Genomic DNA, 57,671 nt, shown 5'->3' on the forward strand with positions numbered 1-57,671 from the left:
TGGTAAACGACATGGCGTATGGCAAAAGAAATTTGAAGGTACAGATGTTTTAAGGTACGAAGGGCAGTTTGCTCATGGTAAGGAAATAGGGTTGTTTAAATTTTATAAGCATTATAAAAATAAAGCCATTTTATCTGCTACTAAATTGTTTAATGAAAATAACCAAAAGGCTGAAGTAAAATTTTTGGCATCGAATGGCAGGGTTATTAGTGAAGGGATTATGGATGGTAAAACCTATGTTGGTACTTGGAAGTATTATCAAAAAAACTCTGATCAATTACTTATAATTGAAAATTATAATGACAATGGTGCTTTAATTGGTGAGCGTTTGGTGTATTATCCCAATGGGCAAATTGCCGAAAAGCAAAATTATGTTAATGGAATATTAGACGGTGAATCCTGTTGGTTGTCTGAAAATAATGTAGTGCTTAAAACTTATGTATATGAAAACGGAGAACTACATGGTGATGCAAAGTTTTACAATCCCAAAGGTGAATTACTATCGGAAGGTCGTTATAAACGAGGCAAAAAAGATGGTATTTGGAAGTTTTATGAGAATGGAAAAATTGTAAATGAAAAGGACTTCACCTATAAGCCTAAATATATAAAAAAAACGCCTTAATTTCTTAAGGCGCCTCTTTTATCGTAGACCATAATAGTAATACTTACTAAGTATAACCTACAATTAACAAACCAAACTATATTATTCCATAGCAGGAAGAATTACTTTATCAATAACGTGTACAACGCCATTAAGGCCTTGAATATCCACTAATGTTGTGATAATATTACTTGTTCTGCTATTGGCATCGGTTAGGGTAAAAGTAGAGGTGTTGGCAGTTATTGTACCACCAAGTGTATTTACTTCTCCACTAACTAATGCGCTAGATTGTACATTGGCATTTACAATGTGGTTTAATAAAGCGGCATCAACCGTAGAGGTTGCAATCTCTGTAAGTGCACTAACATTTAATTCTACTAATAAATCAGCAAAAGCATCATTAGTAGGAGCAAATACAGTATAAGGTCCTGCATTTGCATTAGATACTGTTTCGATGTATGGAACGGTTGGATTCCCAGAATCGGCATATACTAATGCATCTACCAAAATAGATAATGCAGGATTTGTAGTTGCAAATGTTGCTATTGTAGGTAATGCTATAACTTTATCAATTACATGAACAATACCATTTGTGGTAGTTACATCGGGTATCGAAACTTTGGCGCCACCATTAAATGTTACGCCAGCGGTTCCATCAAAATATATACTAAGTTTTGTTCCGTTAGGGCCATCAGCTAAGGTGTTTGTATAACCTGTATTTCCAGAAAGATCTGATGAAGTGATATTAGAACCAGCAATAACATGGTTTAATAAAATCTGCGTTAAAACATTGTTAGGCACTTCCGATAATGTACTATAACCATGATCTGATAAGAAAGCCATAAAAGCTGCATTTGTTGGGGCTAATACCGTTTTGTCTCCAGTGGCTGTTAGTGCATTCACTAATCCTGCTTGTACTACGGCATCAACTAGAATGCTTAAATCGTCAACAGATTGCGCCGTTTCAACAATATTAAGCTCCATAGGAGGTTCAGTCATATTATCATCATCATTGCTGCAAGAGCTAAAGGCTAACAGAAGGACTAGGGCTACAGTTATTTTTTTTAAAGAATTTAAAGTTTTCATAGTTTCAAGTTTTTTAATTTTGTTTAACAAATATATTAAATAATTAAACATAATTTATGTTTTGTTTAATAAAATTTATTTTAAATTAAACAAAAATGCATTTTTAGGATTGGTTTTCATAGGTGCTAAACACATTGAAATCTTACAATTATATGTATCTTTGTAAACTAATTTTTAAGAATGAAACGCGTTATTATTGGACTTTCTGGAGGTGTAGATTCTAGTGTTGCTGCATACTTGCTACAACAACAAGGCTATGAGGTTATTGGTTTGTTTATGAAAAACTGGCATGACGATTCGGTTACCATTTCTAATGAATGTCCTTGGTTGGATGATAGTAATGACGCCATGTTGGTTGCCGAAAAATTGGGTATACCATTTCAAACGGTTGATTTAAGTGAGCAGTATAAGGAGCGTATTGTTGATTATATGTTTCATGAATATGAAAAAGGCAGAACACCAAACCCAGATGTTCTTTGTAATAGAGAGATAAAGTTTGATGTTTTTATGAAAATAGCAATAGATCTGGGTGCAGATTATGTAGCTACTGGCCATTATTGTAGAAAAGGAACTATTAAAAAAGGGGATGAAGATGTTTTTCAGCTATTAGCTGGTGTTGATGGTAATAAAGATCAATCGTATTTTCTGTGTCAATTATCACAAGAACAATTATCAAAAGCATTATTCCCTATTGGTGAGTTAACCAAACCAGAGGTTAGAAAAATAGCAACCGAATTAAATTTAGTAACTGCCGAAAAGAAAGATTCTCAAGGTCTTTGTTTTATAGGAAAAGTTAAGTTACCAGATTTTTTACAGCAACAACTTAAACCTAAAGAAGGGGTTATTGTAGAAGTGCCTAAGGAGCAAGCTGTTTATAATGAGGTAAAAACTCAGTTTGATTCTGAAATAGAAAAATTAGAATATCTATCTCGAAAAATTGATTACAACATTAATCAAGGTAAAGTCGTAGGGAAACATCAAGGCGCTCATTATTTTACAAAAGGTCAGCGTAAAGGTTTAGGCGTTGGTGGTACTGTAGAGCCTTTGTTTGTTATTGATACCGATGTTAAAGAAAATATAATTTACACTGGTCAAGGAAAAGCACATCCGGGTTTATATAAAAAAGCATTATTTGTAAGTAATGAAGAATTACATTGGATTCGTGAAGATTTAGCTTTAAAACTTGACGAAACCATGCAGGTAAAAGCAAGAATTAGATACCGACAAACTTTAGAGAATGCTACCCTTCATAAAGTAGATAGCGGATTGTATGTGGAATTCGAAGAATTTCAATCGGCAATAACCGAAGGACAATTTGTGGCTTGGTATATTGATGATGAATTAATTGGTTCCGGAGTAATTTCATAACTTAGCAAAGCTAAAGCCTAAGTGTTATGAAAAATGTATCCATTCTATTTGTAGTTTTTGTTTTGTCTATTTTTAATGCCTCTGCTCAATTAGAAGATGCCTGGGTTTACTTTAGCGATAAAGACAATGTTTCTGCTTCATTAGCTAATCCTAATACCATACTTACCCAAAAGGCTATTGATAGAAAAAATGCACATAATATTACTATCGACGAAAGAGATGTTCCTGTTAACGAAGCCTATATTTCTCAAGTTAAAGATGTAGATGGTATTACAGTATTGGCTAAATCTAAATGGTTTAACGCTGTACATGTTAGAGGAAGTGAAGCTCAAATTCAAGGATTAACAAGTTTGGGGTTTATAAATACTATCGATTTTGCAGATAAAAGTTTAAATGCAAAACAAATGGTAAATAATAAACAGGATAAACAGTTTAAATTAGAAAGCGCTTTAACTTCTTTTGATTATGGCGATTCTGGTAATCAAATAGAAATGTTTAAAGGAGATGTATTACACCTTGAAGATTATACTGGTACCGGAATGACAGTTGCAGTTTTAGATGCTGGTTTCCCAAATGTTAATACGATGACCTCGTTTAAACGATTACGAGATGCGGGTAACCTTTTAGGAAGTTACGATTTTGTAAACAGAGATGTGAATGTATATACCGGTACAGCTAGTAATCATGGAACTTTGGTATTGAGTGATATGGCTGGTTTTATTGAAAGTGATTTTGTTGGTACTGCTCCTGATGCATCCTATTACTTATTTATAACAGAAGATGCTTCAGATGAAAACCCCGTAGAAGAAAGTTATTGGGTTGAAGCTGCCGAACGTGCTGATAGCTTAGGTGTCGATGTTATTAATACCTCACTAGGCTATAAAGACTATGGACCCAATTATACAAGATATAGCCATTCAGATGCCGATTTAGATGGCTTTACAACCTACATAACTCGTGGTGCTAATATTGCTTTTGAAAAAGGTATGCTATTGGTTACTTCTGCTGGAAACTCTGGAAGTGATGGGGTAGGTGCACCTGCAGATTCTCCAAATGTATTTTCTATAGGGGCTGTTAACCCTTCAGGAGAATATGCTTATTTTAGTTCTGTTGGTAGTGCCTTTCAGCCTACTCAAAAACCAGATGTAGTGGCTCAAGGTTTTCCAAGTGTTGTAATTTTAGAAAACAATAATATAGTTAATGCTAATGGGACATCTTTTAGCTCACCTATTATTGCAGGCGGTATGGTGTGTTTGTGGCAAGCATTACCAGAAAAATCGAATGCTGAAATTATGCAATTAGTAAGAGAGTCGGCATCACAATATAACGCACCAGATAATTTTTTAGGATATGGAATTCCTAATCTTGAAATGGCTTTAAATACGGCATTATCTGTTGAGCATGAAGTTGCTAATAATGCGTTTAAAATGTATCCCAATCCAGTTTCTAATAAATTGTATATTGAATTACCTTCAGATGACGAGATAGTGTCTGTTGCGCTATATGACGTTTTAGGAAAAGAAATTAGTGCTTATCAAATGGCTTCTTACCAACATGAAATAAATACAATGGCTTTATCAAATGGTGTATATTTTATTAGGGTAGAAAGTAGCACCATTTCAAAAACTTTCAAAATAATAAAGCAATAATGTCTAATAGAATTACATCGTTATTCCATACTAAGTATCCTATTATTCAAGCAGGAATGGTGTGGAATAGTGGTTGGCGGTTAGCATCGGAATCAAGTAATTCGGGCATATTAGGGCTTATTGGTGCTGGATCTATGTATCCTGAGGTTTTGCGAGAGCATATTCAAAAATGTAAAAAAGCAACCAATAAACCTTTTGGTGTCAATGTACCTATGCTATATCCTAACCTTCAGGAAATAATGGATATTATTGTTGAAGAAGGGGTTAAAATTGTATTTACCTCTGCTGGAAATCCAAAAACATGGACTTCTTGGCTAAAGGAACGTCGAATAACTGTTGTTCATGTGGTGAGTAGTGTCAAATTTGCATTAAAAGCTCAAGAAGCAGGTGTCGATGCTATTGTAGCTGAAGGTTTTGAAGCTGGAGGACACAATGGTCGTGACGAAACGACAACCTTAGCATTAATTCCTATGGTAAAGGAGCAAATACAAATTCCTATTATTGCCGCTGGAGGAATTGCTACAGGAAGCGCTATGTTGGCAACTATGGTATTAGGTGCAGATGGTGTCCAAATTGGCAGCCGGTTTGTAGCTAGCCATGAAAGTTCAGCACATCCAGCTTTTAAAGATGTTGTAGTTAATGCGAAAGAAGGCGATACGCAATTAACATTAAAAGAGTTAGCGCCTGTTAGGCTGATTAAAAATAGTTTTTATAACCAAGTTCAAGACTTATATCAAAAGTCACCTACCAAAGAACAACTTAAAGAATTATTAGGTAGAGCACGAGCAAAACGTGGTATGTTTGAAGGCGATCTTGAGGAAGGCGAATTAGAAATTGGTCAAATTTCAGGATTAATTCATAATATAAAGCCAGTTGCTAAAATAGTTGAAGATATAATAATGGAATTTGAAATGGCTAAAAAAAACGTCTTAAATCTTTAAAAGAAATTTACTTTAAGTATGAAGTAAAGATTACTTTTGCAGGATGCAAATTAGTAACTACACAAAAGAATTTAAATACAATTGGCAACTAGCTGCTCCTGTAATGTTGGGCATGTTAGGGCATACTTTTGTTAGTTTTGTAGATAATATCATGGTAGGGCAACTAGGAACGGCGGAACTTGCTGCTGTGTCTTTAGGTAATAGTTTTATGTTTATTGCCATGTCTTTAGGTATAGGGTTTTCTACAGCTATTACACCACTAATTGCAGAAGCTGATTCTTCTAAAGATTTTATAAAAGGAAAATCGGCATTTAAGCATGGATTATTTTTATGTACAGTTTTAGGCATATTACTGTTTTTACTAGTTTATTTTGCAAAACCACTTATGTATTTAATGAAACAACCTGTAGAGGTGGTCGAGTTGGCTATTCCTTATCTAGATTTGGTTGCGTTTTCATTAATACCTTTAATAGTATTTCAAGGTTTTAAACAATTTAGTGATGGCTTGTCTATGACTAAGTACCCTATGTATGCTACATTAATTGGGAATATTATAAATATAGTTTTAAATTATTTATTAATTTTTGGCAAGTTTGGTTTTCCAGAATTAGGCATTGTAGGTGCAGCTTACGGTACTTTAGCTTCTAGGTTAATTATGGTTTGGTACCTATGGTATTTGCTTAAAGGAAAAGAAAAATCGAAAGCTTTTGTTACCAATATTAAATTTTTTGTGCTCGATAAGTTAATGCTTAAAAAGATTTTAAATTTAGGAGCGCCTAGTGCCATGCAAATGTTTTTTGAAGTTGCCATTTTTACAGCAGCTATTTGGTTAAGTGGTTTACTGGGTAAAAACCCTCAAGCGGCTAATCAAATTGCATTAAATCTTAGTTCCATGACCTTTATGGTAGCTATGGGTTTAAGTGTCGCTTCTATGATTCGGGTAGGCAATCAAAAAGGATTAAAAGCCTATTTTGAATTACGACGTATTGCGTTTTCATTATTTTTAATGGGTACCTTATTTGCCTTTTGTTTTGCCTTACTTTTCTTTGCTTTTCATGATTACCTTCCAAGAATATATGTTGATTTTAATGATCTAGAAAATTATACAGATAATATGGAGGTAGTAAGTATTGCATCAAATTTATTAATAGCTGCAGCTATATTTCAAATTAGTGATAGTATTCAAGTTGTTGTTTTAGGTGCCTTACGCGGATTGCAGGACGTTAAAATACCAACTGTAATAACGTTTATATCGTATTGGTTAGTTGGTTTTCCTATAAGTTGGTTTTTAGGAGCCGAAGATGCCTATGGCAGTTTTGGTATTTGGTTAGGATTATTGGCTGGTTTAACAACAGCTTCAATTTTATTATACATAAGGTTTAACTATTTGACAAAAAAGTTAATTTTGTCGAACAAATAATATTTAAAAAATGAGTCTTCCAAAATTTATATTAGGTGATAACACCGAATTCCCAAACGCTATCTATGTGATTCATACCGAGTTTCCCAGATTCATTATTAATCTTGAAAACGATGAGGTAGAATGGTTTGAAGATTTTGATGCAGAAGACCAGAAGGAACTAGAGGTTGAAACAGAAAACGCAATTAAAGAAGCTACAGATTTTTATGATAGTGAAGTGGCTAAGTACGATGAATAAAAACAGTAATACATTTATATAAATGATTGATCAGCTTTTACAATATGATACCGAGTTATTCGTATATTTAAATGGATTAGGTTCGGCTACCTGGGATGGTTTATGGTTAGCAATAACGCATAAGTTTACTTTTGCCCCGTTATATGCCCTTTTATTGTTTTTACTTTACAAACAATTTGGACTAAAATCTTTATTGATTTTTATAGTGATTATCGCTTTAATGGTAACATTTACAGACCAAATAACTAATGTTTTTAAGCGTACTTTTATGCGACCACGACCTTGCGGCGCTGAGGATATAGCTGATAAAATTCGATTTATAGCTGTGCGTTGTGGTAAATATGGTTTTTTCTCTGGACATTCTTCAAATACTATGGCAGCAGCTGTGTTTACAGGTTTAATGCTTAAACCGTATTACAAAAATTTAATTTTTATACTATTGCTATGGAGTGCTATTGTTGCTTATAGTAGGATTTATGTTGGAGTTCATTACCCTTTAGATATTTTTTGCGGAATGACCTTTGGCGCTTTGTCTGGATTTATGTTTTTCAAATTAGCAACTTATGCCATAAAGCGGTTTGTAAAGGATTAATCTTTAATCCTTAATAAATAATCGGCAGCAGCAAAAGGAGTGGTTTTGTTGTTTTCTAAAAGCTGTATTTGTTCCTTTAATGCCTTTTTGATTTTAGGTGTACTAAAGAAATTAGATTTTAATTGATTTTCTACGGTTTGAATGAGCCAATATTTATTCTGTTCTAATCTGTTTTTGTGGAAGTAATTTGTTTTAGTTGTTGCATCTACGTATTCTAAAATAATGTCCCAAATAGCTTCAATCCCTTGGTTTTTTAGTGCGCTACAAAGCATAACCTTAGGTTGCCATTGCGATGACTTTTCAGGGTAGAGGTGTAGGGCTCTTTTAAATTCAACTTGTGCTAATTTGGCTTGTTTTATGTTGTTGCCATCGGCTTTGTTAATGGCAATAGTATCGGCCATTTCAATAATGCCTCGCTTTATGCCTTGTAATTCATCACCGGCGCCAGCAAGTTTTAATAGTAAAAAGAAATCGACCATACTATGAACAGTGGTTTCACTTTGTCCAACACCAACAGTTTCTATTATGATAACATCGAAACCTGCAGCTTCACATAAAATAATGGATTCTCTAGTTTTTCTAGCCACACCACCAAGCGAATCACCAGATGCTGAAGGACGAATAAAAGCATTATTGTCTTTTACCAAGGCCTCCATTCGGGTTTTATCGCCTAAAATACTGCCTTTGGTAATACTGCTACTTGGGTCTATGGCTAACACAGCAACCCGTTTTCCTAGTGATGTTAAGTGTTTGCCGAAAGCTTCTATAAAAGTACTTTTGCCAACACCAGGAACGCCAGTTATTCCAACTCTAATCGATTTATTGGCATGAGGTAAACAGGCTTTTAGTATCGTATTAGCTTGTGTTTTGTGGGAGGTGTTTTTACTTTCTACAAGTGTAATAGCTCGGCTTAAAGCTGTTATGTTTTTATTTAAAATTGAGCTTACTAGAGTTGGGGTATCTAGTTTGGCTTTACGTTTTTCTTTAATTACAGCTATAGACGCTTTGTTAGTGGTTTCGGAAATGGAAACACCTTCTTTTTCTTTTAAAGCAGATTTGTTTTTTTTGGCCATAGCTAATCCCGGTTTTTCGGGAAATACACGAACGTTTGTCTAAATTTACGATTTTATTTTTATTGACTGTACATGGTGACAGAGACCATAAATTTATTTAAGTGGTACTGCAATCTTTACATCGTCCCAAGCCATGGTTAATAACAAATTATCTGTTGAGTTATCGAAAGCAATAGTAAATTGCTCAACATGGTTAGGTAATGGTTGAACAGGAACTTCAATATTTAAAGCATCGTAATTAGGATCCCACATGGGTTGCATTTCGGCATTTACACCCCAAGAATACTGTTTAGAGTTAAAAATAACATTCCAGGTAGAGTCCTTAGGAACCGTCCAAAGTGTATATTTTCCTGCTGCTAAGGGCATACCATTTACTTGTAATGGTTTATTAGTTTCAAAGGTAGTAGCTTCGTTGGCACCTGTACGCCAAACTTGATTATAAGGCACTAAGGCTCCAAAAATATCACGGTCCTTGCGGTATGGACGGTTATAAAATACTTCAAGTTTTAGGTCGTTTAATTTAAATTCTACAGTATCTTTTGGACTTAATCGTTTTGCAAAAATGTTTTCAACTAAGGTTGAATATAAAAATAAACCCAATGCTATTATTGATAATAGAATTAAGGTGCGCTTTAAAAAGGTGTTCATTTAGAGAAATTTATTAAGCTATAAAGATAATTTAATTGGAATAACTGATAAAGTAGAAACGTTAAATTATTTAGAATTGTTGTGAGGGAGAAAAGGCAGAAGACAGATGACAGGTTACTGAAGTTGAATGATGTATGGAAACTGAGCTTGCAACTGCGACTTTGAACTGCTAATTACAAACTTGCCCGCGTTAGGGATAGTAGTGGATAGCCCACAGCCCGACGCAGGAGGTGCGAGGACTTTTAACGGATAGCCCGGCCCTTGTGGTAACGCCCAAATTGTTTTTTTTGAAAAAAAATAATATTTTTTGCAACACTCTTATTTTTTAATCGTCTTTTAAATGAACTAACCGCTCTATATGATGCATAATGTAGAGATAAACCAAAAGTAATTCAAGCATGTTTCAAGTTGACATTATTGAGCAATGTAAACAGAACAACCGTAAGGCGCAATTGCAGTTATACAACCAATACTGCGATGGTATGTATATTGTTGCTAAACGGTTTTTAAAGGATGCTGCCGATGCCGAGGATGTAGTGCAGGAAGCTTTTATAAAGGCCTTTACTAAACTACATCAATATCAAGCTGAGGTTACTTTTGGGGCATGGTTAAAACGTATTGTGGTTAATAAAAGTATTGATTTTTTAAAGGCTAAAAAGTATACACTTGTTGAGTTGCACGAGGGGCATTTGAAAGTTATTGATACATCTAAGGACGACAAATGGTTAGTAGAAGATACGGTAACATTAAACGATGTTAAATTGGCAATTAACGCTTTGCCAGAGACGTATAAATATGTTGTAATGCTGTATTTAATTGAGGGGTATGACCATCAAGAAATTTCGGAGATTCTAGATATTTCTGAAGTAGCATCGAGAACACAACTATCTAGAGGAAAAGTAAAATTACAAAAATTGTTAACACTAAAGAAAGATGGCACAAGATCTTAAAGAGTTGTTTAAAAACGACCAAATAGCCCATGAGGAAATGCCAAAAAACCATCAAGATCGTTTTCTTGATAAATTGGAAGGTGCATTACCGCAGCAGCAATATGCTAAATTTAGTTGGCTTAAAATAGCTGCTAGTATTGTGGTGCTTTTAGGTATGAGTTTTGGAATTTTTAAATATTTTGAAGCGCCAATTATAGCTAACACCCCAGAGGTAGTTAATACTAAAACTATTGAAACCAAAACATTAGGTGATATTTCGCCAGGTTTAAAAAAAGTAGAGGATTATTATTTAGCTAGTATAAATTTAGAATTAGCAAAAATGACTTATACTCCAGCAACTAAGGAGTTGTTTGATGGGTATTTAAGTCAACTAAATGAACTTGATAAAGCCTACCAAAAACTATCTTTAGAGTTAACAGAATCTGGACCAAGTGAGTTAACAGTTAATGCTTTAATTGATAATTTAAAATTGCGTTTAAATTTATTATATCGATTAAGAGCACAGTTAAAAACATTTAATACTTCTGAAGGTTTGTCGGAAGAAGTATCTCAATCAATCTAAAAAAAATCAAAAAATGAACAGTTTTTATATAAAAATCAAATTTGTGGTACTTTGCTTTCTTATTTCGGGAAGTATAATGGCACAGCAAAAATTAACAAAAGTATCGCAAGCTATTAAAGTTGAAAAGGACGTTGTTGTAGATTTAAACACAAGTTATTGCAATATTGTTTTTGATACCTGGAACAAGAACACCGTTGAAATAGAAGCTTATATTGAAGGTGATAAATTAAGTAAAGATCAACTGGATGAGGCCATAATGCATTGGGACATCGATATTGATGCAACTACAAAAAAAATTACAATAAATACGGGTAGTGGGCATGGGCCAAATGCTATGTGGGTGCACCATGAAGCCTATGATTGTGATAATTGTGATGAGGATTATGGTGTTGGTGCTATATTGGAGGAATTAAAATTTGAACTTGCCGATATGCCTCAAATTCATATGGATTTACCAGAAATTCCGGAAATACCACAAATGTTTGAAATGCCAGAAATGCCAGAATTACCAGAATTACCTGAAGGTGTTAATGCTATTGCTTTTGACTATGAAATGTACAAGGAAAAAGGAGAGGAATATTTGAAGAAATGGTCACAAAAGTTTGAGTCGAAATACGGAAAAGATTATGCTAAAAAAATGGAGGCTTGGGGCAAGAAGTTTGGAATAGAATGGAATGATAAGTATGGTGATGATTTTGCGAAAAAAATGGAAGTATGGGGAGAAAAATTTGGTAAAGAATGGGGAGAAAAGTATGCAGAACGTATGGAAGCATGGGGTGAGCGTTTTGCCGAACGCATGGAGGCTGAAGCGAGTCGGGTAGAAGCCCAGGCAGAACATATAGCTGCCAATGCAGAACGAATGGCTGCGGAACAGGAAGGTGCTAAAATACATATGGAAATAGCTAAAGAACATGCCAAGGAGCGTAAAGAACATTTAAAGGAACGTGACGTTTTAATTAAAAAAAGAGAAATAGAAATAGAGAAGCTTTTGGATAATAAGCCCTTAAAGAAAGTTAAAAAAACGATTAAAATAAAATTACCTAAAGATGCAAAGTTAAAGGTAAATGTAAAGTATGGTGAGATAGAATTTGCTAATAATATTGATAATTTAAAAGCCGATTTAGCGTATACTAAGTTAAAAGCTTTAAGTATTAATGGGAGTTCTACTTCCATTAATGCTTCATATTCGCCAATACATATTACCCATTGGAATTTGGGCGAATTAAATTTAAATTATGTAAAACATGCAAATCTTGAACATGTTACGCATTTGGTTTTAAATTTAACATCATCCGAGGTGGATATCGATACCTTAACAGGAAGTGCAATAATAGATAGTAATATTGGCGATGTTGATATTTATAATATTGAAGACACGTTTAAAAACTTGAATATTATTTTACAAAATAGTAATGCTGTTATAGGGTTACCTAAAACAGATTATAATTTAAAATATAAAGGCACGCATTCTCGATTGTCACAGCCCAATAAATCTGTTAAAAATAATACGTCTAACTTTTCTTCTGGCGATCCTACTAGTGAAAAAACGATTTTAGTTCATGCTAAGTATAGTGATATAACTATACAGTAATTCTACTTTTTTATTTTGGTAATGTTAACTGTTTATTTGCCAGAATTCTAATTTTCTTCGGGTTATAAAACCAAGTTTTTTATACAGATTTATAGGTCCAAGATTAGTTTGATCTACATGTAAAAAAGGTGTTTTGCCCTTCTCAAATATTTTATTGGACGTATGGGTAACGAGCTGTTTCGCATAACCGTTTCCAACATAATCAGGATGTGTTATAACACCGCTAATTTCGGTAAAATGCTCCGTTTGCATGCGCTCGCCTGTTATGGCTACCAATTTTTGATCTTTAAAAATGCCAAAGTACCTTCCTAAGGTATTGGTTTTAGGTTTAAAAAAATCAGGGTAAGCAATGGCTACCAAACCCAAAATTTCTTCTTGATGGCTTGGTTTAAGTTCTACAATACTTTCTGTTATTGGATGGTCTATTTTTTTATAAAGGATCATTTGTAAACCAACATACTGAATGGGTGGTTTAAAAGATGAAGGCATTTTAGGTTTTTCACCTACCATAAAAAAGGATGGCGTTAATTTAGAATGTTCTAATATTGCTGAAGCAGTATCTGCTCCTTTAATGAAAGCCCCGAATGGAGTAAAATCAGGATGATACATTTTAGTATTACCGTAATCTATCGCTTGTTGGGTATGTTTTTGTGTTATGGAAAACCAAACAGGATTATCTAAAACATTTTCGTTGTGCATAGTATTAATTGATATAAGCGTCTAATTGTGTAGTAATGGTATCTATTTGGGTATCGAAATTAAACCAAAGCGTGTCTTCTTTTTTCTTAAACCAAGTGAGTTGGCGTTTAGCAAAACGACGTGTGTTCTTTTTTATTTCGGATGTCGCAAATTCTAAATCCCAGGTGCCATCTAAATAGTTGAAAAGCTCTTTATACCCAACCGTATTTAAGGCATTTAGGGCCTTATAATCTAGTAAAGTTTTTACTTCGTTTAGCAATCCTTCTTGCAACATAATATCCACGCGTTGGTTTATACGTTGGTAAACAAGTGGTCTATCTGCCATTAAACCAACGGTAATGGTTTTAAAATTCCGCTTTTCTTTTCCTTGATTTAAAAATGAAGAATAGGGTTTACCAGTGCCTATACAAATTTCTAAAGCTCTTGTTACCCGATGTGGGTTATCTATAGCAATGGTATTGTATGAAGTTGGATCTAAACGTTGCAAGTGATCTTGAAGGGATTTTAGTCCATTTGTTTTCAATTGGGAATTTAATGCTTCGCGAATGCTAGCATCTACTTCCGGAAAATGGTCTAAACCTTTTGTAACGGCATCAACATACAATCCTGATCCACCAACCATTATTACTACATTATGATCCTTAAATAGGCCATCTAAGCATTGCAGAGCATCTTTTTCGAATGCGCCCACATTATATGGATCTTTAATAGATTTATGATGTATAAAGTGGTGTTTAGCACTAGCTAGCTCATCGGGAGTTGGTGCAGCGGTACCAATTTGCATTTCTTTGAAAAATTGACGCGAATCAGCCGAAATAATTTCAGTGTTATAATATTGTGCTAATTTAATACTAAGCGCCGTTTTTCCTATGGCTGTTGGGCCAACTATGGAAATTAAATATTTAGTATGTGAGTTTATAGCTTGGTGATTTTTATTTGGTAAAGTTAATTTGAATTAATGATTAATACCAATTTAAGTATTAACAAAGTTTTGTTTTATGGGAATTATTAGAAAAGCTACTGAGTTATATTTATTTAGGATTGATGATTTAAAAGGAATATTTGAATTCTAAGAAATACTCATTAATTCTGAACAATGAAATGGATCAATTTTTTTTAACCATCACTTAAATGCAACTGAAGGGCAGTAAAAGGGTTTATTTTAAATTTGCCAGAATTTATAAAATATAAAATATTAAAAAATTTAAATTAAACGCTGGTATTAAGTATTTTTTTAGGCTGTAAAATGAAGACGCAGATAAATTAACTTCCTAAGCACAAATAGTCGAAAATGAAATTATGGTGTACACTCTATAATTACTTAACCTTCCTTTTCTAATGGCTTATCTTAACCGCGTTTGTCTCTAGATGAATACATTGAAATTTCAACAGCTTTTTATCAGATTGATAATATAGCCTATATCAATTACAACACGATTCACAATTGCCTTGAATCAAAATTTGAGAGATTTCCACTTGTCTATTAGGAATGTTAGGTAAATTAACTTTAATTTCTAAACAATCAACCTTACCACAATTTAAACACTGAAAATGTGGATGGGTATCAAAATGTTTTGAATGGGTACAAGAATTACATTTTGCATACCATTTAATTCCGTTTTTACCCAAAAAAGAATGTAATACTCCGTCATCTTCTAGCTTTTCTAATACACGATAAACAGTGGTTTTATTAAGCTTTAAATTAAGACGTTTTATTAATTCAATAGCAGAAATAGCTTCAACAGTATTCTTAAATTCGGCCAGTAAAATTTCAATAGATTGTGTTTTTCTAATAATTCCCATAAAACAAATTTATCACAACTTAGCTGAAATTACAAATTACATATTTGTCTTTCTGCTATAAATGCGGGCTTATAATAAGTAAGAATAATTATTTCTTACGTAATTTCCTAGGTTGACTTTTTTTTCAAAGCTATTCCTTCTGTTTGGTTTATTTTGTAGAAGTCTTTTTTAAAAGTATTTAATGAGGTTGTAAATATTAGACTATTTCTGCACCACATACATAGCAATATTTTGCTTCGCTACGTACATCGCTTGTTTTACATGTTTTACAGGTTTTAGTGGCTATAACAATTTCTTTCTCTTCTTTCTTTTCTAATTTTTTTTGAGAAGCAAACTCAGCACTAACAATTCCGGTAGGTACAGCTATAATACCGTAACCTATTATCATGATTAAAGAGGCAAGAAATTGTCCTATTGGTGTCACAGGTGCAATATCGCCATAACCTACTGTAGTAAGTGTAACGATGGCCCAATAAACACTTCGTGGAATACTTGTAAACCCACTGCCTTGGTCGCCTTCAATAAGATACATGACGGTACCAAGAATAACACAAATAACAACTACAAAAGAAACAAAAACAGCAATTTTGACCCTACTCGCACGTAAGGCTTTCAAAATATTATTGGATTCGCCCATAAAACGAGCTAGTTTTAAAATTCTAAAAATACGCAATAATCGTAAGGCTCTTAATGCGACTAAAGAGTGGGAACCCACTAAAAAAAATGATAAATATTTTGGAATGGTAGAAAGTAAATCGATAATGCCATAAAAGCTGAATATATATTTTTTAGGACTAGAGTTGGTAATAATTCTTAAAATATATTCTATGGTAAAAAGAATGGTAATTATCCATTCGGCAATGTTTAGGAAATTGTGGTATTTGGCATCAATAGTGTGAACACTTTCTAACATTACCAGAATAATACTAGCAAGTATAACGACTAGAAGTACAAGGTCGAACAATTTACCAGCCGGAGTATCCGAGTGATAAATTATTTTATACATTCTAGCTTTCCAATGTTTATCGACTAACTTTTTCATGATATCAAATGTAGCAAAAAGTTAAGTTACTTTTTCGTAGTAGTTTAATTGGTTTTTTTTAATAGAATGATTGTATTTTTTTGAATATCGACCACCTTGCTCATAAAATCTTTTAAATACGGGTAATAATCGACCTCGGAAATTGGTATAAAAATCAATTTTAAAAAAGAAATTTATAGTATAACCAACGCCATCTAAGTTTTATGTGGTTTGATAAAACACGCTTGATGGTTTACTTTAATTATTGCTTCTGTTCTAGGGTCGTATTTATTTTTATCAACATAACATTTTTCTTGTTGGTGTGTGACTACAAGGTTAATCGAAAATTTTTTTCAAAAGTTTTGCTTTCTAAGTCACCAAGGGTTACTATAAAAGATTCAGAATTGTAATTTTCTTGGGCTATCGAGGTTATACTAATAAGAAGCGTAATTAGTAATGTAAATTTGGACATATTTTAATCTAAGGAAAGAATTTTTAAACGTTTATTTTTTCTCAAGTAATTTTGAATAATATGCTGTGCATCTTTATTATTTTCCATTGGTGTAATAATAGATTCTAATACCTTAGGATTATTTATTTGATAATTTAAATTGAAAAAACCAATGCCTTTAAAAACGCCATTTTCTATTAAAATGGCACTACGTTCGTCAACCTCTCGACCTCTATCAACTATAACCATATTTTTGTTTGAATAGCTATTTTTTTCAATTAAAGCCTCCACACGTTTGTTATAGGATTCTGGTGTTTCTTTTTGAATACATGCGCCTTCACAAGCTTTTATATCGTAGCCAAAACAGGTTGTTTTTGTTTTATATAATCCAGAAAGTTTTTGGCATAACTTATATTCGTCCACAGCTTTAGTTATAAAGCTTTTTCCGCTTTCTCGATTACTAAATGTTGTAATTGCTTTTTTACGGCCATCGGCAACATCAATTTTTAGGTTTAGATAGCCAAAATCATCTTTAAAAACATATAGAGCATGAGTAAATGTAGAGCGACGCAAAGCTCTGTTGTGTAGTGGTTTATTCTTTTTTATTTCCTCACTTTCTTTAAGTAAAGCCACCAATTCGCTTCCCGTAGCTTCATAAGTTACTGAAGCTACTTTAGATTGTAATTTTTTCGATTTTGAGTTAGTACCTGTAAAGTGTTGATTAATACGTTTTTTTATATTGTTACTCTTGCCAATATAAATGATGCCGCCATCAGATTTATGAATGTAATAAACTCCTGTTATGGATGGTAAACTTTCAATAATATCTAAATGTCTTGGCTCTATTTTTCGTTTAGCACTAAGCTTTACAGACTTTTGAATAATAGTTTTGGTAGTGTCTTTAGCTAATAATAATTTAAAAAGTTTTACGGTTGCTAAAGCATCACCCGAAGCCCGATGTCTATCGGTTACAGGAATGCCTAATGAACGCACCAACTTTCCTAAGCTGTAGGAGTCTTGTTCTGGAATTAAATCTTTTGATAGCTCTACGGTGCATAAAGTTTTACGTTCGTATTCGAAACCTAAACGTCTAAATTCTGTACTTAAAATACGATAATCAAATTGGGCGTTGTGCGCCACAAGAATACAGTCTTGAGTAATTTCTACTATACGCTTAGCAACTTCATAGAATTTTGGTGCATTACGCAGCATATTACTATTAATACCTGTTAGTTTTACTACAAAAGGTTGAATATCGCGTTCTGGGTTTACAAGACTTATAAATTGATCCACTACTTCATGGCCATCAAATTTATAAATAGCAATTTCAGTTATACCTTCTTCATTAAATTTACCTCCGGTGGTTTCTATGTCTAGTATTGCGTAAATAGTATACCGTTATTTTTTAATTCGTATAATTTCGTGAACCAAATATACTACTTCCTACTCGAATCATTGTACTTCCAGCTGCAATTGCTAAAGGAAAATCGCCACTCATCCCCATACTAATAGTTTTTAAGCTACAATGTTCGGTTTGTAAGGCTTTTAAAGCATCGAAAGCAAATTTTAATCGATTGAATTCATTTGTTATTTGGTTTTCATCATCAGTAAAAGTAGCCATTCCCATGACACCAATAACATTAATATGTTTTAATTCTGAAAATTTTTCAGATTGAATAATTTCTGAGGCCTCTTCAAAAGACATTCCAAATTTAGAGTCTTCTGATGCTATTTTGAGTTGCAACAGACAATCTATAACCCGATTATTTTTTTTGGCTTGTTTGTTTATTTCTTTTAGTAATTTAAAGTTATCTACACCATGAATTAAACCTACAAATTCGGCCATATATTTAACCTTATTTCTTTGCACGTGACCAATCATATGCCATTCAATATCTTTTGGCATTTCTTGATACTTTTCTACCATTTCTTGGATTTTATTCTCTCCAAAAATACGTTGCCCTGCGTTATATGCTTCAAGTAAATCGTTTACAGGTTTTGTTTTTGAAACAGCCACTAAGGTTACATGCTCTGGAAGTTTAGATTTTATGTTATTTAGGTTTTCTTTAATACTCATGTTTCTATAATTTCTGTTTTATTAATTTAGAAAAAGTCTCTAAATCATTAATATTATGAAAAATATTTTTTGGGATGTAGATAAACTGGCCTTTAGAAAGATAAATTAACCAATAGTTGTTATTTGAAATTACTTTTTGGATACTATTCGGTATTATTTTGGACTCATTACCCTCTCTTTTAAAAAACATATAATCATTATTAAATGATAATTTAGTTTTATAAAATATTGGTTTATGGTCTTTTAAACCAGCCCAAAAATAGAGATAAACAGATATTATGAAAGGGTATGAAAAAGAAAAAAGAATAAAAAAAGTACTAAAACTATCTTTACCAAACTTTGGTAAATTTAAAATTGCAATTATTAGCATGATAAGATAAAGCCACCATGATTTTTTAAAGCGAGTTAGCAAAACAATTTTATAATATTTCTCTTTAGATAATGAAAATTCCCTGGTTTCAATCATTACTTTAAAAACTGTTTCGAAACCTTTTCTGCTTTTCTGCTTTTAGAATAATCATAAAAACCTTCACCAGATTTCACCCCTAATTTACCTGCTTGCACCATATTAACTAATAAAGGGCATGGGGCGTATTTAGGGTTTTTAAAGCCATCATACATAACATTTAAAATAGATAAACATACATCTAAACCAATAAAATCGGCAAGTTGTAATGGTCCCATAGGGTGTGCCATGCCTAACTTCATTACGGTATCAATTTCATAAACACCAGCAACGCCATTGTAAAGCGTTTCAATAGATTCGTTAATCATTGGCATTAAAATGCGATTGGCTACAAATCCAGGATAATCATTAACTTCTACAGGGTCTTTTTCTAATGTTTTAGAAAGTTTCATGATGGTTTTAGTTACAGCTTCGCTTGTGTTGTATCCTCGAATTATTTCAACCAATTTCATGATTGGAACAGGATTCATAAAGTGCATACCAATGACTTTTTCTGGTCTTGATGTTGCTGCTGCAATTTGGGTTATGGATATGGAAGAGGTATTGGTAGCTAGAATTGTAGATTTTGAGCAAACGTCATTTAAAGTTTTAAATATTTTAAGTTTCAAATCTAAATTTTCGGTCGCAGCTTCAACAACTAAATCGGTATTTTCAACACCTTCTTTAATGGTTGTAAACGTCCTGATATTAGCCAAAGTTTGACTTTTAATAGTCTCGGTAATTTTTTCTTTAGCAATTAATCGGTCTAAGTTTTTAGTTATAGTTTCTATGCCGCTATGTAATGAAGTTTCATTAATATCAACCAAATGAACTTTAAACCCGCTTTGGGCAAAAGTATGAGCAATACCATTTCCCATTGTGCCTGCACCAATTACTGCTACTTTTTTCATTTAAAAGGCATTTATTATTTGTGTAGCTACTCGTAGCGCTTCGGTTCCATCATGTAAGGAAACCACAGGTGTGGTGTTATTGTTTATGGAGTCGGCAAAGGTTTCTAATTCATCTAGAATAGAATTATTATCAGGTACCGATGGGTTATCAAAATAAATTTGCTTTTTAATGCCTTCGGCATTTTGTAAAATCATATCGAAATCACCAGGGTTTTCCGGAGCATCTTTCATCTTTACAATTTCACATTTTTTAGTTAGGAAATCCACAGAGATGTAAGCATCTTTTTGAAAGAATCGTGCCTTACGCATTTTTTTAAGAGAAATTCTACTTGCTGTTAAGTTGGCAACGCATCCGTTTTCGAACTCTAAACGTGCATTGGCAATATCAGGAGTGTCACTAATAACTGAAACGCCACTTGCAGAAATATGTTTTACTTTAGATTTTACAACACTAAGTATAATATCAATATCATGAATCATTAAATCTAAAACCACAGGAACATCGGTACCTCTAGGGTTAAATTCTGCTAATCGATGCGTTTCGATAAACATAGGAGAATTAATTTCATCTTTAACCGCAAGGTATGCAGGGTTAAAACGTTCAACATGGCCCACTTGTCCTCGTAGGTTATGTTCTGCCAATAGTTCTCTAATGTGTTCTGCTTCTTCAACAGTATTAGTTATAGGCTTTTCAATAAAAACATGTTTTCTTTTTGCAATCGCTTGTTTGGCACAATCGTAATGGGATAAAGTTGGTGTAACAATGTCTACCATATCAACAGCATCAATAAGCGCATCAATAGAGTTAAAAAATTTATACCCAAATTCGGCTTCTACTTTTTTACCGTTAGCTTCATCTGCATCATAGAAGCCTACAAGATTGTACTTTTCAGATTGCTTAAGAAGTCTTAAATGAATTTTTCCTAGGTGACCAGCACCAAGAACTCCAGCTTTTAGCATAATTTTTATGTTTTCAACAAAAATAAGATAATTAAAAGATGAAGGTAGGAAATTAATCTAAAAAAATTCCCGTATAAGCGGTGAAAAATAAAATCTGAATAAATAGTTTTTAGCTTAAAAATGTTTGACTAATTTTAGCCAACTAAACCGCACCAACATTGAAAGACACATTTAGGCATCAAGGATTAAGACAGCAGCTAGTTAAAATATTAGAAAACAAAGGTATAACTGATACTCGTGTTTTAAGGGCTATTGGTAAAATACCAAGACATTTGTTTATGGATTCTAGCTTTTTAGACCATGCTTATCAAGATAAGGCGTTTCCTATTGGTGCAGACCAAACCATTTCTCAACCTTATACAGTTGCTTTTCAGTCGGAATTATTAAAAATTAAACCGGGTGATAAAATTTTAGAAATTGGTACTGGTAGTGGTTATCAAACCGCCGTACTATGCGAATTAGGGGCTAAAGTGTATAGCATTGAGCGCCAAAACGAACTATTTAAAAAAACCAGTAAGTTTCTGCCAAAATTAGGTTATCGCCCAAAGAAATTGATTTTTGGTGATGGTTATATAGGATTAGAAGATGAAGCACCTTATGATGGTGTTATAGTAACAGCAGGAGCACCTTTTGTTCCAAAACCTTTATTAAGTCAGTTAAAAATAGGAGGAAGGCTTGTTATTCCTGTTGGCGATGATGTGCAAATCATGAATATGTTTACTAGAAAAGGCCCAAAAGAATTTGAGCAAGAAGAATTTGGTGAGTTTAGGTTTGTGCCTTTATTGGAGGATAAAAATTAATAAGTTTAAATTTTGAAACCTTATTTTTTCTGAAAAACACCAAATAACTCGTTGCCTTGTCGTGGTGCAATGGAATTATAACAGTTTTGGAAAGAAATAATATTGAAATAAGGCTTGAAATAGCCTAAATACTCTTGTTTAGAACCACCAAAAGGACGTTTTTCCATATCGCCTGTTAAGGGCATTGTAAACCACAGACCAACTAGTTTGCCATTTGAATTTAGTAAATCGTGCATTTTAGAGGCGTATTGTTGTCTATTATCAGCCGTTGGAGGGAAGGAGCAGAAAAAGGTTTGTTCCAAAATTAAATCGTAAGTGTCGTTATGGCTAAACAAGTCACCTTGAATGATGTGATCTATAGGGAATTGTGGAATGCGTTTTTTTAAAGCGTTTAGTGGTTCTTTAACTATATCTAAAACAAAAACATTCTTAAAACCTTTATTAAATAGATATTCGGCCTCGTAAGCATGCCCTGCACCAGGAATTAAAATTTTTAAATCCTTGTTTTCTAATTGATCAATATAGGCTTTTAAGGGTATCGAAGGTTCGCCAATATCCCAACCTGTTTGATTGTCTAAATAGCGTTGCGTCCAAAATGTTTTTTCGGATTTAGAATTATGCATATTACACGTTTTTAGTGCAAGTAGGTTTCCGGAATAGGGTGTTTTTTAGATTCTTGAGACCAATACACGTTAATAATCCACCAACGTTCGCCATCATTTAGCAATTGAATACTATTTATGCCTCTCATAAAAGGTGTTTCATCGGTTGTCCTCCTAAAGCATTCGTAAGTACTAAAAACGTGAGCAATATTACCGAAGGTATCCACTTTTCTATGAATCTCTTTTTCTATAAAACCATTTTTAACCAACCAATTTCCTGAGCTTTTTATATAATCTTCAGGAGACATAAAAACCACTTTTAAGTTACCGTCTAAATCTTTTCCCGATGGTATTAATTTTGCATCCGGTTTAAATAAAAATTTGAATTGCTCCCAATTTCTTTTTTGATCTTTTTCACCAGATATAACTTTGTACAAGGTTTTTATGGTGCTATCTAAGGTTAAAACAGACGTACTATCTACAGTGAACTTAACAGTTTCTTTACCTGATTGTTCGCCTTTATTGTGCTTCTTAGGTTTATCTTGAGCTTGAAGGTTTAAGGATAAAACACTTACTAATACAAGAATAAATATCTTTTTCATATTGAAAATTTAAGATTGAAAATTACTAAAAATTAAATATTTAAAGCGTTAAAAAATGTATAATACTATTTGTAAGCTTTCTTTATTCTATCTAGATCACGCTTATTATCTCTGTCCTTAATAGTTTCGCGTTTGTCAAATAATTTTTTACCCTTAGCCAATGCAATATCTAATTTTGCATAACCTTTATCGTTAATAAAAAGGCGCAATGGAATAATAGTTAATCCAGTATTTTGTACTTCCTTATTTAACTTTTTAAGCTCCCTTTTATTTAACAGAAGTTTTCTTGTGGCTTTTGGTTTATGGTTGTAGTAATTACCAAATGCATATTCTTGAATGGTCATATTTACCACAAAAAGTTCACCGTTTTCACTAAACTCACAAAAACTTTCGGCTATAGATGCCTTACTACTTCTTATGGATTTTATTTCGGTACCCGTTAGTACAATGCCAGCGGTGTATTTATCTAAAATTTCGTAAAGAAAGCGCGCTTTCTTATTTTTTATGTTTATGTTTTTCTGCATGCCGTACAAAATTACAGAATTTCATTCGAATTTATATAAAAGTTAAACAAACATTAATGCATTAAAAATATTTATCTAGAAGCACTAATTTAGCACACATGAAAAAATTGCTTTTTACCTTAGGGCTATTGGTTTTTTTTGTGTCGTGTAAAAGTGTCGAAAAATATAATGCACAAATTACAAAGCTTCATGCTGTTGAAGATTTACATCAAGATATCGATAAGGTTTATGGGCAATTAAAACGCCATCACCCTAAGTTATATCAATACACACCAAAAGCGGTTTTAGATTTTAAGTTTGATAGTTTAAAGCAAACCATAAAGCTTCCTATGGATTCTAGGATGTTTTATAAACAATTAGCACCTGTAGTGGCCCAGGTAAAACAAGGTCATGTATCGGTTAGCTCTGTAGCAAAACGTTTTACCAGACTAGAATTAAAAGCCTTAAAAAAGAAAAAATTTGAATTCTACGATTTAGATGTAAACTATCTGGATGGTAAGCTTTGGGTTAAAAATTATAAGGGTAAAGACTCCTCTTTGGTTGGGAATGAAATTGTTAGTATAAATGATGAATCGGCTTCAAAATTAGCCGAATTATATAAAACACGTTTTGCTTCCGATGGCTACAATAGGACACTTCACAACCGTTATGTATCCAAGTTGTTTTCATTGTTTTATTATCGAGATAAAGGGTTTTTAGATAGTTTAAAAGTAACTTTTAAAGCTAAAGATTCATTGTTTTCAAAAACATTAAGACGCATTGATAAAAATCCTAAAAAGAATAAAAAGGAGTTAGATAGCGCTACTGCGGAAAAATTAAAGCCTAAAAAACTTACAGTTACTGAGAAGAAAGCTACAAGGAAAGCTAAGAAACAGTTTAGAAAAGATAAAAGAAATTTAGGGTATATACCAAAAGATAAAAAAATTACTAGAAATTTTAAGTACATCGGAAAGGATAGTGCAGTAGCTTACATGAAATTAAGAAGTTTTACTAACGGTAATTTTAAGCGGTTTTATAAAGAAAGTTTTGCAAAAATAAACGCTAATAACACCAAACACCTTATTCTCGATTTAAGAGATAATGGTGGAGGAAGAATAGCCGAAATAGATTATTTATACGGCTTTTTAGCTAATAAACCTTATCAATTTATAAAAGAAAGTGAGGTTACTAGTAGGACACCGTTTATAAAGTCGTTTATGAGTAATACCACGCCAAATAGTATTAAAATAATTGGAGCGTTGTTTTATCCCATAGTTGCTACTCATAATATATTAAAAACAAGGAAGGAAAGCGACACGATTTATTTTAAGTTTAAAAAGCATACTAAGGTAAAGGCGCCAAATGAATTAGTATATTCAGGTAAATTATATGTTTTAATTAACGGTAATTCTTTTTCGGCATCTGCATTACTCTCTACACATTTAAAAGCGACAAAACGCGCCACTTTTGTGGGCGAAGAAACTGGCGGTGCTTTTAATGGTACTGTTGCAGGAGTTTTTAAAATTTATAAATTACCTGTATCTCAAATTAAAGTGAGTATGGGCTTAATGCAAATAGAAGCGCCACAAAAACAAAATCCAGATGGTTTTGGTATTAAACCAGATGTCGAGGTATTACCTAACTTAATTGATATTCAATCAGGTATTGATACGGAGTTGGAGTGGATTCTTAATGATATTTATAATTTAGATTAATTTCCTCAAAAAAACTGTTAATCCATTAATTACCTTGAATCTAAATTCGTATTTTTGATTTTCGATTTATAAATAGAAAATCTCAAAATTATTATATGAATTCATACGATGTAGCCATTATTGGTTCTGGACCCGGAGGATATGTTGCAGCCATACGTTGCGCACAATTAGGCATGAAAACTGCCATTATAGAAAAATACTCAACATTAGGAGGCACGTGTTTAAATGTAGGTTGTATACCAAGTAAAGCACTTTTAGATTCTTCACACCATTATGACGATGCCGTAAAGCATTTCGAAGAGCATGGTATTGAAATTCCTGGTGAGGTAAAAGTGAATTTAGAGAAAATGATTGCTCGTAAACAAGCTGTTGTAGACCAAACTACTGGAGGTATTGATTTTTTAATGAAGAAAAACAATATTGATGTGTACCAAGGTTTAGGAAGCTTTAAAGATGCCACTCATATTACTATTTCTGGAGAAGAAACTAATGAAATTGAAGCAAAAAATACCATTATAGCTACAGGTAGTAAACCATCAAGCTTACCATTTATTAATATTGACAAAGAGCGTATTATTACTTCAACTGAAGCTTTAAAACTTAAAGAAATCCCTAAACATTTAATTGTTATAGGTGGTGGCGTTATTGGTTTAGAGTTAGGTCAGGTTTACCGTCGTTTAGGAGCAGAAGTTACTGTTGTTGAATATATGGATAGAATTATTCCAACAATGGATGCTGGTTTATCTAAAGAGTTAAACAAGGTATTCAAAAAAGCGAAATTTAAAATGCAGGTTTCTCATAAAGTGAAATCGGTGGAGCGTGTTGGTGATGAGGTTGTTGTAAAAGCCGATAACAAAAAAGGAGAAGAAGTTGAGTTTAAAGGCGATTACTGTTTAGTATCTGTTGGTCGTAAACCTTATACAGATGGGTTAAATACAGAAGCTGCAGGGGTTAAATTAGACGAAAGAGGTCGCGTGGAAGTAAATGCTCATTTACAAACTTCGGCATCAAATATATATGCTATTGGCGATGTTGTAAAAGGTGCCATGTTAGCACATAAGGCAGAAGAAGAAGGTGTGTTTGTTGCAGAAACTTTAGCGGGTCAAAAACCTCATATCGATTATAACTTAATTCCAGGTGTAGTTTACACATGGCCAGAAGTTGCTGCAGTTGGTAAAACAGAAGAGCAACTTAAAGAAGAAGGAGTGGCTTATAAAACAGGGTCTTTTCCAATGCGTGCTTTAGGAAGAAGTAGAGCAAGCATGGATTTAGATGGTTTTGTAAAAATTCTTGCAGATAAAACTACCGATGAAATTTTAGGTGTACATATGATTGGAGCTCGTGCTGCAGATATGATTGCCGAAGCTGTTGTTGCTATGGAATATAGAGCGTCTGCCGAAGATGTTTCTCGTATGTCTCATGCACATCCAACATTTACAGAGGCTATTAAAGAAGCGGCTTTAGCTGCAACTGAAGATAGAGCTTTACATATATAATTAATTTCGGCCAAGGCAGGAATTTCAGAATAAAAAATGCTGTATTGATACGTTCAATACAGCATTTTTTATTTTATAAATGTATGTATAGACTACTAAAACAAATCATTTAAAACCTTAGCCAATCGAATTCCAGCAATTTGTAACTGACTTCTAACGGTGTTAAAGTTTTTGTAAGAGTAACGGTATTTTAAATTGTCACCAGGTTGTGCAGAAGCATATACTTTTTTAGTAAGTTCATGCGTTTCGTTTACCCAATCAATTACAGTACCTTCTTGTATGGCTTTTACTTGTTTTTTAGTTAAGACATCAGCGTTTTCAGCAAGTTCATTATAACTCATATTAAAATTCTCAATCATTTCAGAATCCCAAATACGATGTAAATTTGAATCTTTATAAAACCATTGTACCTTAAAATCGTTACCGCCTTTATCTTCCTGTAGGCCCACGTGCATCGGTTGGTGTAAATCGCCCACCAAATGAATTAAAAGTTTTAGGTAAAACGCTTTATCATCATCCGATGCATTTTTATCGCTTATAATCTTTTTGCAATATGCAATACCTGTAACTAAATCACCTTTAGGGTTTACTTTAGAGTCTTCATAGTTTTCTTCATGAGACATATTAATAAAGTGCCAAGTATAAAACTCATTGTAGCGCTTATCCGATTTTATTTCGTCGGCAAATGTAGATACAAAGGCTAACGACTTTCTTTTTAAAAGGCGTTTAACTTGTCGTTTTGTTTTTCCACATAAATAATCGTCGGCTATTTTTCCAACAACACGATGGCCAGTGGCTCCCCAAAAATCATCATAAGCATGACTTTTAAATGGTAAAACAAAAAAAGTAATAATTAAGCAGCTGTAAAAGAATTTCATAAATATAGTTTTTAAGCAAATTTAGGAATAACAGCAATAAGTATTGTATATAAAATTAGCCTTAACAAAAGTTTAATTTCTTATAGTTTTATGTTTTTTATGAATACAAAATACTTTTAGGTAAACACTGAATTTTAAAAGTATAAAAATTCAAACAATTAAAACTTTCGACCACGAGTTAATCTGTAAATGCTTTTAGAATTATTAATGTTTTTTGTGACTCTTTGTAAAAGGTTGTGTCTTAATCTTTATAACAACTAAATAGCGAAAGCTAATTTTGAAAACCCTTAACAACATTAATAAGATATCTGACGAGGATTTGGTGGAAGCCATCGTGAAAACAAACAACACCTTGCTTTTTGAAACCTTGTACGATAGGTATGCTTCATTAGTGTATAATAAATGTTATGGGTTTGCAAAGGATAGCGATGAAGCTAAAGATTTAACTCAAGATATATTTTTAAAGCTCTTTGTTAAATTGGCTAGTTTTAAAGGAAAGTCTAAATTCTCAACCTGGCTTTATGCCTTTTCATATAATCACTGTGTAAATTATGTAACTAGAAATACCGCTAAGAAATTTGAAAAACATTCGGTTGATTATAAAGATATAGAAAACCTTTCAGAAGATCAGGAAGACGATAGTAGTTTTCTTAGTATGAAGGTTGATAAATTGAAAGTGGCTTTAGAATTAATTTCTCCGGAAGAGAAAATGATTTTATTGATGAAGTACCAAGATAATCTTTCTATAAAGGAAATTGTAAATGCTATGGATATTGGAGCAAGCGCTGTTAAAATGAGAATTAAACGTGCTAAGGACAAGCTTATAGTTGTGTATAACGAAAACGAAAAATAATGGAAGATCCATTCAAACTAATAAATCAGCCGCTTAAAGAAGTGCCTCCGGAACTTAAAACAAAGGTTATGAGTGATATTGCTATGGCAAAACTTATAATGGATTTGGCTACTTTGTTTTCTTATAATATAGGAGATGTTATAGAAACTGTAATAAAAAATAGAAGTTCTAATAATTAAATAATACCAATATAACCCTAACAAAAAATAACTAATTATGGATAAAGCAACACAATGGAAAGAAATGGCCATGGAATCCTTAACGACGATGTGGCTTGAAATTTCAAAGATTTTTCCCAATATAATAGGAACAATTATTGTCCTGGTATTTGGATGGCTCTTAACAAAATTGATTGTAAAAATTATAAAGAAGGCCTTAAAGCTTGCTAAAGCAGAAAAGTTAGACGATGCAATTAATGAAATTGAAATTTTTGAAGGTAAAAAACTAAACTTTAACACCATAAAAGTGGTGTCAAGTTTTGTAAAATGGGTCATGTATATCATGTTGTTTATTATGGCATCTGATATTATGAATCTAACCATGATTTCAGAACAGATTAGTAATTTATTAGGCTTATTACCACAATTATTCGCAGCTTTAGTAATCTTTACCGTTGGACTCTTATTAGCAAACCTTATTAAAAAAGGTTTAAAGTCGTTTTTTGAGTCCATGGATTTGTCGGGTGCCAAATTAATTAGTCAGGTGGTCTTTTTCATCATTTTAATTTTTGTGTCTATCACGGCATTAAATCAAGCAGGTATCGATACAGAAATCATAACAAGCAATTTAACTATGATTTTGGCGGCCTTTTTATTAGCCTTCGCTTTAGCCTTAGGTTTTGGTGCACAAAAAGTGGTAGCCGATTTATTAAGAACGTTTTATACAAGAAAAACATACGAGTTAGGCCAAACGATAGAATTCAATAATTTAAAAGGAAAGATTGAGTCTATAGATGGTATTACCGTAACTATTAAAACAGAAAATGGAAAATTAATAGTACCAATTAAAGATATTGTAGAGAGTCAAGTAAGTATACAGAATTAGCTTTAAGTTAGGGTTAAAATTTGGTTGGTTACTTTTTTGTAAACCGAAAAACTCTCTACTTTTTTATTATACCTCTTCCGTTATGAATACGTCATAATAGAAGAGGTTTTTTTTGGTGAATTAGGTTTTAAAACGGACCGCTGTAACGAGTTTAAATCTAGTTGAAAAATAGTTAATTTGTTTAAAATAGGTTTTTTCTGTCGTAAATATTTACATTTAAACTTATAAATAAACGTTTTGTCGATTTGGTTGACCAATTTAGTTTAAAAAGTTCATCGGGTTAAAGATTACTTAATATTGGATTATCAATAACCAATAACCCTCAATATTTTGACAGACGAACAATTAGTATCCGCAATAGTAGTAAAAAATGATTCAGCTTTATTTGAAATTTTATACGATAGATTTTCAAAACGTATTTACAATAAATGTTATTCTTTTGTACATAATGAAGACGAAGCTAAAGATTTAACGCAAGACATATTTTTAAAGTTATACGTAAAGCTATCAAGTTTTAAAGGAGGCTCTAAATTTTCAACTTGGGTTTATTCTTTTACATATAATCATTGTGTAAATTATTTATCTAGAAATAAAGTGAAAAAATACGAAAAGCGTTTACCTGATTTTTATGATGCGGCCGATTTAACCGAAGAAAGTTTTAGTAACCAAGATCTGGTTGATAAATTAAATTACGGTTTAAGTATGATTCCGGCGGAAGATAAATCCATTTTAATATTGAAATACCAAAATAATTTGTCAATTAAAAATATTGAAGAGGTTTTAGGGCTAGGAACAAGTGCAGTAAAAATGAGAATTAAAAGAGCAAAAGAAAAATTAGTAAACTCTTGTGGCATGGTATAATAAGTAAATTGTAGTTAGTATTTGTATAACAATGTTTTCTAAAAGTTAGGGTTAATTTGGTTGAAAAATATTTGTTATTATTTAAACTTTCTATAATTAACTCCCTTTTCATTAATTTGAAAAGGGTTTTTTTGTTTAAATTTTACCTGAATGAATTCCGCCTGCATAGTAAGGACAAAAATTCTGAATTTGGAACTGTTCAAAAACAACAGGAACGAATGCCATGTTATAAAGTACTAATCTGAAAAAATAATGTTTTAGGTAATTTGTTAAAACCTGTAAGAATTTATAAAACAAAGGGCTATGTATTCAATTTAGCAGATACTAGCGTTAGAGGTTGAAGTGAAAAGCCCACAGCGTAGGAGAAGAGAGGACTTGTAACCTTTCTACTGCGCTCAAAACAGGCTTCAAACGCGGCCCTTGTTGTAACGCCCAAAAAAATATCAATATGAAACTTAAACACTAATTTTGACAAACGCAACCTAATGCAAACTGCCACTAAATACTAGGGCTTATTTCCTCTTATTCCTCCTGTTATAATTTTTATCGCCGCGCGTTTTTGGTTTTTTATACTTTGCAGCAATTTTAAATTTATAAGAACCTCCTAAATTTTCTTTAGAATTCTTCTCGGATTTTTCATGAAAGGCTGGTCCTGGAGCATCTTCGTCTCTACGTTTGTTAGGGTTGTTGCGCTCTTTTATTTGCGGACGCTCCTCTTCAATAAGATTGGTAGAAATGCTTACAGTTTCTGGAATTTCTAGAACAGGAATTGTCATTTTCATTAACAACTCGATATTCTCGATAGCTTCCTGCTCCTTTTTAGTAGTAAAAACAAGGGCTTCGCCTTCGCGCTCTGCACGACCTGTTCTACCAATACGGTGCATGTAATTTTCGGGAAATTCTGGAGTGTCGAAATTGATAACATGCGATACGTTATCGATATCTAAACCACGTGCCATAACATCGGTAGCCACTAAAATACGATTTTCACCATTTCGAAATTGCTCGATACTACGTAGTCTGTAATTTTGTGTTTTATTGGAGTGGATGACGCATAACTCGTCGTGAAAACGTTCGTCTAAATTATCGAACAAACGGTCTGCCATTCGTTTATAGGCCACAAATATTAATACTTTATTAAAGTGTTCTTTATCTTCTAGTAAATGGGTTAACAAATTAACCTTAGTGTAAAAGTTAGGTACATTGTAACGCTGTTGCGAAATATTATCTAAGGGAGTACCAGAAACGGCAATAGATACGCGTTCTGGACTTTTAAAGAAATCGTTAATTAGTAAATCGACATCTTGCGTCATGGTTGCCGAAAACATAATGTTTTGGCGCTTTTCTGGCAGAATATCAAAAATGTTTATTAATTGGTGTCTAAACCCTAAATCGAGCATAACATCAACCTCGTCAATTACTAATTTCTGTATGGATTTAAGTTGTAAAACCCGGGTTAATGCTAAATCGTATAAGCGACCAGGAGTAGCTACTAAAATATCTATGCCTTCGGCAATGGCTTGCTTTTGGGTATTTATATTAGTACCACCGTAAACACCTAAAACACGATTGTTTATGTATTTTGATAATTTTTCTATTTCGTCTACAACCTGAACAACTAACTCTCGTGTTGGCACTAAAACCAAAACTCTTGGGTTTTCTTGCTTCGAAAATTTTAAGTTTTTAAGTATTGGCAGCATATAGGCATAGGTTTTTCCTGTACCCGTTTGTGCTATACCAACCACGTCTTTACCAGATGCCACTATATTAAAGGCCTCTTTTTGTATGGGCGTAGGTGTTGTAAAACCTAGGTCGCTAAGCGCGTTAAGTAAAGGTGTGTTTAAATTTAAATCTTCAAAATGTGCCATAAGTTGTTATTATACTACTATTGATTACTTTGAATTATAAGTTAGATATTTTAAAATTAAATATTATCTCTAAGCTTAAATTACAAAATAGTGCTACTAATTAGTGCGCAAAGTTAAGCTTATTTATTCTGTTAGACTAAATGGCTATTATGTATTTCAATACTATAGGTGGCTTGGTAACTTTTATTTTTTGCTAAACTGATAATACCTTCTTTTTCAGTAAGCTTTTGGTTTGTGTCTTCGTTATCTGCAATACCTAACCATGGCTCAATACAAACATAGTCGCCGCTTGGTTTTGCCCAAAGCCCTAAATAATCGAAATCATGGTAGCTCACCGTTAAAATAGGGCCGTGGTTAGCACTTTTTAAAGTAACTGTTTTCGATTTTAAATCTTTAAAAATAAGGGCGTCTTTTTTAAATATGTTGCGGTTTAGCTTAATATTATTCGAGTTGAATAACACTTGTTCGGTATTAGAAGTAATTAGACCATTTTCCATATTTATTAAATGGGTTTTAGAGTTTTCTGGGTGTTCAAACTCTAAAGTATAATCTTCGTAATTTTCGTTGTTGTATACTGGGCATTTAAAGGCAGGGTGTCCGCCTAACGAAAAATACATGGTCTTATCATCTAAGTTTTTTACGCTATGTTTTACTTCAATAGTATTATCAGTAAGGGTGTAGGTAATTAAAAACTCAAATTTAAAAGGATAAATTTTTAGTAAATCGGTACTGCTTTCTAATTTAAATGTAATGCTGTTTTTTGTTTGATCAAGTACTGTAATGTTCTTGTTATGTCTTATAAAACCGTGTTTTGGAAGCTCATATTTATGGCCTTCAAAAATATAAGTATTCTCTTTTAATGCTCCAATAATAGGGAAAAGGTTAGGAGCGTAACTGCCCCAAACAGCAGGGTCTGCATGCCACATAAAAGTGGTGTTGTGTTTTAAACCGGTAATACCACATAACTCTGCGCCCGTTTTTTTAATGTCAATTTTTAGTATATTATTTTCTAAGCTGTACATGAATTTTTCAAATTTAAAACAAGGTACAAAAATCTTAAATTTTAAAAAGCGGTTTGTTAAATTTTGCTACTTAGTAAATGCCTTTTTTATAAAAAGTAAAAACAAAGGCATGTGATTTTTACTAAAAATAATTTATAAAATTTTAGACAGGCTTTATGGATTCTAACTAACTTTGCGTTATAATTTATTTAATTGAGGACAAAACAAATTCATACTTTCGAGGATATCGAAAAATTTAAAACCCAGTTGCTTAATTGGGCACAACAATATGATGAAGTTGTTTGGCTAGACTCCAATCCAAACACCAATAAAAACGAACAAAAGCATTACAGTTACGATGCTATTTTAGCGGTAGAAGCTTTTACATGTATTAAAACAGATTACCATCAAGGTTTCGAGAAACTTAAAGAATACCAAAGTTATACTGGCGATTGGATTTTTGGCTATCTAACTTACGATTTAAAAAATGATGTAGAAGTTTTAAAATCTAATAATTTCGATGGTTTAGGCTTTTCAGATTTATGTTTCTTTCAACCTAAAAAGGTGTTCTTAATTAGGGGTAATCAAGTCGAAATTCAGTATTTAAATGTTGTTGATGATGAAGTTGATGACGACTTACTAGCCATTAAAAACCGCCCTGAAGCAGCACGTGGGCATGTGTATTCCGATATTAAAATTAAACTTCGCACCCATAAAGATGCCTATTTCGAAAAGGTAAGTACCATGCTAGAGCATATTTACCGTGGCGATATTTACGAAGCCAATTTTTGCCAAGAGTTTTATGCAGAAAACAAAGAAATAAACCCACTAGAAATTTATAAAAAATTAAACAATATTTCTAAACCGCCTTTTGCAGCGTTTATAAAGTTGGAGGACAAGTATGTGCTTAGTGCATCGCCAGAGCGTTATTTAAAAAAGCAAGGCGATACCATTATTTCGCAACCTATTAAAGGCACTGCAAAACGGGCCATGAATACCGCCGATGATAATTTGCTAAAAACCAACCTGCATAAAGACAAAAAGGAACGTAGCGAAAACATCATGATAGTTGATTTAGTGCGTAACGATCTATCAAAAACAGCCTTAAAAGGAAGTGTTAAGGTTGAAGAGTTATGTAAGATATACACCTTTAGGCAGGTGCACCACATGATTTCGACAATCACCTCAAAAGTAGCAGCAAACACCCATCCGGTCGATATTATTAAAAGCACATTCCCTATGGGGAGCATGACGGGCGCTCCAAAATTATCGGCCATGAAAATTATTGAAAACCTCGAGGATAGCAAGCGCGGTATCTATTCCGGTGCTATCGGATACTTCACGCCCTCTGGCGATTTCGATTTTAACGTCGTAATACGGAGCATTCTCTACAATAAAACCAAAAAATTTGTCTCTTACTCCGTTGGTGGTGCCATAACTGCCAAAAGCGATCCTTTAAAAGAGTACGAGGAATGCCTAATCAAAGCTAAGGCCATGCGCGATGTTTTAGAAAATTAAATGGTTTATGGCGCACCCCAAGGGTCGGGCTTTACACTAAATCTTTTTTTGCCATATATGTTAGCAAAAAAAGGATACCGTTTCAATCCCTTGCGCACGCATCTGCCAACACTGGTTTTAAAACATAAATTTATTACATATTTTAAAAATTTGGGGCTTTGCATCTTTTGCTAGAATAAAATAAAACTTAACTTTGAGCGTGCACAATACATTAAAAACTCATATCAATAAAAACCTCTCGTTTTTAAACGACAGTAAAATACTAATCGCTATTTCTGGCGGAATAGATAGCGTCGTGCTAACCCATTTATGTCACCAATTACAATTAGATATAACCTTAGCACATTGCAATTTTAATTTAAGAGGCGATGAAAGTAATGCCGACGAAGCATCGGTAATCAAACTTGCAGAACAATTAAACCTAGAAGTCTTTGTACAGGGGTTCGATACCCAAACTTTTGCTGCAGAAGCAAAGTTATCCATTCAAATGGCAGCACGCGAATTGCGTTATAATTGGTTTAACGATTTATCAGATCAGTTAAAATTCGATTACATATTAACCGCACATCACGCCGACGATAATTTAGAGACATTTTTAATCAATTTTACAAGAGGAACAGGACTAGAAGGTCTCACAGGAATTCCAGAGGTTAATGGGAAGTTTGTGCGCCCATTGTTACCATTTTCATCTCAAGATATCGAAAACTATGCCGCACAAAACAATATATCTTGGCGCGACGATAGTAGTAATAAATCTGTAAAATATTTACGTAATAAATTAAGGCATCAAGTCATTCCTATTTTAAAGGAAATAAACCCAAGTTTGCTACAAAGTTTTCAAAACACACTCCATAATTTAAACGAAACAAATCATATTGTGGAAGATAGTGTCGATGTTTTTTTAAATAAAGCTATTGAAAATATTGAGGGTAACGAGGTCCGGTTTAATATTGCCGAATTCAAAAAACTTAAAAACCCAAAGCCATACCTTTACGAAGCGTTAAAGGCATTTGGTTTTACACAATGGGACGATATTGTAAGTTTATTAGATGCCGAAACCGGTAAACAAGTATTTTCAAACACCTACCGATTAATTAAAAACAGAGCCCATTTATTGCTCAGTAAAATTGATTTAGAAAATCATAAATCTATTACAGTTTCAAAAAATGAAAAGCAAATAAAAACACCCTTCGGAATCTTGTTTTTCGATGAGGCTGATGCCATATTCGGAAAACGCACTAATGTAATTTATGTCGATAAAAGCAAGCTACAGTTTCCGTTAACTATAAAAAAATATCAAGAAGGCGATATTTTTTATCCCTTAGGCATGACAGGTAAGAAAAAAGTAAGTAAGTATTTTAAAGACGAAAAACTATCACTTTTAGATAAAGAGAATACATGGCTCCTATATTCCGGTAAAGATATAGTTTGGGTAATTAACAGGCGTGCAGATAATCGTTTTAGGGTAACAGACAGCACCAAACAAATATTGAAAATTGAATTGAAGTAGCGTATAGCTTTAAATTCCCTTTTCCACGTATATAGTAGTAAGCTTATAAAATTTCTAATTACAACTAAAAAAAGGTATCCATTTGACTGTACAAGGCAACATCGTAGACATACAAAATAAACGTATTTATAAAGGAGAAATCACTTTTGAAAACGGCAAAATTGTAACTATTCAAGAAAAAGAGCATCAGGTTAATCAGTACATTATTCCTGGTTTTGTCGATGCCCATATTCATATAGAAAGTTCTATGTTAGTACCTAGTGAGTTTGCTAAATTAGCGGTTACGCATGGTACGGTAGCAACGGTTTCCGATCCTCACGAAATAGCCAATGTTTTGGGTGTAATAGGTGTGGAGTTTATGATTGAAAACGGAAAGCAAGTGCCATTTAAATTTAATTTTGGAGCGCCTTCTTGCGTCCCAGCTACGAATTTTGAATCGGCAGGAGCTATTATCGATTCTGATGATATAAAACATCTTCTTGAAAATCCAGATATTAAATATTTGGCTGAAATGATGAATTACCCTGGCGTACTTTTTAATGACGATGAAGTCATGAAGAAAATAGCTTGGGCTAAATATTTTAATAAACCTATTGATGGACATGCGCCAGGATTAAGAGGTAAAGACGTCTCTAAATATATTCGTACTGGAATTACAACCGATCATGAGTGTTTTACTTATGATGAGGCTTTGGAGAAGCTTCAAAAGGGCATGAAAATTTTAATTCGAGAAGGTAGTGCAGCTAAAAACTTCGAGGCGCTAATTGATTTGTTACCAGAGCATTTTGAAAACATGATGTTTTGTAGTGACGATAAGCATCCAGACGATTTAATTTTAGGGCATATTAATCAGCTTTGTGAACGAGCCATAGCAAAAGGAATTGATGTTTTTAAAGTCCTAGAAGCCGCTTGTATTAATCCTGTAAAACATTATAATCTAGATGTAGGTTTACTTCAAAAAGGCGATGAGGCGGATTTTATAGTAGTTGAAGACTTAAAAGCCTTTAAAACGCTTCAAACCTATGTAAAAGGTGAACTTGTTTTTGATTATGGAAAATCGTTAATTAAAAACGTAACCTTTAAAAATCTAAATAATTTTAATTGTAATGAAAAAGACGTTACCGATTTTAGAGTAGATTTTTCTGCAAAGCAAATTCGTGTTATCGAGGCTTTAGAAGGACAATTAGTAACCAACGAATTAGTTGAAAAAGCGACATGCCAAGACGGTAACTTAGTTTCAAGTGTTAAACGCGATATTTTAAAAATGACGGTTGTAAATCGATATGAGAATCAAAAACCGGCCATGGCATTTATTAAGAATTTCGGGTTAAAAGAAGGCGCTATTGCATCATCGGTAGGGCATGATTCTCATAATATTATTGCTGTAGGTGTTTCAGATGAAGCTATTTGTAAAGCAGTAAATGTTATTATAAAAAATAAAGGTGGTATTTGTGCGGTATCTAATTCCGAAGAAAAAATAGTTTCTCTTCCTGTAGCCGGAATTATGAGCGATAAAGATGGCGAAACTATAGGAAGACAATATGCTGAATTAGATAAAATGGCTAAAACTTTAGGAAGTAAACTACACGCACCTTATATGACCTTATCTTTTATGGCCTTATTAGTTATACCTTCGTTAAAATTAAGCGATAAAGGATTATTTAACGGAAATACATTTAAATTTGCAAATCTAAAAGTAAATTAATTATATGCCCATAGTAGAATCAAATTACAAACCGCCATTATTCTTTAAAAAAGGATTTGTATCCACAGTGTATTCTGGGTTGGTACGTCGTGTATCAATAAAACAAGAACGCGAACGTATTACATTAATAGATGGCGATTTTTTAGATTTAGATTGGAGTTATTCTAAAGAAAAAACGAATAAACTTGTTGTACTTCTCCATGGTTTGGAAGGTAATGGTCAGCGTCCATACATGACAGGAACAGCAAAATTATTTAATGAAAATAATATTGATGCCGTTTGCGTAAATTTTAGAGGCTGTAGTGGAGAAGATAATTTAAAATATAGAAGTTATCATTCTGGTGATACTGAAGATTTAAAAAATGTTTTATTACATATTAATAGCACGAAATCGTATTCCGAAATTTATTTAAAAGGGATTAGTTTAGGTGCTAATGTAATTTTAAAATATTTAGGTGAACCAAATATTATCCCAAATGAGGTTAAAGCGGCAATAGCTGTTTCGGTACCGTGTTATTTAGCAGGTTCGGCATTACAATTACATACTTTTAAAAATAAATTATACCACGATAGATTTTTAAAACATTTAGTAAACAGATTAAAAGTTAAGCAGAAAAAATTTCCAGATAAATTAAAAGATGAAACGCTAGAATCGATAAAAACCTTAACAGATTTTGATAATGTTTATACTGCAAAAGCACACGATTTTGAAGATGCATTAGATTATTATGTTCGTAGTAGTAGTTTACAGTTTTTACCCAAAATAAAAATTCCAACCTTAATTATTAACGCCTTAAATGATTCGTTTTTATCACCAGAATGTTACCCAATAAAAGAAGCCAAAAACAATGCAAACTTGTATTTAGAGATGCCTAATTATGGTGGTCATGCTGGATTTATAGATAAAAAAAATGTGTATTATAATGAAAGGCGGGCTTTAGAGTTTGTAAAAGATCAGGTCTCTTAAAACATTTTGTTTTAATAAATTGACTGCTTTTTTAGATTCATTATTACTTTATTTAGTATCTAAGACTATCTGGGAATCCTTCAATAACAATTCCCCAAAGTTCAGGCAGCACAAAATATACAAAAAGAGTAAGGATGATTATAGAAATAATATTCATTATAATCCCTTTCCTTACCATATCAGGAATTCTTAAGTAACCAGAGCCAAAAACTACGGCGTTAGGTGGTGTTGCCACCGGAAGCATAAAGGCACATGATGCTGCTACAGCTGCAGCAACCATTAAAATAAACGGATGTATATCAATAGTTAACGCCATGGGCGCTAATACAGGTAATAACATCGCAGTAGTTGCTAAATTGGATGTAATTTCAGTAAGAAAATTTACGGCAGCAATTAAAAAGAATATTAATAATATAGTGGTTACACCTTCTAAAGCAGTCATTTGATTGCCTATCCATGAGGCTAATCCGCTAGAATCAAATCCTTTTGCTAAAGCCATACCGCCTCCAAAAAGCAAAATAATCCCCCAAGGTAAATTCTTAGTGTCTTTCCATGAAATTAACTTTTCGTACTTGGTTTTTGATGGTATTAAAAATAAAATGATTGCAAAAAAAACAGCTATAATAGTATCATCAATTTGAGGTAGCAATTTTGTTAATAAAAAGGAGCGTGTTATCCAGCAAAAGGCTGTTACTGCAAAAACGATAGCTATTATTTTTTCTTCATAAGTCATTTTACCAAGTAACTTTAACAACCGTTTTATTTCTTCTTTTCCTCCAGGAAACTCTTTTTGCTTAAATGTAAAGGCAAAACCAGTTAAATACTTCCAACAAATGAATAATAAAAATACGGAAATAGGAAACCCAAAAATGAACCATTGTGCAAAGGTAATTTCAAAGCCATAAGTTTCAGATACCACGCCTGCTAATACTAAATTTGGAGGTGTTCCAATTAAAGTGGCAATTCCCCCGATTGATGCACTGTAGGCTATGGCTAGCATTAAGGCTTTTCCGAATATTAGGTTTTCATCTTCATCGGTTTTAGGATTGTCTTTTAGTTGTTTAATAATGGCTATACCAATGGGAAGCATCATTACGGAAGTAGCTGTATTGGAAATCCACATGGATAAAAATGCAGTGGCTAACATAAACCCTAAAATAATTTTTTGAACATTCGAGCCTATTATGTTAATGATATTAAGGGCAATGCGTTTATGTAAATTCCATTTTTCAATGGCTATGGCAATAATAAATCCGCCTAAATATAGAAATACAAACTTATGACCAAAGGAAGCTGTTGTTGAGGCAACATCCAAACTATTGGATAATGGAAACAATACAATAGGCAATAAAGCTGTGGCTGCAATTGGAATAGCCTCCGTAATCCACCATAGTGCAATCCATAGCGTTGAGGCTAAAACACCATTTGCTTCATCTGATAAGCCTTCAGTGTGAAAAAATATTCGTATTAAAATAAAAAAAATAGGGCCAAGTATAAGACCAATGCGTTTAATGTTAGTCATTTCAAAATAAAAAATAATTTACCCTTAAAAATAGCTTTTATTTTAATAGTAAAAGTGAAGTTTGATAAAAGAAAATTCAAAGTATTAAACTAGTTAATCCATTGTTAAAATAATAAGTATGCTTAGTATTCACTTTAATTTTTAATATCTTAATACCAAAATTTATACTATGCCAACATTCAACTTAAAAATCAATAATAAATCTTATGCTGTTGAAGCAGATAGCGATATGCCTTTACTTTGGGTGTTGCGAGATAAAATTAATCTAGTAGGAACAAAATTTGGTTGTGGTATAGGGCAGTGCGGCGCTTGTACAGTTCATGTAGATGGTAACGCTATGCGAAGCTGTTTGCTTCAAGTATCGCAAGCAGAAGGAATGGAAATCACTACTATAGAAGGTCTTTCTGAACATGGCAATCATCCTGTGCAACAAGCGTGGAAAGAGGTAGATGTGCCGCAATGTGGGTATTGTCAAGCAGGACAAATTATGACGGCTTCAGCATTTTTAAAAACTAATTCGAGTCCTACTAATTCTGAAATAAGAAATGCCATGCATGGTAATATTTGTAGATGTGCTGCTTATAATAGTATAGAAGAAGCTGTGAAAATAGCGTCAAAAAAAATAAGTTAATCCTATAAAAAAAAACAAATGGCAGCTTCAAAAAAAATAACATTCAGTAGAAGATCGTTCTTAAAATCGACAGCTTTAGCTAGTGGAGGTATGATTATAGGTTTTAATTTATTCAATGCTTGTAAAGAAGATATAAATCCTCCGGTGGATTTAAGTCAATTAAATTATAACGATTTTAATGCCTTTATAAAAATTTCCGAAGAGGGAAAAGTAACCATTTTTTCTCCCAACCCAGAAATTGGTCAAGGTGTTAAAACATCAATGCCTATGCTTATTGCCGAGGAGTTAGATGTAGCTTGGGAAGATGTGTATGTACAACAAGCTAAATTAGATACAGATAATTATAAAAGGCAAATGGCAGGTGGTAGCCAATCTATTCGTCGTGGTTGGGAGCCCTTGCGACAAACAGGAGCAACTGCAAAACAAATGTTGGTTAATGCCGCCGCCGCAAGATGGGGTGTTAATGCCTCAGAATGTACAGTATTAGATGGGGTAATAACTAATGCTAAAGGAGATTCTTTAGGGTATGGCGATGTGGCTTCGGAAGCTGCGATTCTTCAAATCCCAGATGAAGTAACCTTAAAAGACCCTAAAGATTTTAAAATTATAGGAAAAGGTAAAGGGAATGTAGATATTGATAAAATAATAACAGGAAAACCGCTTTTTGGATTAGATTATAAAGAAGAAGGGATGCTTTATGCCAGTGTTTTAAGGCCGCCTGCATTCGGGCAGGTATTAGAATCCTTTGATGCCGAAGAAGCGAAAGCATTACCAGGTGTTGTTGATGTTATTACTATAGGGCAAAAAATAAGGGATTATCGAGGGCAAGGAAAAAGTAATTGGACCATGGCTATGAGTAGTACGGATAAGGTGGTTGTAATAGGAAAAACCACTTGGGATGCTATGAAAGGCAAAAAGGCTATAAAAGCGACTTGGAAAACCGAAACGCCACTTGAAAGTACCGAAAATCATAATGAGGCATTATTAGATTTGTTAGACGGTAACTCGTTTGATACGAGACGAAAAGATGGTAATGTTAAAAAAGCTTTTGCTAAGGCAGATAAAATTATTGAACGTGTTTATGAGGCGCCTTTTTTACCGCATAATACGATGGAGCCTATGAATTTCTTTGCTAATGTAACACCAGAAAAGGTGCATTTGGTAGGTCCTATACAAACACCGGAATCTGCTGCAAAAGTTGTAGCCGAATTATTAGATAGGGATATTAATGACATTCAGTTGGTAATGACTAGAATGGGTGGTGGTTTTGGTAGACGATTGTATGCTGATTTTGTATATGAGGCTGTCGAAATTTCAAACGCGATTAAACAACCTGTAAAAATGGTGTCTTCTAGAGAAGATGATATGACCACGGGCGTGTATCGTCCTTCCACAAAATACAAAATAGCTGCTTCCATTAAGGATGGTAAGCTTACAGGCTATCATTTAAAAGAAGCTTGTGTCAATGGAAACATGTATGGCTTAATTCCTAATTTCTTTCCAGCAGGAGCCATTGCGAATTATCAAGTAGATACCGCGCGTTATAAAAGTAATATTACCACGGGTGCTTGGAGAGCGCCATATACCAACTTTTTAGCCAGTGCAGAACAAAGCTTTTTTGATGAATTAGCTGAAGAATTAGGTATGGATAGAGTGCAATTACACATGGATTTATTAGATAATGTTAAGAAGAATCCAGAAGCAAACATCGAATATAATCCGGATCGCTTACAGGCTGTTTTAAAATTAGCGGTCGAAAAATCGAATTGGGGTAAAACTGATGAAGGTATTTATCAGGGACTGTCCGTGTATTATTGTCATAATTCCCATGTGGCCGAGGTAGCCGATATAACCATGGAAAATGGTGTGCCTAATGTAAAGCGCGTTACTTGTGCTATTGATTGCGGTATTGTGGTAAACCCGCTTGGTGCATTAAATCAGGCCAAAGGTGGTGTTATTGATGGTATTGGGCACGCTTTATATTCAGATTTCGGATTTAAAAATGGTGTACCGCAATCTAACAATTTCAATACCTACCAATTAATTCGCATGGGACAAACCCCTAAAGTCGATGTTCATTTTATAGAAAATAATATAGATCCAACAGGTCTTGGAGAGCCAACATTACCACCCGTTGGTGCTGCTGTTGCTAATGCCATTTATAAGGCTACAGGAAAGCGTTTAACAAAGCAGCCTTATATGAGTAATATGAAAGTTGAAAATACGGTTGTAGGATAATTGGTGTTATTATTTATAGTTGCTTTGATGATGTAAGGAATCTAACAATACAAAAAGCGGAACCTTAAGAAAATTTATAAAATTCCAGAAGGGTAGCATAACCTATTATTAAGCCATGTTTTGTTTTATTAATTGGGGTTATACCAATGTTGTGGTTAATTAAAAAAATAAATGAAAAACATTATACTTATAGTGCTTACAATTTCATTTAACTCAATATTTATTTTTGCCCAAAACACTGAATTTGATTATCTAAATGGTACTTTATTGAACGCTGAAACGAATGAAGGTATTCCTTTTGTAGGTATTAATATCACAATAAATAATCAAATAACTAGTTGTTATTCAACTGATTTTGATGGTCATTTTAAAGCTAATCTGAAACGAAAAATTCTAAATACAGATAAAATACAGCTCGAAATCGAATATGTTAATTTCAATAAAACAATCACCTTGGAACATAATGAATTAGAAGATTTTCAATTTAAAATAAAAGTAAATAACAAATTGACAACGAAGAAAATAGCAAAATGGCGAAGTGAATATTTTAAAAAGAAATTAGATTGTCTTAAACAACTTACAATTGAATAAAAAAAACTAACCACAACAATGGCTAAATGTAATGCGGGTTTTAGTGGTTAATGGAATGTATTTCGGGATACATCCGCCAAAACAAGTTTTGACGAATTATATTTGATAAAGTAAATTCACAAAAATTGGTTTGGCTCAGTTTCGTTGCTGATTGAACATTTTCACTGTTCAATCCCGCACTCCACTTAGCCGAGCCGTTGTGGTGCATTAGAAAAATACGCAAATATTACTTCTGTGTTTTCAATCAATAATGCTTATTAATTCAAGATTGAGATATACTCTACAAGAGCCCCCTAAATAATGTCGTTTTTTTACAATCTTGCTTATTTATTCTTCTGTAACTTTAGTTCAAATCAATTTTATTAGCTAAAAATTTAATTCTTACTAATTAATAATAACAAGTCAAATGATCAAAGTTTCAGAAATCGCACCGGATGTTTACCGAATTTCGGTATTTGTTAACGAATTTAATTTACAATTTAATCACTTTTTAATTAAAGATGATGAACCCATGTTATATCATGCTGGAATGAGACAAATGTTTCCTGCTGTATTAGAAGCTGTAAGCAAATTAATTGATCCATCAAAGATTATGTGGATTGGTTTTAGTCATTTTGAAGTAGATGAGTGTGGAGCACTAAATGAGTGGTTACAAGTCGCTCCAAATGCTAAAGCTGTGTGCAGTGAAGCAGGTGCTATTGTTAATATGGGAGATTTTGCTATAAGGCCAGCTTATGCAATGTCGGGAAATGCTGTTTTAAATACTGGAAAACATAATTATCGTTTCATCAGAACGCCCCATCTACCGCATGGCTGGGATGCTGGAGTGTTGTTTGAAGAGACAAATGGAACGTTATTGTGCTCCGATTTATTTCATCAAAATGGAAATGTAACTGATATAACGGATAAAGACATTTTGGCTTCGCATAAAAATTCCATGCTTGAATATGAACAAGGGCCTTTAATGGAATATACACCCTATACATGTCATACATCAAAAATACTCTATTCATTAGCGGATTTGAAGCCAAAAACACTTGCAACCATGCATGGTTCATCATTCTTTGGTGATTGTAGTCAAGCCTTGCTCGATCTTGACATTGTTATGAAGGAATTATGGGATGTCAAGGCTAATCAAAAATAAACTAACTTTAGGCTTACCAATTTTGATAAAATGAATACTCTTTTAAATGAATATATGCCATGCGAAAGTCTAAAGCCATTTGTTGAACTATTTTGGGAAGGTAGTTTTAATTTAAATGCTTTTGGACCGTTATCCATGCAAATGATTCCAACAGGCTGCATTGAGTTGATTATTCATCTTAACGATTTGCATTGCGATCTTGAAAATGATACTACTTGGTCGCAATCCCCAAACTTTATGATTATGGGGTTGTATACAAAACCTTACGAAATAAGGTTTAAGAATTATGTAAAAGTGTTTGCTATTCGGTTTAAGCCGGAAGGTATATACAACATTTTTGGAGTCCCGGCTTCTTTACTTGTGGATCGTTATGAGGATATGTCCATGGTATTGGGTGCTGGATTTATTAACTTTAGTCATAAATTAAAGGAAGAAATAAGTGTTCTTTCCATGATTCAGCGAACTGAAAATTATTTATTGAAGAATCTGCTGAATAATAAAATTGACATGAACTACGTCAATTTAGCTGCTAACCTCATACGAAATACAAAAGGAGTTAAGATAAAAGACCTTTCTAACAAATTATGTATTAGCGAGCGACAATTAGTAAGAGAATTTAAAGAAAAGATTGGAATTAGTCCGAAACACTATCTTCGCATTATTCGTATAAATGAAGTATTGCGTTTGTTAAATGAAGGTCAGGTAATTAATTTAACTAGTGTAGCATATCATTGTGGTTATTTCGATCAATCACATTTTATCAATGATTTTAAAAAAATAACCGGTGAAAAACCATCCATTTTTATTAAAGAAAGAGGGCAGTTTATTTCCAATCCCGGGCTTGCACATTATGATAAATAGTATTGTAAAAACGATACCAAAACACCGTTTATAATCAATTGCTTGGTTCTCCCTTACTTACGAAAATCCTCGCGGATTTTCTATTCGGTTTTTATTTGTTAACTTAGTTGCTTAACCACGCAACAAACCATATACAAACACGTTGCCAATAATGTCCGAAAAAATAGCTGTACTCAATAGCAAAAATGGCACATAACTTAGTTTTGAGTTTATTATTTACTTATAAAAATTAGATTATTTCAGTAGAGAGTTTTCGAGAACTAATTACAAAATCGAAATACGAAAAATTAAAAGATATGGAAATAAATAATCCAAATCTACATACTGATACTGGTAATTAGAAACCGATAAAACTCCAATAAAATCATATTCAATTCCAAAAACTTATACTTAATTAGAATGAGGAAACCCGTAAAGAAATTTCATTAAAAAGTAATTTATTTACAAAATTGGGAATAAACCGAAAAGCCAATACAATTTTGGAGTAGGTAAAATTAAAAATGAATTAAAAAATGACAACTTTACATTTACAAAATGAATTAAAAAAAACTGGAACTGCTTATTTGTTTTTTTTCCTTTTTGGAGCACATTACATTTATTTAGGACAAATTGGTAAACAGTTTTTATTTTGGTTCACACTAGGAGGTTTTGGAATATGGGCTATGATAGATCTATTTACTTTAGGTAGTAAAGTAGATAAAGTAAATTCACCTATATTAATAAAAATAAGTGATTTAGAACGAGATGAGAAAGATGACAAGTTTAAAAAAGACTTAATGATGATGCAAGCAATGAAAAATTCATAATTAGGAATAATCTGAAAAAGATTTTAAACATAAGTAGTAATAAATTAAAAACACCTAATTAATCAAAATAACTATGAATAAAATTAAAAATTTAATAATTATAGGTCTAATTTTATTCTCTTTTAGTAATTGTACATCTTTAGATGATAAAGTAAAAGAATATAGAGAAATTAGTGAGAGTATAGAAAAAATTCAAAAAGAAATTATTAAAGGGACAAAAAATCAAGAAGTTGGAGTAAAGCAAATGACTGAATTGACACTCAAATTAACGACTTTTGACAATGAAGTTTCAAATCAATATTCTAGAGAAGAAGATATTAAGCAAAAAATTGAAAGAGTAAGAAAAAAGTTAAAAGAAAAAAATAGAATTGACTCAATTAAACAATCTAGAATAGATTAAAGAAACTCCTATGAACAAAAAAAAATAGATGCTAAAAAGGCTCGTGAAGAAGAATCTAGATTAAAGGCTGAAGAATTAAAAGCAAAAAGAGAAGTTGCAAAAATGATTAAATTAGAAGAAGAAGCTGAAATGAATGCTTATAGCACTGAACTTAAAGAAAAAGGAATATTTTTAGTTAACTTCGATGGACAAAATTATGAAGTAAATCAAAAGGAATGGAATGATTGGAAAATTTCTCAAAAATATGATTCAGAAAAAAAAATATTAGAAACAAAAAATATGGTTCAAGCAATGGGTTCTTCAAAAGCAAGCGGTTTAGCTAATTCAATGTACAGAACTTTATCTAAAGGAATTGCTAGAGAAGGAATTACTTTTAAAGCAATCCAAGGTATCCAAATTTATGATGTTATAACTACAGGGAATTCTAAATTTAATTAGAAAAAGGAATTAAAGAACACTATTGGCAACAATGCATATAAAAAAATGCTAAATTCTTGAATAAAGAATGTTTCTAAAACATAAAAATGCTAAATTTAAACATAGGAAAGTTGCGGTTTAAAACCCGCAACTTTTAATATTCTAACCCGTAACAACCATACTTAATTATTCAGATAATTTTAATGCGGATTAAAATTTTGAAGGTGAAAATAGAAATATTGTTAGTTTAGTGGAATACGGTAGATATAAAAAGTAAATGATATGGTCTAGAGAAGTATGGTGCTTTGGGTTTAGGAATAAAACCGATAAAGAAAATATGACAACTCATGAGTTTTTATATCTAATAGTTAAAATGGATGCGATAAATAATAAAACATCAGACAGTAGAAATTATGTAGGTACGAATCAAGAAGAAATTTTTCCATAGCTACCGAGTATTTTTATGAGCGTCCTAAATTATTTAACATGTTGGAGGATTGTTTTTGTAATGTATTAAGACTAAAATGAGTTGTTTTTACCATTAAAAGATTAATTTTATACTAAGAAACCTAAGTAGTCCTACAAATGAGTAAATCGTCAATAGAAAAAGCCTTAACACCCGAAGTATTTCATGATTTAAAAACCGAAACACCACCTAAAAATAGCGTAGGTTTTAAGGCTGTAAAAGTGGCTATTGGTCATGCTAGCAAATACATGAGGCCTATGGATGCTTTAAAGGTATCGTTAAAAATGAACCAAAAAGGTGGTTTTGATTGTCCTGGTTGTGCGTGGCCAGATCCAGACGACGATCGTTCTTCATTAGGTGAATATTGCGAAAATGGTTTAAAAGCTATGGCTGAAGAAATGCAGAATAAACTAATTAATCGTGAGTTTTTTGAAAAAAATGCTGTGGATGATTTGGCTAGTTTATCCGATTTTGAAATAGGGAAATCAGGCCGATTGGCAGAACCTATGTATTTACCTAAAGGAGCGTCTCATTATCAACCCATTTCGTGGGATAATGCTTTTAAAAAGGTAGCAACGCATTTAAATGCATTAGGTAATCCGGATGAAGCTGCCTTTTATACATCTGGTAGAACCACCAATGAAGCGGCATTTTTATATCAATTATTTGTTAGAGAATTTGGGACTTCTAATTTGCCAGATTGCTCTAATATGTGTCACGAGGCAAGTGGAAGTGCGCTTTCAGAAACTTTAGGTATTGGTAAAGGCTCCGTAACTTTGGATGATTTATATAAAGCCGAAGTGGTTATGGTTATTGGACAAAACCCGGCAACCAACCACCCAAGGATGTTATCAGCTTTAGAAAAGACTAAAAAAAATGGTGGTAAAATAATTGCCGTAAACCCTTTGCCAGAGGCAGGATTAATAAAATTTACAGATCCACAAAACCCTATAAAAATGCTTACTGGAGGTACCAAACTTTCAGATGTTTTCGTACCTATTACAATAAATGGTGATGTCGCCTTTTTTAAAGCATTGTTGTTAAAATTACTAGAAAAGGAGGAAGCTAACGGTAATGTTTTTGATAAAGGGTTTATTAATCAATATACCAGTGGATATGAGGCTTTTATTACAGATTTAAAAACCTATAATTTTGAAACCTGTTTGCAGGCTTCAGGAGTAACTATAGAAACATTTAATGAAGTTTTTGATTTAATTCTGAATAACAACAAAATTATTATTTGTTGGGCCATGGGCTTAACGCAACATGAAAATGCAGTCGATAATATTCGTGAACTTGTTAATTTATTATTGCTGAAAGGCAGTATTGGTAAGGAAGGAGCAGGCACTTGTCCGGTTCGTGGACATTCTAATGTACAAGGCGATAGAACGGTTGGTATTTGGGAAGCTGCACCGCAAGCATTTTTAGATAAAATTGAAGTTAAATATGGTTTTAAACCTTCCGTAAAGCATGGCTATAGCGTTATAGAGGCTATAAAAGCCATGTATGAAGGTAAAGTAAAAGTGTTTTTTGGTATGGGCGGAAATTTTATCTCTGCAGTGCCCGATACTAAGTATTCTGCACAGGCTTTAGCCAATTGTAATTTAACCGTTCATGTGAGTACAAAATTGAATCGTTCGCATTTAGTCACAGGTCAGGAAGCTTTAATATTTCCGTGTTTGGGTAGAGCTGAAAAGGACTATCAAAAAACAGGTGTACAAACTCAAAGTGTCGAAAACTCAATGGGTATTGTGTCTTCAACAAAAGGCATCCTAGAACCTTGTTCTGAGGATTTATTAAGTGAGGTTTCTGTGGTTTGTGGTATTGCTCATGCGACATTAAAAGATCGCACTAAAATAAATTGGTTGGCCTATAAGGATGATTATAATTTAGTTCGCGATGATATTGCTGAGGTCATTTCTGGGTTTGAAAATTATAATAAAAAACTAAAACAACCTTCTGGATTTTATTTGCCAAATGGAGCACGAGTAAGGTCTTTTGAAACTAAAACGGGGAAAGCTAATTTTACATCAAATAAACTTCCTGAATGGAAATTGAAGGATGGTGAATTGATAATGATGACTATACGTAGTCATGATCAATTTAACACCACGATTTATGGGCTAAACGATCGTTATAGAGGTGTTTTTAACGAAAGACGTATCGTTTTTATGAATCGAGAAGATATGAAACTACGTAGTTTTGAAGTACATCAAGTTGTAAATATTAAGTCTGAATATAACGGGGTTATTCGAGAAGCTAACCAATTTAAAGTTGTGGGTTACGATATTCCTAAAAATTGTTGTGCGACATATTTTCCTGAAACAAATGTCTTGGTGCCATTAGAAAGTTTTGCACATACCGCTAAAACACCTGCTTCCAAGAGTGTTAGAGTAACTATTACAAAAGTTTAAGATTTCAGCAAAACAACAACCATTATTTTTCTAAAAAGTAAATATTAGTATTTCAATTTGAGAAATTGATAATATTACGTGGTTTTTAAGTATTTTTTGAATTTAAACTACGTAAATTAAGTAAAAATACTTAGTTTTGTTTCAAATACGTAATTATGAAACATATTATTGTTGTTGGAAATGGAATGGTTGGTTACAAGTTTTGTGAAAAATTTGTACAAAAAACTGAGTTTAAAGATTTTAAAATAACGGTTTTTGGTGAGGAACCAAGACCTGCTTATGATAGAGTTCATTTAAGTGAATTTTTCGAAAATCAAGATGCTAAAGCTCTAGAGATGGCTCCGGCAGAATGGTATGCAGAGAATAATATCGAATTAATTACTGGTGAACGTGTTTCAGATATTTCAAGAAAAGATAAAACAATAAAAACAGCTAAAAATCGTGAGTTTTCGTATAATTATTTGGTTTTAGCCACAGGTTCGTCACCTTTTGTGCCACCAATTAAAGGTGTGGAAAAAGAAGGTGTTTTTGTATACAGAACCATTGAAGATTTAGAAGGTATGTTAGCCTATGCCGCAAAACTTAAAGCTAAAAAGCCTAATGCCAAAGCTGCTGTTCTTGGTGGTGGTTTATTGGGTTTAGAGGCGGGTAAGGCTGTTATGGATATGGGCTTAGAACCGCATATCGTGGAGTTTGCTTCTAAATTAATGCCAAGGCAATTAGATTTAAGAAGTAGTCAGGTTTTACAATTAAAATTAGAATCTATTGGTTTAAATATTCATTTAAGTAAAGCTACTAATCAAATTTTAGGTAATGGCTCTATTGTGGGGTTAGAGTTTGGTGAAGATGATTTATTAGATGTTGATATGCTTATTGTTTCTGCAGGTATTCGTCCAAGAGATGAGCTAGGAAAAAATTGTGGACTAGAAGTTGGTGTTCGTGGTGGTATTGTAGTGGATAATAAAATGCAAACTTCCGATGAAAATATTTATGCCATAGGAGAGATAGCTTTATATAATCAAATGATTTATGGTTTGGTAGCTCCAGGTTATGATATGGCGGGGGTAGCAGTAGAGCAAATTATTGGTAAAACTGAGGAACTTATGCCTGCAGATATCGATATGTCTACTAAACTTAAGTTAATAGGTGTCGATGTTGCTAGTTTTGGAGAGCCATTTATGCCAGCATCAAAAGGTCATTCTATAATTTTTGAAAACAAAACTCAGCATTTATATAAACGTATAAATGTGAGTCACGATGGTAAAAAATTACTAGGTGGAATTCTTGTTGGAGACGCTTCTACTTACAACATGTTGCATCAAATATATTTAAACGGCATGGCTATTCCGGAAGATCCTTCTCAATTGATATTACCGGCTAGCGATGGTGCTTCTTCTTTTGGGGATGTAACCGATTTACCAGACGAAGCACAAGTATGTTCTTGCGAGAGCGTAACTAAAGGGCAAATTTGTTCATCTATTGAAAATGGTGAAGCTACAGATATTGCTGGTGTGGTAAGTTGTACTAAAGCAGGTACAGGTTGCGGTGGTTGTAAACCTATGGTTGCCGATTTAACTAACGCAACACTTAAAGCTTTAGGTATTGAAGTTAAAGAAGGTGTTTGTGAACACTTCGAGCTAAGCAGACAAGATTTATACAAAATTATACAAGTTAAAGGCTATACTACCTTTAATGAGGTACTAGATAATCATGGAACAGGAGGTCATGGTTGCGAATTATGTAAGCCACTTGTAGCCTCTTTAATGGCAACTATTAATGCAGATACTGCTAATAAAGAATATGCCATTCAAGATTCTAACGATAGGTTTATGGCTAATATTCAACGTAACGGAACCTATTCTGTAGTACCACGTGTTCCTGGTGGGGAAATTACACCAGATAAGTTAATTGCACTTGGAGAAATTGCTAAGAAATATGATTTGTATACCAAGGTTACTGGTGGTGTGCGTATCGATTTATTTGGAGCAACTTTAAAACAATTACCACTAATTTGGAAAGATTTAATAAGCCATGGCTTTGAGAGTGGACATGCCTACGGAAAATCGCTACGTACTGTAAAAACATGTGTTGGGTCAACTTGGTGCCGCTATGGTATGGCCGAAAGTGTAAGCTTTGGTATAGAGCTTGAAAATCGCTACCGAGGTATTCGTGCGCCACATAAAATTAAAGGTGGTGTTTCCGGATGTATTCGCGAATGTGCCGAGGCTAGAGGAAAAGATTTCGGTTTAATTGCTGTTGAAGGTGGTTGGAATTTATATCTAGGAGGAAACGGTGGAGCTACGCCACGTCACGCAGAGTTATTTGCAGAGCAAATTGATAATGAAACAGTGATTAAATACTTAGATCGTTATTTAATGTTTTACATGCGTACAGCAAAACCTTTACAACGTACTGCCGCATGGCAAGAGCGATTAGAAGGCGGTTTGGATTACTTAAAAGAAGTTATTATCGAGGATAAATTAGGTATTGTTGCCGATTTAGAAAATGAAATGGAAACTTTGGTTAATAAGTTTGAATGCGAATGGACTCAAGCTGTTAATGATCCTGAAATGATGAAGCGTTTTAATCATTTTGTTAATACAGATGAAGAAGATGATAACATAGTGTTTGTACCTATGAGAGAACAAAAAATGCCAGAACCTTGGAAATAATTAATATCTAAAATTTATATACAATGAATTCAATAGCTACTAAGTATAAAACAGTAAAAAGTGACGAGGTTAATGTTTGGTTTAAAGCTGCAAATATTAATGACTTTCCAAAGGATGGTGGGGCATGTGTTAAGTATAAAGATTTACAGATAGCAGTATTTAATTTTAATAGATTAAAAACGTGGTATGCCTGCCAAAACCTGTCACCTTATAAGGAAGAAATGGTGTTAAGTAGAGGTATGATTGGTGATCATAATGGAGAGCCAATGGTTGCTTGTCCGTTACATAAAAAAACATATTCTTTAGAAACTGGAGAAAATTTAAATGGAGATTTGGAACCTATTGCTTTATATCCTATAAAAATTGAAGGAGAAAATGTGTATATTGGCTTTTCAGAATAATGATATAGACCAAAACACATAAAATATGAAGCCAACCAGATTTGAAACTGCTATTGCTTTAATTGATAAAGCGAACTCCGAAGATATTAATACATACGAGGTTGCAGGTATGAGTTATCCAAAAGAATTGTTGTACTCGCAACGTATGACAAGAAAATTGTTGCAATTTGAGCCTAACGCATCAAAAGCATTACAAATAGCGGCACGTGCACAACATATTTGCCGTTGGAAAATTGGTAGGGACGAGTACCCAATGGATCGTGTTGGATATTTAAAATGGCGTGAAACCTTAAAGAAAATGCATGCCAACTTAACTGCTGATATTTTAAAACAAGTCGGTTTTGATGATCAGTTTACCGATAGAGTTAAAGCTATTATTCTTAAAAAATTAATTAAAAAAAATGAGGAATCTCAAACCTTAGAAGATGCTATTTGTTTGGTGTTTTTAGATTATTATTTTGAGGAGTTTGCTGCCAAACATAGCGACGAAAAAATAATTGATATTCTTAAAAAAACATGGGTAAAAATGTCTAGTAAAGGCCATGAAGCGGCACTAGCTTTGCCTTTTTCCGATAAAAGTTTAGCCTTAGTAAAACAGGCTATTTCTTAAATAAAAGACATGATTAAATCAAGTAATTCATTAGACCAAAGAACGTTTGATAAATTACGTCGTTTATACATTATTGCCTTATTCACCATAGCTATTTCGGTTGTTTTAAGTCAAGTTTTAATTCGTATACATTTACGAGATCAAGAAAGTGATTCTACAATAATAAATGTTGCTGGTAGGCAGCGCATGCTTAGTCAGAAACTCACTAAAGATGTGCTGTCAATTTCTGTAGAAACTAATTCTAATAATCGTATTCTTTTAAAAGAAAAAATTAAAGAAACGCTTCAACTATGGTCTTTGTCTCATCTTGCACTTCAAAACGGAAATGATAGTTTAGGGTTACCAAATAACAACAGTGAAAAAATTAGCGAAAAGTTTAAGCGTTTAAATCCTGTTTTCGTTACTATTAGTGAGGCTTCGAATAGTATTATAAATACAATAGAGGAGCAACCTGCAGCCTCAATACAAGATTATAAGTTAGATACTGAAAAAGTTAAAGCTAACGAAGCTACTTTTTTAAATATCATGGATGATATTGTTAATCAATACGACATTGAAGCTAATGACAAGGTAGAACGATTACGTCAATTGGAATTTTGGTTAACTGCATTAACCTTATTAATACTTTTAGCTGAGTTTTTATTTATTTTTTGGCCTGCAGCAAAATCAGTAAAATCTGTTTTGGCCGATTTGCTATTGGCCGAAAAACGTGCTAAAAAAATGGCTTTTGATGCAGACGAGCTTAGTCTTGCAAAAGAGAAGTCTATAAAGGAACTTCGTGCCCTTAGTCGCGTAATGGAAGATACGCTGTTGTTTGCTCGTATATTACCAAATGGTAGCATTGTGCACTTGGGTAACAAGTTTTCTAAGTTGTTTAAATTTTCAAAATTTAATAATTCCACCATGTTTTGGAAAGTATTATCTACCGAAGAAAACGAGCAACTTATAATTGAAGATTTAATAAATAAACATAAAAAAACGGGGTGGCAAGGAGAAGTTAAGGCAACAGCTAAGAGTGGAGATATTATTTGGTTAGAAATGGCTATAATTCCCTATAACCCTACCAATGAGAAATCTGAAATATTAATTATTGCTTCTGAAATTACAGAGCGTAAATTGGCACAATTAGAAATAAGTAGACTTAATACACAGCGTTTTGAAGAGCGCATGAGTCAACAAAAAATAATTTCTAGTAAGATTATTGAAAACCAAGAAAAGGAGCAAAGTCGTATTGCTAAAGATGTTCACGATGGTATTGGACAAATGCTTACTGGTTTAAAATATAATCTAGAAAGTATTGATACAAAAGATGTTGAAAAAGCTACAGTTAAAATTGAATATTTAAAGGAACTAACAACAAATATTATAAAAGGTGTTAGAACTGCCACTTTTAATTTAACGCCTCCAGAATTATCAGACCACGGCATAGTACCTGCAATAACTAAGTTAACTCAAGAGTTAGCAAAATTAACAGGAAAGGAAATTATTCTTTTTAATAAAACAGATTTTAATAAGCGGTTAGATTCGCTTACCGAAATAAACATTTATAGAATTACTCAAGAAGCTATTAATAATGCTATTAAATATGCTGAATCTACTCATATTTTGGTGTCTTTATCTCATAGTGAAAGTATGTTAGGTATTGTAATAGATGATAACGGTAAAGGGTTTAATCCAGAAAATGTGAAGCATGTAAAAATGGGCGATGGTGGCATGGGTATGACTTTTATGAAAGAGCGTATTAAATATATTAACGGCCGTATATTTGTAACTTCAGGAGCAGGACAAGGAACTAGAGTAACACTTAACATTCCTTTAAAGGAAAGGGAGTAATTAGTGATTTAAATTGTTTTGTATAAAAGTAATTAAAATAATACGTAGTTTTCTAATATATACGTATTTTTGAGTATCATATTTTTGTTTATGGATGTAATTAACGTAGTATTAGCAGACGACCATGTTTTAGTTAGAGATGGTATAAAGGCACTTTTGGAAGACCAAACAGGAATTGTTGTTATTGATGAGGCTTCAAACGGAAAGGAAGCTTTAGAAGTTGTAGCGCGCAACAAGCCTCATGTTTTAATTATAGATATTCGTATGCCAGAAATGAATGGCATTGAAGCTGTAGGAGAGATTAATAAATTATACACAGATGTGCGTACTTTGGTACTTTCTATGCATGATTCAGAAGAATACGTAGTAAAAGCTATTCAAGCTGGGGCCGATGGGTATTTATTAAAAGGTGCTAGTAAAGAAGAATTTTTAAAAGCTGTAAATAATGTAGCTTCTGGCGGAAAATATTTTACAGGCGATGTTTCTTCAATTATAATGAATAACTTTGTAAATGGTAATACAAATGCTGCTGTTACTCCTAAAAAGGAAGTTAAAGAAGATCCTTTTAAGCTTACTAAACGCGAAAAACAAATCCTTAATTTAGTACTTCAACTAAAAAATAATAAAGATATAGCCGACGAGCTTAAAATAAGTAAACGTACAGCAGAAGTTCATCGTTTTAACCTCATGAAAAAATTAGAAGTTAAAAATTTGATGGAACTAAGTAATAAAGCTAAAGAGTTTGGGTTGGCTTAATATTTTTTATAGAAAGGTTAGTCCTTAAAATTTAATGTTCTAAAGCCATTTAAAAATGGCACATATAATTTTTTTTATTGAGTTTAATGAGATTCTTAAAGTAAGCTCTAAAAAGTTAAAAAGAAAGTTGTATTCCTTCCCTAATAGCATTAACTCTGTTTTATTTTGTTTGGCTTCGTTTTTTTAAGTACTAAGAATTTACCGGGTTTATCGATAAAATAAAGTTTATAAGGTTGATATTAGTATTTGGGCACTTATTATTGTGCTCTATATATTTAGTTTGATTAAGTTATTTGGATAAGCAAAATTTCATATTCTTAAAATTAACTAAATAATTTTCTTCATTTTAGGAATTCTATAAAATCGATATTATTTAATTACTAATATCGCATTTCTTTTTAATTACTTACTTGGTTTTTGTTAGAATTAAGTAAATATACTTAGTTTTGTACGTATAAATTACTTAATTATGAACACTACAACACAAAGTAAATCAACCACATTAAATTTATTTAACCTAAAAAATGTTTCAATACGTACATTTTGGATTACGGCAATATCTTTTTTCTTATGCTTTTTTGCATGGTTTGGTATCGTGCCTTTTATGCCAGATGTAGTTAAAGAACTAGGATTAACCCCAGATCAGAAATGGAACTCGATTATTTTAGCGGTTTCAGGTACTGTATTTGCACGCTTACTTATCGGTAAATTATGTGATAAATATGGTCCAAGATTATGTTATACCTGGTTACTTATGTTAGGTGCTATTCCGGTAGTATTATGCGGTTTGGTACAAACACCTACGCAGTTCTTAATATGCCGTTTGTTTATTGGGTTTATTGGTGCATCATTTGTAATTACTCAAGTACATACGTCTTTAATGTTTGCTCCAAATATAGT

At 32.8% G+C, this 57,671-nt stretch carries 56 protein-coding genes (1 of these 56 running past the window's edge); 37 read left to right on the plus strand and 19 right to left on the minus strand.

Annotated features, from left to right (window positions below):
* A partial coding sequence (locus ABJM36_RS07950) for a toxin-antitoxin system YwqK family antitoxin (protein WP_348450921.1) occupies nucleotides 1-622 on the plus strand: 622 nt, incomplete at its 5' end.
* Nucleotides 623-703: 81 nt separating this feature from the next.
* Here the strand turns inward: ABJM36_RS07950 and ABJM36_RS07955 are convergent.
* Nucleotides 704-1,687, minus strand: coding sequence for a fasciclin domain-containing protein (locus ABJM36_RS07955; RefSeq protein ID WP_348450922.1), 984 nt, complete (start codon nucleotides 1,685-1,687; stop codon nucleotides 704-706).
* A 180-nt stretch (nucleotides 1,688-1,867) separates the two neighbouring features.
* On the opposite strand from ABJM36_RS07955, the gene mnmA reads away from it, so the two are divergent.
* From mnmA to ABJM36_RS07985, 6 genes are read left to right on the plus strand one after another with little or no spacing between them, the layout of a single operon-like run.
* Nucleotides 1,868-3,055, plus strand: coding sequence for a tRNA 2-thiouridine(34) synthase MnmA (mnmA, locus tag ABJM36_RS07960; protein ID WP_348450923.1), 1,188 nt, complete (start codon nucleotides 1,868-1,870; stop codon nucleotides 3,053-3,055).
* 26 nt (nucleotides 3,056-3,081) lie between these two features.
* Entirely contained in the window at nucleotides 3,082-4,704 is a 1,623-nt protein-coding gene (locus ABJM36_RS07965; protein WP_348450924.1) for a S8 family serine peptidase, read from the plus strand.
* Nucleotides 4,704-5,645, plus strand: a complete 942-nt coding sequence (locus ABJM36_RS07970; RefSeq protein ID WP_348450925.1) for a nitronate monooxygenase — start codon at nucleotides 4,704-4,706, stop codon at nucleotides 5,643-5,645. The genes ABJM36_RS07965 and ABJM36_RS07970 overlap by 1 nt, the downstream gene beginning before the upstream one ends.
* A gap of 43 nt (nucleotides 5,646-5,688) precedes the next feature.
* Nucleotides 5,689-7,065 carry an MATE family efflux transporter gene (locus ABJM36_RS07975; protein ID WP_348450926.1) on the plus strand — a complete coding sequence of 459 codons (1,377 nt, stop codon included), beginning with the start codon at nucleotides 5,689-5,691 and terminating at the stop codon, nucleotides 7,063-7,065.
* A 10-nt stretch (nucleotides 7,066-7,075) separates the two neighbouring features.
* On the plus strand, nucleotides 7,076-7,303 hold the full coding sequence (locus tag ABJM36_RS07980; protein WP_348450927.1) for a hypothetical protein: 228 nt from the start codon (nucleotides 7,076-7,078) through the stop codon (nucleotides 7,301-7,303).
* 22 nt (nucleotides 7,304-7,325) lie between these two features.
* Nucleotides 7,326-7,895 carry a phosphatase PAP2 family protein gene (locus ABJM36_RS07985; protein WP_348450928.1) on the plus strand — a complete coding sequence of 190 codons (570 nt, stop codon included), beginning with the start codon at nucleotides 7,326-7,328 and terminating at the stop codon, nucleotides 7,893-7,895.
* Here ABJM36_RS07985 and meaB read toward each other — a convergent pair.
* Nucleotides 7,892-8,968, minus strand: coding sequence for a methylmalonyl Co-A mutase-associated GTPase MeaB (meaB, locus tag ABJM36_RS07990; protein ID WP_348450929.1), 1,077 nt, complete (start codon nucleotides 8,966-8,968; stop codon nucleotides 7,892-7,894). The genes ABJM36_RS07985 and meaB overlap by 4 nt on opposite strands.
* Nucleotides 8,969-9,061: 93 nt before the next feature.
* Nucleotides 9,062-9,616 carry a DUF2911 domain-containing protein gene (locus tag ABJM36_RS07995; protein WP_348450930.1) on the minus strand — a complete coding sequence of 185 codons (555 nt, stop codon included), beginning with the start codon at nucleotides 9,614-9,616 and terminating at the stop codon, nucleotides 9,062-9,064.
* A 398-nt stretch (nucleotides 9,617-10,014) separates the two neighbouring features.
* Between ABJM36_RS07995 and ABJM36_RS08000 the strand changes: the two genes are divergently transcribed.
* Genes ABJM36_RS08000 through ABJM36_RS08010 form a run of 3 tightly spaced genes read left to right on the plus strand, consistent with a single transcriptional unit; the run spans nucleotide 10,015 to nucleotide 12,719 of the window.
* Nucleotides 10,015-10,566 carry an RNA polymerase sigma factor gene (locus ABJM36_RS08000; RefSeq protein ID WP_348450931.1) on the plus strand — a complete coding sequence of 184 codons (552 nt, stop codon included), beginning with the start codon at nucleotides 10,015-10,017 and terminating at the stop codon, nucleotides 10,564-10,566.
* Nucleotides 10,550-11,128, plus strand: a complete 579-nt coding sequence (locus ABJM36_RS08005; RefSeq protein ID WP_348450932.1) for a hypothetical protein — start codon at nucleotides 10,550-10,552, stop codon at nucleotides 11,126-11,128. Before ABJM36_RS08000 ends, ABJM36_RS08005 begins: the two co-directional genes overlap by 17 nt.
* Nucleotides 11,129-11,141: 13 nt before the next feature.
* Entirely contained in the window at nucleotides 11,142-12,719 is a 1,578-nt protein-coding gene (locus ABJM36_RS08010; protein ID WP_348450933.1) for a hypothetical protein, read from the plus strand.
* A 24-nt stretch (nucleotides 12,720-12,743) separates the two neighbouring features.
* Here ABJM36_RS08010 and ABJM36_RS08015 read toward each other — a convergent pair whose 3' ends face one another.
* From ABJM36_RS08015 to ABJM36_RS08055, 9 genes are all read right to left on the minus strand, one after another.
* A complete protein-coding gene (locus tag ABJM36_RS08015; protein ID WP_348450934.1) occupies nucleotides 12,744-13,418 on the minus strand; it encodes a GNAT family N-acetyltransferase in 675 nt (224 codons plus the stop codon).
* Nucleotides 13,419-13,422: 4 nt separating this feature from the next.
* On the minus strand, nucleotides 13,423-14,337 hold the full coding sequence (miaA, locus tag ABJM36_RS08020) for a tRNA (adenosine(37)-N6)-dimethylallyltransferase MiaA (protein WP_348451016.1): 915 nt from the start codon (nucleotides 14,335-14,337) through the stop codon (nucleotides 13,423-13,425).
* A gap of 503 nt (nucleotides 14,338-14,840) precedes the next feature.
* A complete protein-coding gene (locus tag ABJM36_RS08025) occupies nucleotides 14,841-15,221 on the minus strand; it encodes a transcriptional repressor (RefSeq protein ID WP_348450935.1) in 381 nt (126 codons plus the stop codon).
* Between the two features lie 196 nt (nucleotides 15,222-15,417).
* On the minus strand, nucleotides 15,418-16,263 hold the full coding sequence (locus ABJM36_RS08030) for an ion transporter (protein WP_348450936.1): 846 nt from the start codon (nucleotides 16,261-16,263) through the stop codon (nucleotides 15,418-15,420).
* Nucleotides 16,264-16,717: 454 nt separating this feature from the next.
* Nucleotides 16,718-18,082, minus strand: coding sequence for an exonuclease domain-containing protein (locus ABJM36_RS08035; protein ID WP_348451017.1), 1,365 nt, complete (start codon nucleotides 18,080-18,082; stop codon nucleotides 16,718-16,720).
* A gap of 16 nt (nucleotides 18,083-18,098) precedes the next feature.
* Nucleotides 18,099-18,770 carry a YggS family pyridoxal phosphate-dependent enzyme gene (locus ABJM36_RS08040; protein WP_348450937.1) on the minus strand — a complete coding sequence of 224 codons (672 nt, stop codon included), beginning with the start codon at nucleotides 18,768-18,770 and terminating at the stop codon, nucleotides 18,099-18,101.
* Nucleotides 18,771-18,774: 4 nt separating this feature from the next.
* Nucleotides 18,775-19,236: a YcxB family protein gene (locus ABJM36_RS08045; RefSeq protein WP_348450938.1), complete on the minus strand. Its 462-nt coding sequence runs from the start codon at nucleotides 19,234-19,236 to the stop codon at nucleotides 18,775-18,777.
* Complete coding sequence (locus ABJM36_RS08050; protein ID WP_348450939.1) at nucleotides 19,236-20,126, minus strand: 3-hydroxybutyryl-CoA dehydrogenase; 891 nt, start codon at nucleotides 20,124-20,126, stop codon at nucleotides 19,236-19,238. The genes ABJM36_RS08045 and ABJM36_RS08050 overlap by 1 nt, the downstream gene beginning before the upstream one ends.
* Nucleotides 20,127-21,086, minus strand: coding sequence for a Gfo/Idh/MocA family oxidoreductase (locus tag ABJM36_RS08055; protein WP_348450940.1), 960 nt, complete (start codon nucleotides 21,084-21,086; stop codon nucleotides 20,127-20,129). It abuts the gene before it with no gap.
* Nucleotides 21,087-21,244: 158 nt separating this feature from the next.
* Between ABJM36_RS08055 and ABJM36_RS08060 the strand changes: the two genes are divergently transcribed.
* Complete coding sequence (locus ABJM36_RS08060; RefSeq protein WP_348450941.1) at nucleotides 21,245-21,886, plus strand: protein-L-isoaspartate(D-aspartate) O-methyltransferase; 642 nt, start codon at nucleotides 21,245-21,247, stop codon at nucleotides 21,884-21,886.
* A 20-nt stretch (nucleotides 21,887-21,906) separates the two neighbouring features.
* Here ABJM36_RS08060 and ABJM36_RS08065 read toward each other — a convergent pair whose 3' ends face one another.
* The 3 genes from ABJM36_RS08065 to smpB all read right to left on the minus strand — a co-directional run bounded on the left by ABJM36_RS08065 (nucleotide 21,907) and on the right by smpB (nucleotide 23,614).
* Nucleotides 21,907-22,509: a methyltransferase domain-containing protein gene (locus ABJM36_RS08065; RefSeq protein WP_348450942.1), complete on the minus strand. Its 603-nt coding sequence runs from the start codon at nucleotides 22,507-22,509 to the stop codon at nucleotides 21,907-21,909.
* A gap of 11 nt (nucleotides 22,510-22,520) precedes the next feature.
* Nucleotides 22,521-23,090, minus strand: a complete 570-nt coding sequence (locus ABJM36_RS08070; protein WP_348450943.1) for a hypothetical protein — start codon at nucleotides 23,088-23,090, stop codon at nucleotides 22,521-22,523.
* 65 nt (nucleotides 23,091-23,155) lie between these two features.
* Nucleotides 23,156-23,614 carry an SsrA-binding protein SmpB gene (gene smpB, locus ABJM36_RS08075; RefSeq protein ID WP_348450944.1) on the minus strand — a complete coding sequence of 153 codons (459 nt, stop codon included), beginning with the start codon at nucleotides 23,612-23,614 and terminating at the stop codon, nucleotides 23,156-23,158.
* A 98-nt stretch (nucleotides 23,615-23,712) separates the two neighbouring features.
* On the opposite strand from smpB, the gene ABJM36_RS08080 reads away from it, so the two are divergent.
* Complete coding sequence (locus ABJM36_RS08080) at nucleotides 23,713-25,308, plus strand: S41 family peptidase (RefSeq protein ID WP_348450945.1); 1,596 nt, start codon at nucleotides 23,713-23,715, stop codon at nucleotides 25,306-25,308.
* 95 nt (nucleotides 25,309-25,403) lie between these two features.
* Nucleotides 25,404-26,804 carry a dihydrolipoyl dehydrogenase gene (gene lpdA, locus ABJM36_RS08085; protein ID WP_348450946.1) on the plus strand — a complete coding sequence of 467 codons (1,401 nt, stop codon included), beginning with the start codon at nucleotides 25,404-25,406 and terminating at the stop codon, nucleotides 26,802-26,804.
* A gap of 95 nt (nucleotides 26,805-26,899) precedes the next feature.
* Here lpdA and ABJM36_RS08090 read toward each other — a convergent pair whose 3' ends face one another.
* Complete coding sequence (locus ABJM36_RS08090; protein ID WP_348450947.1) at nucleotides 26,900-27,682, minus strand: S1/P1 nuclease; 783 nt, start codon at nucleotides 27,680-27,682, stop codon at nucleotides 26,900-26,902.
* Between the two features lie 277 nt (nucleotides 27,683-27,959).
* Between ABJM36_RS08090 and ABJM36_RS08095 the strand changes: the two genes are divergently transcribed.
* The 4 genes from ABJM36_RS08095 (at nucleotide 27,960) to ABJM36_RS08110 (ending at nucleotide 30,440) form a co-directional block, all read left to right on the plus strand.
* The gene (locus ABJM36_RS08095; RefSeq protein WP_348450948.1) at nucleotides 27,960-28,535 is read left to right on the plus strand and encodes an RNA polymerase sigma factor; all 576 of its coding nucleotides are present in this window, start codon (nucleotides 27,960-27,962) and stop codon (nucleotides 28,533-28,535) included.
* The gene (locus ABJM36_RS08100) at nucleotides 28,535-28,714 is read left to right on the plus strand and encodes a hypothetical protein (protein WP_348450949.1); all 180 of its coding nucleotides are present in this window, start codon (nucleotides 28,535-28,537) and stop codon (nucleotides 28,712-28,714) included. Before ABJM36_RS08095 ends, ABJM36_RS08100 begins: the two co-directional genes overlap by 1 nt.
* 37 nt (nucleotides 28,715-28,751) lie before the next feature.
* Nucleotides 28,752-29,579: a mechanosensitive ion channel domain-containing protein gene (locus tag ABJM36_RS08105; RefSeq protein WP_348450950.1), complete on the plus strand. Its 828-nt coding sequence runs from the start codon at nucleotides 28,752-28,754 to the stop codon at nucleotides 29,577-29,579.
* Between the two features lie 330 nt (nucleotides 29,580-29,909).
* Nucleotides 29,910-30,440 carry a sigma-70 family RNA polymerase sigma factor gene (locus ABJM36_RS08110; protein WP_348450951.1) on the plus strand — a complete coding sequence of 177 codons (531 nt, stop codon included), beginning with the start codon at nucleotides 29,910-29,912 and terminating at the stop codon, nucleotides 30,438-30,440.
* Nucleotides 30,441-30,952: 512 nt separating this feature from the next.
* On the opposite strand, the gene ABJM36_RS08115 is transcribed toward ABJM36_RS08110, so the two are convergent.
* A complete protein-coding gene (locus tag ABJM36_RS08115) occupies nucleotides 30,953-32,308 on the minus strand; it encodes a DEAD/DEAH box helicase (RefSeq protein WP_348450952.1) in 1,356 nt (451 codons plus the stop codon).
* Between the two features lie 131 nt (nucleotides 32,309-32,439).
* The gene (locus tag ABJM36_RS08120) at nucleotides 32,440-33,330 is read right to left on the minus strand and encodes an aldose 1-epimerase family protein (RefSeq protein ID WP_348450953.1); all 891 of its coding nucleotides are present in this window, start codon (nucleotides 33,328-33,330) and stop codon (nucleotides 32,440-32,442) included.
* Between the two features lie 192 nt (nucleotides 33,331-33,522).
* On the opposite strand from ABJM36_RS08120, the gene pabB reads away from it, so the two are divergent.
* The 4 genes from pabB (at nucleotide 33,523) to ABJM36_RS08140 (ending at nucleotide 39,009) form a co-directional block, all read left to right on the plus strand.
* Nucleotides 33,523-34,827, plus strand: a complete 1,305-nt coding sequence (gene pabB / locus ABJM36_RS08125; RefSeq protein ID WP_348450954.1) for an aminodeoxychorismate synthase component I — start codon at nucleotides 33,523-33,525, stop codon at nucleotides 34,825-34,827.
* A gap of 199 nt (nucleotides 34,828-35,026) precedes the next feature.
* Nucleotides 35,027-36,337 carry a tRNA lysidine(34) synthetase TilS gene (gene tilS, locus ABJM36_RS08130; RefSeq protein ID WP_348450955.1) on the plus strand — a complete coding sequence of 437 codons (1,311 nt, stop codon included), beginning with the start codon at nucleotides 35,027-35,029 and terminating at the stop codon, nucleotides 36,335-36,337.
* 82 nt (nucleotides 36,338-36,419) lie between these two features.
* On the plus strand, nucleotides 36,420-38,042 hold the full coding sequence (gene ade / locus ABJM36_RS08135; protein ID WP_348450956.1) for an adenine deaminase: 1,623 nt from the start codon (nucleotides 36,420-36,422) through the stop codon (nucleotides 38,040-38,042).
* 4 nt (nucleotides 38,043-38,046) lie between these two features.
* Complete coding sequence (locus tag ABJM36_RS08140; RefSeq protein ID WP_348450957.1) at nucleotides 38,047-39,009, plus strand: alpha/beta fold hydrolase; 963 nt, start codon at nucleotides 38,047-38,049, stop codon at nucleotides 39,007-39,009.
* Nucleotides 39,010-39,061: 52 nt separating this feature from the next.
* On the opposite strand, the gene ABJM36_RS08145 is transcribed toward ABJM36_RS08140, so the two are convergent.
* Nucleotides 39,062-40,531, minus strand: coding sequence for an SLC13 family permease (locus ABJM36_RS08145; protein ID WP_348450958.1), 1,470 nt, complete (start codon nucleotides 40,529-40,531; stop codon nucleotides 39,062-39,064).
* A gap of 169 nt (nucleotides 40,532-40,700) precedes the next feature.
* Between ABJM36_RS08145 and ABJM36_RS08150 the strand changes: the two genes are divergently transcribed.
* The 16 genes from ABJM36_RS08150 to ABJM36_RS08225 all read left to right on the plus strand — a co-directional run.
* Nucleotides 40,701-41,162 carry a (2Fe-2S)-binding protein gene (locus ABJM36_RS08150; protein WP_348450959.1) on the plus strand — a complete coding sequence of 154 codons (462 nt, stop codon included), beginning with the start codon at nucleotides 40,701-40,703 and terminating at the stop codon, nucleotides 41,160-41,162.
* 18 nt (nucleotides 41,163-41,180) lie between these two features.
* Nucleotides 41,181-43,400: a molybdopterin cofactor-binding domain-containing protein gene (locus ABJM36_RS08155; RefSeq protein ID WP_348450960.1), complete on the plus strand. Its 2,220-nt coding sequence runs from the start codon at nucleotides 41,181-41,183 to the stop codon at nucleotides 43,398-43,400.
* Between the two features lie 171 nt (nucleotides 43,401-43,571).
* On the plus strand, nucleotides 43,572-43,991 hold the full coding sequence (locus ABJM36_RS08160; RefSeq protein ID WP_348450961.1) for a hypothetical protein: 420 nt from the start codon (nucleotides 43,572-43,574) through the stop codon (nucleotides 43,989-43,991).
* A 406-nt stretch (nucleotides 43,992-44,397) separates the two neighbouring features.
* Nucleotides 44,398-45,135: an MBL fold metallo-hydrolase gene (locus ABJM36_RS08165; RefSeq protein ID WP_348450962.1), complete on the plus strand. Its 738-nt coding sequence runs from the start codon at nucleotides 44,398-44,400 to the stop codon at nucleotides 45,133-45,135.
* Nucleotides 45,136-45,165: 30 nt separating this feature from the next.
* Nucleotides 45,166-45,996, plus strand: coding sequence for a helix-turn-helix transcriptional regulator (locus ABJM36_RS08170; protein ID WP_348450963.1), 831 nt, complete (start codon nucleotides 45,166-45,168; stop codon nucleotides 45,994-45,996).
* A gap of 512 nt (nucleotides 45,997-46,508) precedes the next feature.
* Nucleotides 46,509-46,802, plus strand: a complete 294-nt coding sequence (locus ABJM36_RS08175; protein WP_348450964.1) for a TM2 domain-containing protein — start codon at nucleotides 46,509-46,511, stop codon at nucleotides 46,800-46,802.
* 73 nt (nucleotides 46,803-46,875) lie between these two features.
* Nucleotides 46,876-47,202, plus strand: a complete 327-nt coding sequence (locus ABJM36_RS08180) for a hypothetical protein (protein WP_348450965.1) — start codon at nucleotides 46,876-46,878, stop codon at nucleotides 47,200-47,202.
* 102 nt (nucleotides 47,203-47,304) lie between these two features.
* The gene (locus ABJM36_RS08185) at nucleotides 47,305-47,640 is read left to right on the plus strand and encodes a hypothetical protein (protein WP_348450966.1); all 336 of its coding nucleotides are present in this window, start codon (nucleotides 47,305-47,307) and stop codon (nucleotides 47,638-47,640) included.
* A gap of 256 nt (nucleotides 47,641-47,896) precedes the next feature.
* Nucleotides 47,897-48,067 (plus strand): hypothetical protein, encoded by a 171-nt coding sequence (locus tag ABJM36_RS08190; RefSeq protein WP_348450967.1) that lies wholly within the window; start codon nucleotides 47,897-47,899, stop codon nucleotides 48,065-48,067.
* A 137-nt stretch (nucleotides 48,068-48,204) separates the two neighbouring features.
* Nucleotides 48,205-50,499: an FdhF/YdeP family oxidoreductase gene (locus ABJM36_RS08195; protein WP_348450968.1), complete on the plus strand. Its 2,295-nt coding sequence runs from the start codon at nucleotides 48,205-48,207 to the stop codon at nucleotides 50,497-50,499.
* A 155-nt stretch (nucleotides 50,500-50,654) separates the two neighbouring features.
* Entirely contained in the window at nucleotides 50,655-53,171 is a 2,517-nt protein-coding gene (gene nirB, locus ABJM36_RS08200; protein ID WP_348450969.1) for a nitrite reductase large subunit NirB, read from the plus strand.
* A gap of 23 nt (nucleotides 53,172-53,194) precedes the next feature.
* Nucleotides 53,195-53,572, plus strand: coding sequence for a nitrite reductase small subunit NirD (gene nirD / locus ABJM36_RS08205; RefSeq protein WP_348450970.1), 378 nt, complete (start codon nucleotides 53,195-53,197; stop codon nucleotides 53,570-53,572).
* Nucleotides 53,573-53,597: 25 nt separating this feature from the next.
* On the plus strand, nucleotides 53,598-54,182 hold the full coding sequence (locus ABJM36_RS08210; RefSeq protein WP_348450971.1) for a DUF4202 domain-containing protein: 585 nt from the start codon (nucleotides 53,598-53,600) through the stop codon (nucleotides 54,180-54,182).
* 9 nt (nucleotides 54,183-54,191) lie between these two features.
* Nucleotides 54,192-56,015, plus strand: a complete 1,824-nt coding sequence (locus ABJM36_RS08215; RefSeq protein ID WP_348450972.1) for an ATP-binding protein — start codon at nucleotides 54,192-54,194, stop codon at nucleotides 56,013-56,015.
* A gap of 90 nt (nucleotides 56,016-56,105) precedes the next feature.
* Nucleotides 56,106-56,771 carry a response regulator transcription factor gene (locus ABJM36_RS08220; protein WP_348451018.1) on the plus strand — a complete coding sequence of 222 codons (666 nt, stop codon included), beginning with the start codon at nucleotides 56,106-56,108 and terminating at the stop codon, nucleotides 56,769-56,771.
* Between the two features lie 469 nt (nucleotides 56,772-57,240).
* Nucleotides 57,241-57,671, plus strand: the 5' end (the start) of a protein-coding gene (locus ABJM36_RS08225; RefSeq protein ID WP_348450973.1) for an MFS transporter. 988 nt of this gene lie beyond the right edge of the window; the window shows 431 of its 1,419 coding nt (coding positions 1-431); it begins with the start codon at nucleotides 57,241-57,243; the stop codon falls past the right edge of the window.

Source organism: Algibacter sp., from assembly GCF_039977455.1.
Classification (GTDB): domain Bacteria; phylum Bacteroidota; class Bacteroidia; order Flavobacteriales; family Flavobacteriaceae; genus Algibacter_B.

Excerpts from the sequence above, each read along its gene's own strand:
- lpdA (WP_348450946.1), top strand. The coding sequence starts at position 25,404 with ATGAATTCATACGATGTAGCCATTATTGGTTCTGGACCCGGAGGATAT.
- ABJM36_RS08005 (WP_348450932.1), top strand. The coding sequence starts at position 10,550 with ATGGCACAAGATCTTAAAGAGTTGTTTAAAAACGACCAAATAGCCCAT.
- ABJM36_RS08195 (WP_348450968.1), top strand. The coding sequence starts at position 48,205 with ATGAGTAAATCGTCAATAGAAAAAGCCTTAACACCCGAAGTATTTCAT.
- ABJM36_RS08175 (WP_348450964.1), top strand. The coding sequence starts at position 46,509 with ATGACAACTTTACATTTACAAAATGAATTAAAAAAAACTGGAACTGCT.
- ABJM36_RS07955 (WP_348450922.1), bottom strand. The coding sequence starts at position 1,687 with ATGAAAACTTTAAATTCTTTAAAAAAAATAACTGTAGCCCTAGTCCTT.
- smpB (WP_348450944.1), bottom strand. The coding sequence starts at position 23,614 with ATGCAGAAAAACATAAACATAAAAAATAAGAAAGCGCGCTTTCTTTAC.
- ABJM36_RS08150 (WP_348450959.1), top strand. The coding sequence starts at position 40,701 with ATGCCAACATTCAACTTAAAAATCAATAATAAATCTTATGCTGTTGAA.
- ABJM36_RS08055 (WP_348450940.1), bottom strand. The coding sequence starts at position 21,086 with ATGCTAAAAGCTGGAGTTCTTGGTGCTGGTCACCTAGGAAAAATTCAT.
- ABJM36_RS08190 (WP_348450967.1), top strand. The coding sequence starts at position 47,897 with ATGATATGGTCTAGAGAAGTATGGTGCTTTGGGTTTAGGAATAAAACC.
- ABJM36_RS08050 (WP_348450939.1), bottom strand. The coding sequence starts at position 20,126 with ATGAAAAAAGTAGCAGTAATTGGTGCAGGCACAATGGGAAATGGTATT.
- ABJM36_RS08160 (WP_348450961.1), top strand. The coding sequence starts at position 43,572 with ATGAAAAACATTATACTTATAGTGCTTACAATTTCATTTAACTCAATA.
- ABJM36_RS08045 (WP_348450938.1), bottom strand. The coding sequence starts at position 19,236 with ATGATTGAAACCAGGGAATTTTCATTATCTAAAGAGAAATATTATAAA.
- ABJM36_RS08030 (WP_348450936.1), bottom strand. The coding sequence starts at position 16,263 with ATGAAAAAGTTAGTCGATAAACATTGGAAAGCTAGAATGTATAAAATA.
- ABJM36_RS07995 (WP_348450930.1), bottom strand. The coding sequence starts at position 9,616 with ATGAACACCTTTTTAAAGCGCACCTTAATTCTATTATCAATAATAGCA.
- ABJM36_RS08215 (WP_348450972.1), top strand. The coding sequence starts at position 54,192 with ATGATTAAATCAAGTAATTCATTAGACCAAAGAACGTTTGATAAATTA.
- ABJM36_RS07975 (WP_348450926.1), top strand. The coding sequence starts at position 5,689 with ATGCAAATTAGTAACTACACAAAAGAATTTAAATACAATTGGCAACTA.
- ABJM36_RS08010 (WP_348450933.1), top strand. The coding sequence starts at position 11,142 with ATGAACAGTTTTTATATAAAAATCAAATTTGTGGTACTTTGCTTTCTT.
- ABJM36_RS08220 (WP_348451018.1), top strand. The coding sequence starts at position 56,106 with ATGGATGTAATTAACGTAGTATTAGCAGACGACCATGTTTTAGTTAGA.
- ABJM36_RS08090 (WP_348450947.1), bottom strand. The coding sequence starts at position 27,682 with ATGAAATTCTTTTACAGCTGCTTAATTATTACTTTTTTTGTTTTACCA.
- ABJM36_RS08070 (WP_348450943.1), bottom strand. The coding sequence starts at position 23,090 with ATGAAAAAGATATTTATTCTTGTATTAGTAAGTGTTTTATCCTTAAAC.
- nirD (WP_348450970.1), top strand. The coding sequence starts at position 53,195 with ATGAATTCAATAGCTACTAAGTATAAAACAGTAAAAAGTGACGAGGTT.
- ABJM36_RS08120 (WP_348450953.1), bottom strand. The coding sequence starts at position 33,330 with ATGTACAGCTTAGAAAATAATATACTAAAAATTGACATTAAAAAAACG.
- ABJM36_RS08165 (WP_348450962.1), top strand. The coding sequence starts at position 44,398 with ATGATCAAAGTTTCAGAAATCGCACCGGATGTTTACCGAATTTCGGTA.
- ABJM36_RS08210 (WP_348450971.1), top strand. The coding sequence starts at position 53,598 with ATGAAGCCAACCAGATTTGAAACTGCTATTGCTTTAATTGATAAAGCG.
- ABJM36_RS08170 (WP_348450963.1), top strand. The coding sequence starts at position 45,166 with ATGAATACTCTTTTAAATGAATATATGCCATGCGAAAGTCTAAAGCCA.
- ABJM36_RS07970 (WP_348450925.1), top strand. The coding sequence starts at position 4,704 with ATGTCTAATAGAATTACATCGTTATTCCATACTAAGTATCCTATTATT.
- ABJM36_RS08155 (WP_348450960.1), top strand. The coding sequence starts at position 41,181 with ATGGCAGCTTCAAAAAAAATAACATTCAGTAGAAGATCGTTCTTAAAA.
- ABJM36_RS08100 (WP_348450949.1), top strand. The coding sequence starts at position 28,535 with ATGGAAGATCCATTCAAACTAATAAATCAGCCGCTTAAAGAAGTGCCT.
- ABJM36_RS08025 (WP_348450935.1), bottom strand. The coding sequence starts at position 15,221 with ATGGGAATTATTAGAAAAACACAATCTATTGAAATTTTACTGGCCGAA.
- ABJM36_RS07980 (WP_348450927.1), top strand. The coding sequence starts at position 7,076 with ATGAGTCTTCCAAAATTTATATTAGGTGATAACACCGAATTCCCAAAC.
- ABJM36_RS08140 (WP_348450957.1), top strand. The coding sequence starts at position 38,047 with ATGCCCATAGTAGAATCAAATTACAAACCGCCATTATTCTTTAAAAAA.
- ABJM36_RS08000 (WP_348450931.1), top strand. The coding sequence starts at position 10,015 with ATGTTTCAAGTTGACATTATTGAGCAATGTAAACAGAACAACCGTAAG.
- ABJM36_RS08015 (WP_348450934.1), bottom strand. The coding sequence starts at position 13,418 with ATGCACAACGAAAATGTTTTAGATAATCCTGTTTGGTTTTCCATAACA.
- ABJM36_RS08185 (WP_348450966.1), top strand. The coding sequence starts at position 47,305 with ATGATTAAATTAGAAGAAGAAGCTGAAATGAATGCTTATAGCACTGAA.
- ABJM36_RS08145 (WP_348450958.1), bottom strand. The coding sequence starts at position 40,531 with ATGACTAACATTAAACGCATTGGTCTTATACTTGGCCCTATTTTTTTT.
- mnmA (WP_348450923.1), top strand. The coding sequence starts at position 1,868 with ATGAAACGCGTTATTATTGGACTTTCTGGAGGTGTAGATTCTAGTGTT.
- ABJM36_RS08080 (WP_348450945.1), top strand. The coding sequence starts at position 23,713 with ATGAAAAAATTGCTTTTTACCTTAGGGCTATTGGTTTTTTTTGTGTCG.
- ABJM36_RS08180 (WP_348450965.1), top strand. The coding sequence starts at position 46,876 with ATGAATAAAATTAAAAATTTAATAATTATAGGTCTAATTTTATTCTCT.
- ABJM36_RS08065 (WP_348450942.1), bottom strand. The coding sequence starts at position 22,509 with ATGCATAATTCTAAATCCGAAAAAACATTTTGGACGCAACGCTATTTA.
- nirB (WP_348450969.1), top strand. The coding sequence starts at position 50,655 with ATGAAACATATTATTGTTGTTGGAAATGGAATGGTTGGTTACAAGTTT.
- ABJM36_RS07965 (WP_348450924.1), top strand. The coding sequence starts at position 3,082 with ATGAAAAATGTATCCATTCTATTTGTAGTTTTTGTTTTGTCTATTTTT.
- meaB (WP_348450929.1), bottom strand. The coding sequence starts at position 8,968 with ATGGCCAAAAAAAACAAATCTGCTTTAAAAGAAAAAGAAGGTGTTTCC.
- ABJM36_RS07985 (WP_348450928.1), top strand. The coding sequence starts at position 7,326 with ATGATTGATCAGCTTTTACAATATGATACCGAGTTATTCGTATATTTA.
- ABJM36_RS08115 (WP_348450952.1), bottom strand. The coding sequence starts at position 32,308 with ATGGCACATTTTGAAGATTTAAATTTAAACACACCTTTACTTAACGCG.
- ABJM36_RS08040 (WP_348450937.1), bottom strand. The coding sequence starts at position 18,770 with ATGAGTATTAAAGAAAACCTAAATAACATAAAATCTAAACTTCCAGAG.
- ABJM36_RS08105 (WP_348450950.1), top strand. The coding sequence starts at position 28,752 with ATGGATAAAGCAACACAATGGAAAGAAATGGCCATGGAATCCTTAACG.